The sequence below is a fragment of the Labrys okinawensis genome (assembly GCF_002982075.1).
In the GTDB taxonomy this organism is placed as follows: Bacteria; Pseudomonadota; Alphaproteobacteria; order Rhizobiales; family Labraceae; genus Labrys; species Labrys okinawensis_A.
On the sequence record NZ_PUEJ01000005.1, the window covers coordinates 224,965 to 282,635 of the forward strand.

At 63.8% G+C, this 57,671-nt stretch carries 46 protein-coding genes and 1 tRNA gene (2 of these 47 only partly in view); 27 read left to right on the forward strand and 20 right to left on the reverse strand.

Annotated elements, in window-relative coordinates; all coding sequences use genetic code 11:
• The 5 genes from hlyD to C5L14_RS14790 form a co-directional block, all read left to right on the forward strand.
• Positions 1–819 carry the 3' portion of a secretion protein HlyD gene (gene hlyD / locus C5L14_RS14770; protein WP_105862820.1) on the forward strand. 207 nt of this gene lie to the left of the window's left edge, so 819 of the gene's 1,026 nt are visible here — the last part of the coding sequence; the start codon falls outside the window, past its left edge; the stop codon is at positions 817–819.
• 12 nt (positions 820–831) lie between these two features.
• Positions 832–2,559: an ATP-binding cassette domain-containing protein gene (locus C5L14_RS14775; RefSeq protein WP_105862821.1), complete on the forward strand. Its 1,728-nt coding sequence runs from the start codon at positions 832–834 to the stop codon at positions 2,557–2,559.
• The gene (locus C5L14_RS14780; protein WP_105862822.1) at positions 2,556–3,734 is read left to right on the forward strand and encodes an ABC transporter permease; all 1,179 of its coding nucleotides are present in this window, start codon (positions 2,556–2,558) and stop codon (positions 3,732–3,734) included. The genes C5L14_RS14775 and C5L14_RS14780 overlap by 4 nt, the downstream gene beginning before the upstream one ends.
• A 1-nt stretch (position 3,735) precedes the next feature.
• Positions 3,736–4,848 (forward strand): ABC transporter permease, encoded by a 1,113-nt coding sequence (locus C5L14_RS14785; protein ID WP_105862823.1) that lies wholly within the window; start codon positions 3,736–3,738, stop codon positions 4,846–4,848.
• Between the two features lie 68 nt (positions 4,849–4,916).
• The gene (locus C5L14_RS14790; protein ID WP_105862824.1) at positions 4,917–6,098 is read left to right on the forward strand and encodes a mandelate racemase/muconate lactonizing enzyme family protein; all 1,182 of its coding nucleotides are present in this window, start codon (positions 4,917–4,919) and stop codon (positions 6,096–6,098) included.
• 179 nt (positions 6,099–6,277) lie between these two features.
• Here the strand turns inward: C5L14_RS14790 and parE are convergent, their stop codons facing one another.
• Positions 6,278–8,377, reverse strand: coding sequence for a DNA topoisomerase IV subunit B (gene parE, locus C5L14_RS14795; RefSeq protein ID WP_105862825.1), 2,100 nt, complete (start codon positions 8,375–8,377; stop codon positions 6,278–6,280).
• A 228-nt stretch (positions 8,378–8,605) separates the two neighbouring features.
• On the opposite strand from parE, the gene C5L14_RS14800 reads away from it, so the two are divergent.
• The 4 genes from C5L14_RS14800 (at position 8,606) to C5L14_RS14815 (ending at position 11,542) form a co-directional block, all read left to right on the forward strand.
• Positions 8,606–9,508: a cell envelope integrity EipB family protein gene (locus tag C5L14_RS14800; protein ID WP_181161183.1), complete on the forward strand. Its 903-nt coding sequence runs from the start codon at positions 8,606–8,608 to the stop codon at positions 9,506–9,508.
• Positions 9,509–9,626: 118 nt separating this feature from the next.
• The gene (locus tag C5L14_RS14805; RefSeq protein ID WP_105862827.1) at positions 9,627–10,439 is read left to right on the forward strand and encodes a phosphatase PAP2 family protein; all 813 of its coding nucleotides are present in this window, start codon (positions 9,627–9,629) and stop codon (positions 10,437–10,439) included.
• A gap of 13 nt (positions 10,440–10,452) precedes the next feature.
• Positions 10,453–11,202 carry a glycosyltransferase family 2 protein gene (locus C5L14_RS14810; protein WP_105862828.1) on the forward strand — a complete coding sequence of 250 codons (750 nt, stop codon included), beginning with the start codon at positions 10,453–10,455 and terminating at the stop codon, positions 11,200–11,202.
• Entirely contained in the window at positions 11,192–11,542 is a 351-nt protein-coding gene (locus C5L14_RS14815) for a lipid-A-disaccharide synthase N-terminal domain-containing protein (protein ID WP_105863221.1), read from the forward strand. The genes C5L14_RS14810 and C5L14_RS14815 overlap by 11 nt, the downstream gene beginning before the upstream one ends.
• 168 nt (positions 11,543–11,710) lie before the next feature.
• Here C5L14_RS14815 and metC read toward each other — a convergent pair whose 3' ends face one another.
• The gene (gene metC / locus C5L14_RS14820; RefSeq protein WP_105862829.1) at positions 11,711–12,901 is read right to left on the reverse strand and encodes a cystathionine beta-lyase; all 1,191 of its coding nucleotides are present in this window, start codon (positions 12,899–12,901) and stop codon (positions 11,711–11,713) included.
• 728 nt (positions 12,902–13,629) lie between these two features.
• Here metC and C5L14_RS14830 point away from each other — a divergent pair.
• The 7 genes from C5L14_RS14830 to pip all read left to right on the forward strand — a co-directional run bounded on the left by C5L14_RS14830 (position 13,630) and on the right by pip (position 21,425).
• Positions 13,630–14,643 (forward strand): amino acid ABC transporter substrate-binding protein, encoded by a 1,014-nt coding sequence (locus C5L14_RS14830; RefSeq protein ID WP_105862831.1) that lies wholly within the window; start codon positions 13,630–13,632, stop codon positions 14,641–14,643.
• A gap of 116 nt (positions 14,644–14,759) precedes the next feature.
• Positions 14,760–15,773 (forward strand): amino acid ABC transporter substrate-binding protein, encoded by a 1,014-nt coding sequence (locus C5L14_RS14835; protein WP_105862832.1) that lies wholly within the window; start codon positions 14,760–14,762, stop codon positions 15,771–15,773.
• 109 nt (positions 15,774–15,882) lie between these two features.
• Positions 15,883–16,896 (forward strand): amino acid ABC transporter substrate-binding protein, encoded by a 1,014-nt coding sequence (locus C5L14_RS14840; protein ID WP_105862833.1) that lies wholly within the window; start codon positions 15,883–15,885, stop codon positions 16,894–16,896.
• 224 nt (positions 16,897–17,120) lie between these two features.
• The gene (locus tag C5L14_RS14845; protein ID WP_105862834.1) at positions 17,121–18,311 is read left to right on the forward strand and encodes an amino acid ABC transporter permease; all 1,191 of its coding nucleotides are present in this window, start codon (positions 17,121–17,123) and stop codon (positions 18,309–18,311) included.
• 4 nt (positions 18,312–18,315) lie between these two features.
• Positions 18,316–19,473, forward strand: coding sequence for an amino acid ABC transporter permease (locus C5L14_RS14850; protein WP_105862835.1), 1,158 nt, complete (start codon positions 18,316–18,318; stop codon positions 19,471–19,473).
• Positions 19,474–19,481: 8 nt separating this feature from the next.
• Positions 19,482–20,252: an amino acid ABC transporter ATP-binding protein gene (locus C5L14_RS14855; protein ID WP_105862836.1), complete on the forward strand. Its 771-nt coding sequence runs from the start codon at positions 19,482–19,484 to the stop codon at positions 20,250–20,252.
• Between the two features lie 171 nt (positions 20,253–20,423).
• Positions 20,424–21,425: a prolyl aminopeptidase gene (gene pip, locus C5L14_RS14860; protein WP_105862837.1), complete on the forward strand. Its 1,002-nt coding sequence runs from the start codon at positions 20,424–20,426 to the stop codon at positions 21,423–21,425.
• Between the two features lie 13 nt (positions 21,426–21,438).
• Here the strand turns inward: pip and galE are convergent, their stop codons facing one another.
• Positions 21,439–22,416, reverse strand: coding sequence for a UDP-glucose 4-epimerase GalE (gene galE / locus C5L14_RS14865; RefSeq protein ID WP_105862838.1), 978 nt, complete (start codon positions 22,414–22,416; stop codon positions 21,439–21,441).
• Positions 22,417–22,652: 236 nt separating this feature from the next.
• Here galE and C5L14_RS14870 point away from each other — a divergent pair, with 236 nt between their 5' ends.
• Both C5L14_RS14870 and C5L14_RS14875 read left to right on the forward strand, forming a co-directional pair.
• A complete protein-coding gene (locus tag C5L14_RS14870) occupies positions 22,653–23,933 on the forward strand; it encodes a DUF3422 domain-containing protein (protein ID WP_181161184.1) in 1,281 nt (426 codons plus the stop codon).
• Between the two features lie 712 nt (positions 23,934–24,645).
• Positions 24,646–24,894 (forward strand): hypothetical protein, encoded by a 249-nt coding sequence (locus C5L14_RS14875; protein WP_105862840.1) that lies wholly within the window; start codon positions 24,646–24,648, stop codon positions 24,892–24,894.
• Positions 24,895–25,312: 418 nt separating this feature from the next.
• Here C5L14_RS14875 and C5L14_RS14880 read toward each other — a convergent pair whose 3' ends face one another.
• A complete protein-coding gene (locus C5L14_RS14880) occupies positions 25,313–26,317 on the reverse strand; it encodes a cupin-like domain-containing protein (RefSeq protein ID WP_105862841.1) in 1,005 nt (334 codons plus the stop codon).
• Positions 26,318–26,958: 641 nt separating this feature from the next.
• Positions 26,959–27,034: transfer RNA gene (locus tag C5L14_RS14885), tRNA-Lys, on the reverse strand.
• A gap of 178 nt (positions 27,035–27,212) precedes the next feature.
• On the opposite strand from C5L14_RS14885, the gene C5L14_RS14890 reads away from it, so the two are divergent.
• Positions 27,213–29,528, forward strand: coding sequence for a xanthine dehydrogenase family protein molybdopterin-binding subunit (locus tag C5L14_RS14890; protein ID WP_105862842.1), 2,316 nt, complete (start codon positions 27,213–27,215; stop codon positions 29,526–29,528).
• Positions 29,529–29,660: 132 nt separating this feature from the next.
• Here the strand turns inward: C5L14_RS14890 and C5L14_RS14895 are convergent, their stop codons facing one another.
• Entirely contained in the window at positions 29,661–30,089 is a 429-nt protein-coding gene (locus C5L14_RS14895; RefSeq protein ID WP_105862843.1) for a VOC family protein, read from the reverse strand.
• A gap of 68 nt (positions 30,090–30,157) precedes the next feature.
• Positions 30,158–30,970 carry a helix-turn-helix domain-containing protein gene (locus C5L14_RS14900; RefSeq protein WP_245443394.1) on the reverse strand — a complete coding sequence of 271 codons (813 nt, stop codon included), beginning with the start codon at positions 30,968–30,970 and terminating at the stop codon, positions 30,158–30,160.
• 223 nt (positions 30,971–31,193) lie between these two features.
• Between C5L14_RS14900 and C5L14_RS14905 the strand changes: the two genes are divergently transcribed.
• Positions 31,194–31,805, forward strand: a complete 612-nt coding sequence (locus C5L14_RS14905; protein ID WP_105862844.1) for a helix-turn-helix domain-containing protein — start codon at positions 31,194–31,196, stop codon at positions 31,803–31,805.
• On the opposite strand, the gene C5L14_RS14910 is transcribed toward C5L14_RS14905, so the two are convergent.
• From C5L14_RS14910 to C5L14_RS14925, 4 genes are all read right to left on the reverse strand, one after another.
• Complete coding sequence (locus tag C5L14_RS14910) at positions 31,795–32,901, reverse strand: S-adenosylmethionine:tRNA ribosyltransferase-isomerase (protein WP_105862845.1); 1,107 nt, start codon at positions 32,899–32,901, stop codon at positions 31,795–31,797. The two genes, C5L14_RS14905 and C5L14_RS14910, sit on opposite strands and share 11 nt — an antisense overlap.
• On the reverse strand, positions 32,898–33,617 hold the full coding sequence (locus C5L14_RS14915) for an SDR family NAD(P)-dependent oxidoreductase (RefSeq protein ID WP_105862846.1): 720 nt from the start codon (positions 33,615–33,617) through the stop codon (positions 32,898–32,900). Before C5L14_RS14915 ends, C5L14_RS14910 begins: the two co-directional genes overlap by 4 nt.
• Before the next feature lie 158 nt (positions 33,618–33,775).
• On the reverse strand, positions 33,776–34,858 hold the full coding sequence (dinB, locus tag C5L14_RS14920) for a DNA polymerase IV (RefSeq protein WP_105862847.1): 1,083 nt from the start codon (positions 34,856–34,858) through the stop codon (positions 33,776–33,778).
• A gap of 209 nt (positions 34,859–35,067) precedes the next feature.
• Positions 35,068–35,664, reverse strand: a complete 597-nt coding sequence (locus C5L14_RS14925; RefSeq protein WP_105862848.1) for a TetR/AcrR family transcriptional regulator — start codon at positions 35,662–35,664, stop codon at positions 35,068–35,070.
• Positions 35,665–35,853: 189 nt separating this feature from the next.
• On the opposite strand from C5L14_RS14925, the gene C5L14_RS14930 reads away from it, so the two are divergent.
• Entirely contained in the window at positions 35,854–37,386 is a 1,533-nt protein-coding gene (locus C5L14_RS14930) for an FAD-dependent monooxygenase (RefSeq protein ID WP_105862849.1), read from the forward strand.
• Between the two features lie 32 nt (positions 37,387–37,418).
• Here C5L14_RS14930 and C5L14_RS14935 read toward each other — a convergent pair whose 3' ends face one another.
• A complete protein-coding gene (locus tag C5L14_RS14935; RefSeq protein ID WP_245443395.1) occupies positions 37,419–38,828 on the reverse strand; it encodes a helix-turn-helix domain-containing protein in 1,410 nt (469 codons plus the stop codon).
• Positions 38,829–39,000: 172 nt separating this feature from the next.
• Here C5L14_RS14935 and C5L14_RS14940 point away from each other — a divergent pair, with 172 nt between their 5' ends.
• Both C5L14_RS14940 and aceA read left to right on the forward strand, forming a co-directional pair.
• Entirely contained in the window at positions 39,001–39,234 is a 234-nt protein-coding gene (locus C5L14_RS14940; RefSeq protein WP_105862850.1) for a hypothetical protein, read from the forward strand.
• A 151-nt stretch (positions 39,235–39,385) separates the two neighbouring features.
• Positions 39,386–40,684 (forward strand): isocitrate lyase, encoded by a 1,299-nt coding sequence (gene aceA / locus C5L14_RS14945; RefSeq protein ID WP_105862851.1) that lies wholly within the window; start codon positions 39,386–39,388, stop codon positions 40,682–40,684.
• A 343-nt stretch (positions 40,685–41,027) separates the two neighbouring features.
• On the opposite strand, the gene C5L14_RS14950 is transcribed toward aceA, so the two are convergent.
• Together C5L14_RS14950 and C5L14_RS14955 are read right to left on the reverse strand one after the other, a co-directional pair.
• Entirely contained in the window at positions 41,028–42,401 is a 1,374-nt protein-coding gene (locus C5L14_RS14950) for a sigma-54-dependent transcriptional regulator (protein WP_105862852.1), read from the reverse strand.
• Positions 42,402–42,480: 79 nt separating this feature from the next.
• Positions 42,481–44,313, reverse strand: coding sequence for a sensor histidine kinase (locus C5L14_RS14955; protein WP_105862853.1), 1,833 nt, complete (start codon positions 44,311–44,313; stop codon positions 42,481–42,483).
• A gap of 244 nt (positions 44,314–44,557) precedes the next feature.
• Between C5L14_RS14955 and C5L14_RS14960 the strand changes: the two genes are divergently transcribed.
• Complete coding sequence (locus C5L14_RS14960; RefSeq protein ID WP_181161185.1) at positions 44,558–45,880, forward strand: dicarboxylate/amino acid:cation symporter; 1,323 nt, start codon at positions 44,558–44,560, stop codon at positions 45,878–45,880.
• 96 nt (positions 45,881–45,976) lie between these two features.
• Here C5L14_RS14960 and C5L14_RS14965 read toward each other — a convergent pair whose 3' ends face one another.
• Positions 45,977–46,852, reverse strand: a complete 876-nt coding sequence (locus C5L14_RS14965) for a hypothetical protein (protein ID WP_146126917.1) — start codon at positions 46,850–46,852, stop codon at positions 45,977–45,979.
• A gap of 630 nt (positions 46,853–47,482) precedes the next feature.
• Here C5L14_RS14965 and C5L14_RS14970 point away from each other — a divergent pair.
• A complete protein-coding gene (locus C5L14_RS14970; RefSeq protein ID WP_245443396.1) occupies positions 47,483–48,763 on the forward strand; it encodes an OmpP1/FadL family transporter in 1,281 nt (426 codons plus the stop codon).
• Positions 48,764–48,915: 152 nt separating this feature from the next.
• On the opposite strand, the gene C5L14_RS14975 is transcribed toward C5L14_RS14970, so the two are convergent.
• On the reverse strand, positions 48,916–49,764 hold the full coding sequence (locus C5L14_RS14975) for a fumarylacetoacetate hydrolase family protein (protein ID WP_105862856.1): 849 nt from the start codon (positions 49,762–49,764) through the stop codon (positions 48,916–48,918).
• Between the two features lie 316 nt (positions 49,765–50,080).
• Positions 50,081–50,506 carry a DUF2852 domain-containing protein gene (locus tag C5L14_RS14980; protein WP_105862857.1) on the reverse strand — a complete coding sequence of 142 codons (426 nt, stop codon included), beginning with the start codon at positions 50,504–50,506 and terminating at the stop codon, positions 50,081–50,083.
• 315 nt (positions 50,507–50,821) lie between these two features.
• Here C5L14_RS14980 and C5L14_RS14985 point away from each other — a divergent pair, with 315 nt between their 5' ends.
• On the forward strand, positions 50,822–51,637 hold the full coding sequence (locus C5L14_RS14985; RefSeq protein WP_105862858.1) for a UDP-2,3-diacylglucosamine diphosphatase: 816 nt from the start codon (positions 50,822–50,824) through the stop codon (positions 51,635–51,637).
• 9 nt (positions 51,638–51,646) lie between these two features.
• Positions 51,647–52,735: a glycosyltransferase family 4 protein gene (locus tag C5L14_RS14990; protein WP_105862859.1), complete on the forward strand. Its 1,089-nt coding sequence runs from the start codon at positions 51,647–51,649 to the stop codon at positions 52,733–52,735.
• Positions 52,736–52,832: 97 nt separating this feature from the next.
• On the opposite strand, the gene C5L14_RS14995 is transcribed toward C5L14_RS14990, so the two are convergent.
• The 3 genes from C5L14_RS14995 to C5L14_RS15005 form a co-directional block, all read right to left on the reverse strand.
• Complete coding sequence (locus C5L14_RS14995) at positions 52,833–53,624, reverse strand: hypothetical protein (RefSeq protein WP_146126918.1); 792 nt, start codon at positions 53,622–53,624, stop codon at positions 52,833–52,835.
• Positions 53,625–53,679: 55 nt separating this feature from the next.
• Entirely contained in the window at positions 53,680–54,321 is a 642-nt protein-coding gene (locus tag C5L14_RS15000) for a LysE family translocator (RefSeq protein WP_105862861.1), read from the reverse strand.
• A gap of 189 nt (positions 54,322–54,510) precedes the next feature.
• Positions 54,511–57,671, reverse strand: partial view of a hypothetical protein gene (locus tag C5L14_RS15005; protein WP_105862862.1) — the end only. 3,697 nt of this gene lie beyond the right edge of the window; the window shows 3,161 of its 6,858 coding nt (coding positions 3,698–6,858); its start codon lies off the right edge, out of view — the gene reads right to left on this strand; its stop codon occupies positions 54,511–54,513.

The following is a 57,671-nucleotide window of genomic DNA, read 5'->3' on the forward strand; positions in this document are numbered from 1 at the left end:
AGCGTCAAGACCGGCGATACGCTCGCCCGGCTGGACAGCCGGCCCTATCAGGACCTCGTCGAGGTGGCGCAGGCGCAGGCGGCCAGCCAGCGCGCGACGCTCGCCAAGCTGGAAGCCGGGCCCCGCGCCGCCGAAATCGCGCAGGCCAGGGCTGTGCTGGCCGAACGCCAGGCCGATCTCATCAATGCCGAACAGAGCTATACCCGTTCCTTCCAGCTGCGGCCGAGCGGCACCGTCTCCCAGGGCGGGCTCGACCAGGCGGTCGCCGCTCGCGACGCGGCACGGGCCCGGGTGAACGCGGCCAGGGAAGCACTGACCCTGCTGGAGCAGGGTACGCGCTCGGAGGATATCGCTGCGGCCAAGGCCAGTCTGGAGGCAGCCGAAGCCAACCTCGCTTCGGCCCGGACAACCGTCGCGGACACCATCCTGGTCGCTCCCGCCGATGGCGTCATTCTCTCGCGCGTTCGCGAGAGGGGAGCGATCCTGGCTCCCAACGACATCGCCTTCGTGCTGTCGCTCACCAGGCCTGTCTGGATCCGTGCCTTCATCGCCGAAACGGACCTCGGCCGCGTGCATACCGGCACGGCGGTGGAGGTGCGTTCGGATACCGATCCGGCCAAGCGTTACAAGGGGCGCGTCGGCTTCATCTCGCCGGTCGCCGAATTCACGCCGAAGACGGTGGAGACGCCGGAACTGCGCACCGACCTGGTCTATCGGCTTCGCATTGTGGTCGACGAGCCCGACAGCGCACTCCTGCAGGGCATGCCGGTGACGGTACGCCTGTCCGATGTGCCAGCGGCGAATGGCGGCAAGCTCTGAAAGGCACCGATCATGACCGATGCGGTCGTCCAGATCAGCAGTGTCAGCAAACGCTTCGGCGAGGCCATCCAGGCTCTCGACGGCATCGAGGCCTCGATCCGGCCGGGCGAGATCACCGGGCTGGTCGGCCCTGACGGTGCCGGCAAGACCACGCTTATCCGCCTGATGACGGGCCTGATGCTGCCCGATGAAGGCAGCCTGACGGTGCTCGGCTTCGACACCGCCCGCGACGCGGCCTCGATCCAGACGGCGATCGGCTACATGCCGCAGCGTTTCGGCCTCTACGAGGATCTGTCGGTGCAGGAAAACCTCGATCTTTATGCCGATCTGCGCGGGCTGCCCAAGGCTGAGCGCGCCGCCATCTTCGACGAACTCCTCACCTTCACCGATCTGGCCGCCTTCACCACCCGGCTGGCGGGACGGCTGTCCGGCGGCATGAAGCAGAAGCTTGGCCTGGCCTGCGCACTCCTGAAAAAGCCGCGCCTGCTGCTGCTCGACGAACCGGGCGTCGGCGTCGATCCGATCTCGCGGCGCGATCTGTGGAAGATGGTGGAGGACCTGACCCATGAGGGCATCGGCGTGGTCTGGTCCACCGCCTATCTCGACGAGGCCCAGGCCTGCGACCGCGTATTGTTGCTGAACCGGGGCAAGCTGCTGTTTGCCGGCAAGCCCTCCGAACTCACCGGCAAGGTCGATGGACGGGTGTTCCGTCTCGGCGACATCGAGGGACGACGCCGGCCGGCCCTGGCCCGCGCGCTCGCCGTGCCGGGGATCGTCGATGGCGTCATTCAGGGCCAGGCCATCCGGCTGGTGACGGGGGATAAAATTGGCTTGGCCGAGGAGGCCGCGCGAGCCGCGGGGGCGCGCGCCAAGCCCCAACCGATCCAGCCGCGTTTCGAGGACGCCTTCGTCGATCTGCTCGGCGGTGGCCCTGGCGGCCGCTCGCTTCTGGCCGAAGCGACACGGGCGCTGCCCGTCGAGGAGGGGCGGCCGGTGATCGAGGCGCGGGGGCTGACCAAGCATTTCGGCGACTTCGCCGCAGCGCAGGATATTTCCTTCGAGATCCCGCGCGGGCAGATCTTCGGGCTCTTGGGGCCGAACGGCGCCGGCAAGTCCACCACCTTCAAGATGCTGTGCGGCTTGCTCAAGCCCACCGGCGGCGAGGGCCGGGTTGCCGGCTTCGACCTCCGGCGCGACTCGGCCGAGGCCCGCAACCGGCTGGGCTACATGGCCCAGAAATTTTCGCTCTATGGCGATCTCAGCGTGGCGCAGAACCTTGCCTTCTTTGCCGGCGTTTACGGCCTGACCGGTGCGCGCAAGCGTGAGCGCATCGATCTGATGACCGAGATCTTCGATTTCGGTCCGCGAAGGACCATGTCCGCCAAGGACCTGCCGCTCGGCCTCAAGCAGCGCCTGGCGCTTGCCTGCGCCGTCATGCATGAACCCGAAGCGCTGTTCCTCGACGAGCCGACCTCGGGAGTCGATCCGATCACGCGGCGCGAATTCTGGACCCATATCAACGCGCTGGTCGAGAAGGGCGTGACCGTGCTGGTCACCACCCATTTCATGGACGAGGCCGAATATTGCGACCGCATCTCACTGATCTATCGCGGACGCGCCATCGCGCTCGGCTCGCCTGACGAGCTCAAGGCGCGGGTGGCCGATGCCGCCCATCCCGATCCGACCATGGAGGATGCCTTTATCGCACTGGTGCAGGGTTCGGAGGCCAAGGCGGCATGAGCGAGCACGAAGCGATATCCTCCGTCGCCGGGGAAACCGCGTCCGTGGGGGCGAACCGTTCCGCTCGACTGCGGCGCTTTTCAGCCCTGGTCCGCAAGGAAAGCTATCAGATCGTCCGAGATCCCAGCTCCATCCTGATCGCTTTCGTGCTGCCGCTGATCCTGCTTTTCATCTTCGGCTATGGCGTCTCGCTCGACGCCAGCCGCACCCGGGTGGGACTGGTGGTCGAGGACCCGTCGCCGCTGACCCGCGACATCGCCGCGAGCTTCCAGGCCTCGGGCTATTTCGAAGTCGAGCAGGGGCATGACCGGCGCGAATTCGAGGAGGCGCTGATCCTCGGCCGGATCAAGGGCATCGTCGTCATTCCCGCGACCTTCGCCGCCGATTTCGCCTCCGCCGCCGGGCCGGCGATCCAGGTCCTCGTCGATGGTTCGGACCCGAACAATGCGAATTTCGTGCAGAACTACGCCCGCGGCGTCGTCGCCAGCTGGGCGGCGATCCGGGGCGGCGAGCGCGGCCTCGGCCAGCCGGCGATCGAGGTGGAGCAACGCTTCTGGTTCAACCCGGAGCTGACCAGCCGCAACTTCCTGGTTCCCGGCTCCATCGCCATCGTCATGGCGCTGATCGGCACGCTGCTGACCTCGCTGGTGGTGGCCCGCGAATGGGAACGCGGCACCATGGAGGCGATGATGGCGACGCCCGTCGGCGCCGCCGAATTGCTGGCCGGCAAGCTCATACCCTATTTCCTGCTCGGCCTGGCATCGATGACCCTGTGCGTGCTGGTGGCGGTGCTCCTGTTCGGCGTACCGTTTCGGGGCTCGCTGCTGGCGCTCTACGCCTTGTCGGCGAGCTTCCTGATTCCGGCGCTGGGGCAGGGGCTCCTGATCTCGGCCGCCACCAAGAACCAGTTCCTGGCCTCGCAGCTCGCCTTGATCTCGGCCTTCCTGCCCGCCTTCCTGCTCTCCGGCTTCCTGTTCGAGATCAATTCGATGCCTGAGGTGATCCAGTGGCTCACCCTGATCCTGCCCGTGCGCTACCTGATCCCGAGCCTGCAATCGGTGTTCCTGGCCGGCGACATCTGGCTGATGTTCCTCCAGGCCATCGCCGTGATGCTGTTCATCGGCTTCATCTTCTTCCTGGCTGCGGCCCGAAGCACCCGCAAGAGGATCGGCTGAGATGGGACTGACGCGCCTCAGGGCCCTGATCATCAAGGAGTTGCTGGGCATCTTGCGAGATCCCAAGAGCCGCATCATCCTGGTGGTGCCGCCCATCCTCCAGCTCCTGGTATTTTCCTTCGCCGCCACGCTGGAGGTGAAGAATGTCGATATTCTCGTGCTCAACCGCGACAACGGCGCCTGGAGCCAGGAGCTGATCCGGCGCGTCGAGGGTTCGCCCACCTTTCATTCCGTTCGGCGCACCCAGGACCCGGCGGAGCTGCGCGCCGCCATCGACAGGCAGGAGGTCATCGCCGCCATCGAGATCGGCCCCGCCTTCTCGCGCGATATCGAGGGGCGCCGGCCTACCGATCTCGGACTCGTGCTCGATGGCCGCAAGTCCAATGCCTCGCAGATCGTGGCGGGTTATCTCAACCAGATCGCCGCGGGCTTGGCCGCCGATACCGCCCTCGGCAAGGCGGCAGGCGGGAGGGCCATCGACGTGGTCGCGCGCAACTGGTTCAATTCGAACCTGATCTTCCAATGGTTCATGGTACCCAATCTGGTGGCCGCCATCGCCCTCTTGATCGGGCTGATCGTCACGGCCCTGTCCATCGCGCGCGAGCGGGAGCTCGGCACCTTCGATCAGCTCATGGTCTCGCCCTTGCGCACGCATGAAATCCTGCTGGGCAAGCTGCTGCCGCCCATGCTGATCGGCAGCTTTCATCTCACCGTCTATATCGTGGCTGCCGTCCTGATCTTCGGGGTGCCGCTGCGGGGCTCGCTGCTGCTGCTCTATGGCAGTGCGGTCTTCTATCTCTTGGCCGTCGCGGGTATCGGCCTGTTCATTTCGGCCCTGTCGACCACCCAGCAGCAGGCCATTCTCGGGGCCTTCCTTTTCCTGGTGCCGGCCATGCTGCTGTCCGGCTTCGCCACGCCGATCGAGAATATGCCGGCCTGGCTGCAGCCTGTCACGGTCATCAATCCGCTGCGCTATTTCCTGGTGATCGTGAAGGGCGTGTTCCTGCGCGACCTGCCTTTCGACGCGGTGCTTGCCAATACCTGGCCGATGGCCGTGATCGCGGCCGGTTCGCTGGGCTTCGCCAGCTGGCTGTTCCGCCGCCGATTGGAGTAAGCGGCCTTGCCAATCATGCCCATCCGAGCCACAGCTTCTTTCCCGCCACCGCCAGGATCCCCCGTCCCATGAAGATCACCACCATCCGCGCCACGCCGATCAACCTGCCGATCGAGGCGCCTTACTGGTGGTCCTTCGGCTGGCTGCCGGGATCCTCGCGTTGCGTGGTCGAGGTGGAGACGGACGAGGGCGTCACCGGGCTCGGCGAGGCGGCGTCCTGGCACGCCTGCGCCATCATCGAGCGAATGGCACCCCTCCTGATCGGGCGCGATGCCCACGATATCGCCGGTGCCGAACTCGTCTGCCTGCCGAGCTGGCGCGGCGTGACCTCCAATGTCGACTTCGCCGCTATCCGGGCCTTCGCCGCCATCGAGACGGCGTTGTGGGACATCAAGGGCAAGGCGACGGGGCGCCCGCTCTACGACCTGCTCGGAGGCGCCGTGCGCAAGAAGATCGCCTTCGCCGATTATTTCGGCTTCCGCCAGGCCAGGAACGGCAAGGGCGGGGAGCTCACGCCCGAGGCGGTGGCGGAATACTGCGTTGGCCTGAAGGAGCGGTTCGGCACCACCATCTTCGAGGGCAAGCTCTGCACCCGCGATCCCGAGCCGAGCATCGAGGCGCTCCGGTTGATGCGCCGGCAGCTCGGGCCGGATGCGATCATCCGCATCGATTCCAACATGGCCTATTCGATCACGGAGGCCAAGCGCATCGCCAGCCGTATCGAGGAGCTCGACATCCGCAACTGGGAAGAGCCCTGCGCCACCTTCGAGGAGATGGCGGCGCTGCGCCGGCACACTGCCATTCCGTTTTCCGGACACAATGTCGATATCCGGAAGGCGGTGGCGCTCGGCGTGCCCGATGCCATCGTCACCGACGTCAACGTGCATGGCGGCATCGGCCGCACGGTGCGTTTCATCGGCGCCTGCGAGGCGATGGGCATCGATTTCTGGTGCTACAGCGCCAATACCGGCATCGGCAGCGCGGTCTATCTGCATCTGAGCGCCGCCTTCTCGCATCTGCGCGAGCCCAGCCAGTCGCTCTTCCGCATGCAGCCTTACGACGTGGTGGAGGAAGGCGTCTTCGCGCCGATCGACAATCTCGTCGCCGTACCCGACGGGCCCGGCCTCGGGGTTACCCTGTCCAAGGACAAGCTCGCCTTTTGCCACAGGCTGTTCCTGGAGGAAGGACCCTATACTCAGCATCACGACCCGGAAGAGCCGGGTCGCTACAAGCGCCTGCCGCTGCGCTGAGGGCGCGCCCAGGAGGTCCTCGGTGATTTCGAGAACCGAGCCTCGATGTGACGAATGCCTGGATGCGAGGACGTCTCGTCCGCTCTTGGAAACGCTCTATGTGCAAAAAGAAGCGGACGAGAGCGCTGCGTATCCAAGCGGGTCCGGGAACCCGCCCGCCAAGATGCGGCTTGTCGGTCTCAGATATCCACCAGTTCGCCGGCGAAGGCTGCCTGTTCCTGGATGAAGGCGAAGCGGGCTTCGGGCTTGTTGCCCATCAGCCGTTCCACCGAACTCGAGGTTTCCGCGCGCTCCTCGTCCACCACAACCACCTTCAGAAGCGTGCGCTTCTTGGGATCCATGGTGGTTTCCTTCAACTGTGCCGGCATCATCTCGCCCAAGCCCTTGAAGCGACCGATCTCGATCTTCTGGTTGGGCTTGAAGGCCGATTTCACCAGCTCGTCCTTGTGGGCATCGTCGCGCGCATAGAGCGACTTGGTGCCCTGGGTCAGACGGTAGAGCGGGGGGGCGGCAAGATAAAGATGGCCCCGCTCGATCAAGCGCGGCATCTGGCGCCAGAAGAAGGTGATCAGCAGCGAGGCGATATGGGCGCCGTCGACGTCGGCGTCCGTCATGATGATGATCTTCTCGTAGCGCAGATCGTCGTCGCGGTAATGCGAACCCATGCCGCAGCCGAGTGCCTGTCCCAGATCCTGCAATTGCTGGTTCTGGGCAAGCTTGTCCTTGCCGGCATTGGCGACGTTGAGGATCTTGCCGCGCAAGGGCAGCACCGCCTGGTTGGCACGATCGCGGGCCTGCTTGGCGGAACCGCCGGCGGAATCGCCCTCGACAATAAACAATTCAGAGCCTTGCGCGGCATTGTTCGAGCAATCCGCGAGCTTGCCGGGCAGGCGCAACTTGCGCGTGGCCGTCTTGCGGGCGACGTCCTTCTCGGCCCGGCGGCGCAGGCGTTCCTCGGCTCTTTCGACCACGAAGTCGAGCAGCTTTGCCGCCTGGGACGGCATGGAGGCCAGCCAATGATCGAAGGCATCCTTCAGGGCCTGCTCGACGATGCGGCTGGCTTCCGTGGTCACCAGCTTGGCCTTGGTCTGGGACGAGAATTCCGGCTCGCGGATGAACACCGACAGCATGGCGGCCGTGCAGGCCATCACGTCTTCGGTGGTAAGCTGGTTGGCGCGCTTGTTGCCGATGCGCTCGGCATGATCCTTCAGGCCGCGCAGCAGGGCGATGCGCAGGCCCGCCTCATGGGTGCCGCCTTCGCGGGTCGGCACGGTGTTGCAATAAGAGGAGACATAGCCTTCATCCTCGGCAAACCAGCCGATGGCCCACTCCACCGAGCCATGTCCCTCCGGCTTGGGCACGCGTCCCGAGAACATCTGCTCGGTGACGAGTTCCAGGCCCTCGCTGGCCGAGCGCAGATAATCTTCCAGGCCACGCGGAAACTTGAAGCTCTCCTCCGCCGGCACGTCGCTGTGGCCGGCCAGCAGTTCCGGCGCACATTTCCAGCGGATTTCGACGCCGCGGAAGAGATAGGCCTTCGAACGCGCCATCTTGAACAGGCGCTTGGGATCGAAGGCGATGCCGTGCTTGAAGATCTCGATGTCGGGCTTGAACCGCACCTTGGTGCCACGGCGGTTGGGGGCGGCACCGATGTGCTCTACGGGACCGAGCGGCACGCCGCGCGCAAAACGCTGGCGGTGAAGTTCGCGCCCGCGCGCCACTTCCACCTCCATAAGCTCAGACAGCGCGGTCACCGCGGTGACGCCGATGCCGTGGAGACCGCCGGAGGTCTGGTAGGCGTCGGAGTTGAACTTGCCGCCCGAATGGGGCCTGGTCATCACGACCTGCAGGGTCGATTCGCCGGGAAACTGCGGATGGGGCTCGACCGGAATACCGCGCCCATTGTCGGTGATCGAGACGAAGCCATCGGCCGTCAGTTCCACATCGATGAAGGTGGCATGGCCGGCCACCGCCTCGTCCATCGAATTGTCGATCACTTCGGCGAAGAGATGGTGCAGGCCGTCGCCTTCCGGTCCGGTCGAACCGATATACATGCCGGGGCGCATGCGAATGGCTTCGATGCCCTCGAGCACGCGGATGGAGGAGGCGCCATAGCCGTCCTCGCCGCCTTTCGCCGCAGCGGGTTTGGAGGGAAGGCCTGCCTTCAAGGCAGCCGCAATCGACTGGGTCGAGGGTCGCTTCGCATTGTCGGCCTTATTGGTGCTCGTCTTGGAGAGGGCGGGCTTGTCGCTCCCGAACAGATCGGAGGTATCACTCATGCAGTCGGTATCTCGCACAATGCGTCGCGCTGGCGCGATTCGCAGTTTGGCTCATTATGGCATGTTCGTATCGCAGCCGCGAACGGATCGTAAACGGTGTTGTTGATGAATGTGGAACGGCACGGTTCGAGGGCCTAATTCCGTCATGATTGACAGGCTCTTTGAGCATTGTGGCACTCGGGCAGGCCACTTATGCTAGTGCCGATTTTTGAAACGGAAATTTGCTTCATGCGGATGACACTTCCGGTCCATCCAAAGGCCGCGCTTCTTACGGCCGCGCTCTTCGTGGCGATGCCGGGAACGGCTTTGGCTCAGGACGCCGTTGCGCCCCAGAAGGCGGCGGCGACGGCTGCGATCCCCGCGGCGGCGCCCGTCCCCTTCGTGGCGCATCGGGCCGTCTACGACCTCGCGCTCGACCGCCGCAAGGACCAGTCCAGCGTCGACAGCATGCGCGGGCGCATCGTTTATGATTTCTCCGGCAATGCCTGCAGCGGCTATGCCCTCAATTTCAGGCAGGTCACCGAAATCGGCTTGAGCGGCGGCGGCGTCAACACTTCGGATCTGCGCTCCACGACGTTCGAGGACGACAAGGGGCGCAATTTCCGTTTCAATTCGCAGAATTTCACCAATCAGAAGCTGGACGGCGCCGTCGATGGCCAGGCCAGCCGGGCCGAGAGCGGGGTGGTCGGCGTCGCGCTGAAAAAGCCCAAATCCACCAAATTCGATCTCTCGGAGCGGGTTCTCTTCCCGACCGGTCAGATGAAGGCGATCGTCATGGCAGCCCGGGCCGGTGAGCGCGTGTTCGAGAGCCAGGTCTATGACGGATCGGATGGCGGCCAGAAGATCTACAACACCTTGGCGGTGATCGGCGCCAAGATCGGTCCCGACAAGCCGCGCGACGGCGTCGAGGCCAAGGCCAAGCAGCTCGATGGCGTCGATCGCTGGCCGGTGACGATCTCCTATTTTGACCCGACCAAGAAGGCTGTCGGCGAGGAGACCCCTGTCTATACCATGTCCTTCGAACTCTATGCCGATGGCATTTCGGGCAACCTGACTCTGGATTATGGCGATTTCCGCTTGAAGGGGACGATGGTCTCGCTCGATTTCCTGCCGCAGACGGAATGCAAGTGAGCAGGCGATTTCGGTGTGCCGGTCTTCAGATCGGCATGGCGCGCGCTGGCAATGCCGTTTTTGCTCCATCGCCCGGCGGAGCCAGGAAGAACGGCCCATTCGCCGGGGGCGCCACCCCATGAGAAATGCCATTCGTCAATGGTCGCATACGCAGAGTTGGCGCGCGCTCGGCCAGCGGCTGCGGGCACCGGCACGCCTGCCGGCGCGGCCGCTGTTCGGACGGGTGGCCACCCCGGCCGCCGTCGCTTTCGGTGGCATGCTGGTCATCGCCCTGATGGCGCTCGCCGATCCGGCTTCCCTGCACATCCTGCCCGAATGGCCGCATGTCGTGGTGCGGCTGGCGCGTATCGTCACTTATCTCGGCGATTCGGGCCTTTATCTCGTTCCGCTCGGCGTGGCGCTCGTCCTGCTGGCGGTGGTCGACCTTGAGTTGCCGCCGCGGCTCGATGCCGCCCTGCGCCAGTTCTGGCTGCAGCTTGCCTTCGCCTTTGTCGCCATCGCGGGAACGGGGCTGGCCGTGAATGTCATCAAGCGTGCCATCGGCCGGGTCCGTCCGCTGCATATCGAGGCGGGCGCGAGCTGGAGTTTCGAGCCCTTTTCCTGGCGCGCCGCCAATGCGAGTTTCCCTTCCGGCCATGCCACTACGGCCTGGACCGTGATTGCGGTGGTCATCCTGCTCTGCGGCCCGCGCTGGCGCCCCTGGCTGTTCGCGCTTGGCGGGCTGGTCTGTCTGAGCCGCGTGATCCTCGGGGCCCATTATCCCGCCGATGTGGTGGCTGGCGCCCTGTTCGGCTGGTTCGCCACCTTCTGGTTCGCCGACTTTCTGGGGCGCCGCGGTCTTGTTTTCCGGCAAAACCACGACGGTGCTCTTGCGTTGCGGGGGCAAGACGCGGCAAAGACGCTGATCGAGGCGTGGCGAGCGCGCCGCTGAGGTTCGACTCTTCATGTCATCACAAGACAATGCGCCTGAGATCAGCGTCATCGTTCCGGTCCGCAACGAGGCCGGCAATGTCGAGCCGCTGATCCGGGAGATCGCGGCGGCCCTGGCTGGACGCAGTTTCGAGATCGTCTATGTCGACGATGGCTCCAGCGATGCGACACCGGCCGAACTCGTTCGGCTGAAGGGCGAACTGCCCTTCCTGCGCAGCCTGCGCCATGATCAGTCCTGCGGCCAGTCCTGCGCGGTACGCACGGGCATTCGTCATGCTCGGGGCCGGCTGATGGTTACCATCGACGGCGACGGCCAGAACAACCCGGCCTATATTCCCGCTCTGGTCGATGCCCTGATTGCCGGCGGTGCCAAGACAGGCATGATCGCGGGGCAGCGGCTCGGCCGCAAGGATACAGGCTTCAAGCGCTGGCAGTCGCGCACCGCCAACAAGGTACGGGCCTATGTCCTCAAGGACGGCACGCGCGACACCGGCTGCGGCCTCAAGGCTATCCGCCGCGAGGTCTATCTGGCCCTGCCTTATTTCGATGCGCTGCACCGCTTCATGCCGGCCCTGGTCAAGCGCGAGGGCTTCGAGGTCGGCCATGTCGACGTGGTCGACCGACCGCGGCTGACCGGCGTGTCCAATTACGGTTTCTTCGACAGGCTGTGGGTCGGCATTCTCGATCTCGTCGGCGTGTGGTGGCTGATCCGGCGGCGCAGGCGCGTGCCGGTGGTCAGCGGAGGAGGGCAGGATGCTGATTGAGTTGTCGAACGCCCTCGGCGGCTATCTTCACAATGTCTTCTACACCAATTTCGACTTCTGGCTGATCCTCGGCCTGTTCGCCCAGGCCCTGTTCACCGCCCGCTTCGTGATCCAGTGGTGGGTGAGCGAGCGGGCCGGCAAGAGCGTCATTCCCTTCAGCTTCTGGATCCTGTCGATCGGTGGCGGCGGCCTGCTGTTCCTCTATGCCCTGGTGCGAGCCGACCTGGTCTACATCATCGGCCAGGGCTCTGGGCTGGCGATCTACATCCGTAACGTCTCGCTGGTATTGAAGGAAAAGCGCGAGGCGAAGGACGCCGCGCAGGGGCAGGGAACGACGTAGGAAAGGGGCATCGCTTCGACCGTTGCTTGGTGGCTGACAGCTTTGCGGTCCAAGACGCAATCGGAGTGTCGATCTTCGGATCGACATCTTCCTTAATACAAGTACGCCGTTTCCAAGAGTGTCGATCTGAAGATCGACACTCCGAATACCCTCCGTCCGCAGCGAAAGTCACCCCCTTGCCGCCCTGAAGCGGGCCAGGCCCGCGTCGAGATCGCCGATCAGGTCGGCGACGTCCTCCAGGCCGATATGCAGGCGCACGCAGGGGCCGCCGGGATCCCAGCTCGTTGCCGAGCGGTAGCTCGAACAGTCGAAGGGGAGGGCGAGGCTTTCATAGCCGCCCCAGGAATAGCCGAGCCCGAAGAATTTCAGATCATCCAGGAAGGCGCCGATCGCCTCCATCGGCGCCGGCTGCAGCACGATGGAGAACAGGCCGGACGAGCCCTTGAAATCGCGCTTCCAGATGGTATGGCCCGGATCACCCTCCAGCGCGGGATGCAGCACGCGCTGCACCTCGGGGCGCTTGGACAGCCATTTCGCCACCCTTAGCGCGCTTTCCTGATGCTGGCGCAGGCGCACGCCCATGGTGCGCAGCCCGCGCATCGCCAGATAGATGTCGTCGGGCGCCACGCATTGGCCCGCATCCCCATGGAAGCTCTTCAGGGCCGGCCAGGCCTTGCGCGAGGCCGAGACCACGCCGAACATCGCATCGGAATGGCCGACGATATATTTGGTACCGGCCTGGATCGACAGGTCGACACCATGCACGAAGGCGTCGAAGAACAAGGGGGTGGCCCAGGTGTTGTCGAGCAGGACGGCCGCGCCGTGCCGGTGCGCGACCTCGGCGATCGCGGGCACGTCCTGCATCTCGAAGCTCTGCGAACCCGGGGCTTCCAGATAGACCGCCTTCGTATTCGGGCGTATCAGCGTTTCGATGCCGGCACCGATCAGCGGATCGTAATAGGTCGTATCGATGCCGAAGCGGCTGAGGACCCTGTCACAGAACTGACGGGTGGGCTGATAGGTGGAATCGACCATCAGCAAATGGTCGCCGGCGGAAAGGCAGGAGAGCAGGGCGGTCGACACGGCTGATAACCCCGAGGGACAGAGCACCACGCCGGCGCTGCCGTCGAGCGTCTTCAGCGCCTCTTCCAGAGCATCGCTCGTCGGATTGCCACGGCGGCCATAGCTGTAGCGCGGCGTATGGTTGATGAGGTCCTTGGTGGTCGGAGCCAGAACGGTGGAGCCGTGATAGACAGGCGGGTTGACGAAGCCGTGATAGTCCGATGGCTCGCGCCCGCCGATGACCAGACGCGTATTCTCGCCGAACGTCGCGATCTCGTCCTTGCTGATCTTCTTCATGATAGATTCGACTGAGTCCTGAAACGGTTACATTCGGCCGCGGCCGCCCCTGCGTCAATCTCGAAGGCCAGGGCGTCTTCCACAGACCAGTTTTGTGAATATTCCACTCCACTTCACGAATTCCGCTTGACGTGAGCGGCCAAAGCGCTTGCAATCGGCAATAAGGCACGGGTCGCAACTGGCGAGAACAAGCTGGGCGCTTTTGCCGCGGGACAGATCGATACGGGGGACCTTGCAATGACCGCTTCAGCACGCTCGGCCGGCAGGTCGCTCCTCAGCTCCGGCGAGGCATGTCCGGACCGTTGAGCTCGTCAATCTACTTCCTCGACGGAACAGCCCGTTCCTCCCGGCCCTTGAGCCGGGGACGCTCGAAACATCCATTCGCGAACGCAGGAAGAGGTGACGGCAGTCCATAAAAATGACGACGTTCAGCAGTCTGGCGATGGTTTCGGACCTCGCCCTGCCGTCGATAACAAGGATAAGGTTCAAAATGCGTTCCGTCCAAACGCGTTTTGTCCTAAAGCGTTGAGGGATTTGGCGGATAGGCCGAAGATCGCCAAGGCGCGTCGAAACAAAGAACCAGAGCCGGAGCGCAGTCCCGAGTGAACGCACTTTAGCTTTGAGGACGTCAAACATGCCCGGCGGGGCGGCCCGGTTCTCACTCCGCGGCCAGCCACTGAAGGGCATTCTTATTACACTGACAACGAAGTAAACAGGGGCCTCCATCCATGAGAAAGACACTCCTTACCGCGGTAGCTGGTGCGGCGCTGGCGTTGAGTGGGCTCGGCGCACATGCCGATACGCTCGACACCATCAAGCAGCGCGGCCAGGTGATCTGCGGCGTCAATACCGGCCTTCCCGGCTTCGCCGCCCCCAATGAGAAGGGCGAATGGGCCGGTCTCGACGTCGACTATTGCCGGGCGATCGCGGCGGCGGTGCTGGGCGATGCCACCAAGGCCAAATTCGTGCCGGTTTCCACCAAGGACCGCTTCACGGCCCTGCAGTCCGGTGAAATCGACGTGCTCAACCGCAATTCCACCTGGACCCTTGGCCGCGACACCGCCGGCATGCTGTTCGCCGGCGTCAATTTTTACGACGGGCAGGGCTTTCTGGTGAAGAAGTCGCTCGGCGTGAAATCGGCGACGGAGCTTTCGGGAGCCTCGATCTGCGCCCAGCAGGGGTCGACCGGCCAGCTCACCATCTCGGATTTCATGCGCTCCCACAACCTGCCGTACAACATCGTCAGCTTCGACACACCGGAGGAAGCCGCGAGGGCCTATGAAGGCGGGCGCTGCGACGTCAATACGGATGATGCCTCGGGTCTGTACGCGGTGCGTGTCAAGATGGCCAATCCGGACGAGCATGTCGTGCTGCCCGAGATCATCTCGAAAGAGCCGCTCGCTGCGGCCGTGCGCCAGGGCGACGACAAATGGTTCAACGTGGTGAAATGGGTGCATTACGCCATGCTCTCGGCCGAAGAGGCCGGCGTGACGCAGGCCAATGTCGAGGAAATGGTCAAGTCCGACAAGCCGGACATCAAGCGCCTGCTCGGCACCGAGGGTGACTTCGGCAAGCAGCTCGGCCTCGACAATCAGTGGGCCTATCGGATCGTCAAGCAGGTCGGCAATTACGGCGAGAGCTTCGACCGCAATCTCGGTCCCAAGACCGTGCTCAAGATCGATCGCGGCCTCAATAATCTGTGGACCAAGGGCGGCCTGCAATACGCCCCGCCGATCCGCTGACGATCGCAGGACCTGTCCTGGAAGGACTGTTCGGGGGCGGGACCCGATAGAGCCTGTGCCTGTCGCGGCTTTGGTGGTTCCGCCTCAAACCGGTCACTTATGAAGAGGTTTCATTCATGAAAAAGCAACTTTCCATGGCGATGGCCGGGGCTTTTGTTGCCCTGGGTGTTTCGGTTGCGAGTGCTGGAACACTCGATACCGTCAAGCAGCGCGGCCAGTTGATCTGCGGCTCGAATGCCGGCCTTGCCGGTTTCGGCATCCCGAACGAGCAGGGCAAGTGGGCGGGTTTCGACGTCGACTATTGCCGGGCCCTCGCAGCGGCGGTGCTGGGCGATGCCGAGAAAACCAAATATGTGCCGTTGTCGGCCAAGGATCGCTTCACCGCGCTGCAATCGTCCGAAATCGATGTGCTGCCGCGCAACACCACCTGGACCCTGACGCGCGAGACCGGCGGCTTCCTGTTTGCTGCCACGAATTACTATGACGGCCAGGCCTTCATGGTGAAGAAGTCGCTGGGCGTGAATTCCGCCAAGGATCTGGACGGCGCCACCATCTGCGTCCAGCAAGGCACGACGCAGGAACTCAATCTCTCCGACTATTTCCGCACTCTCGGAAAGAAGTACCAGATCCTGACGGTTGCAACCATCGGCGAGGCCCAAAACGCCTATGAAGGCGGCCGTTGCGATGCCTTCACCTCGGACGCCTCGCAGCTCTACGGCGTCCGTCTCGCGCTCAAGGCGCCGGAGGAGCATGTCGTCCTGCCCGAGATCATCTCCAAGGAGCCACTGGCGATTGCCGTCCGCCAGGGCGACGACCAATGGTTCAATATCGCCAAATGGGTCTATTACGCCCTGGTCCAGGCCGAGGAATCCGGGGTCACCCAGGCCAATGTCGACGAGATGCTGAAGTCGGACAAGCCGGACATCAAGCGCCTGCTCGGCACCGAGGGTGATTTCGGCAAGCAACTCGGCCTCGACAATCAGTGGGCCTATCGCGCCATCAAGCAGGTCGGCAATTACGGCGAGATCTTCGACCGCAATCTCGGCTCCCAGTCGAAGCTGAAGATCGAGCGCGGCCTCAACGCCCTGTGGACCAACAAGGGCCTGCAATACGCGCCGCCGATCCGTTGAGATCGATGAAAACCTGCCTCGGAAGGAAGCTTCCGGGGCAGGGACGCAGAGAGGCAAAGGCACCTCGACGAGGCGCCGACCAGCCGGGTGGATCAAAGGGGGACATTGAATGAGGCGACAACTCTGCGCGGCGACCGTTGGCGTCTTCGCCGCTTTGAGTGTTTCCCTGGCAAATGCGGCAACGCTCGACACGGTCAAGCAGCGCGGCCAGTTGATCTGCGGGGCTCATCAGGGCCTGGCCGGTTTCAGCATCCCGAACGAGCAGGGCAAATGGGCGGGCTTCGACGTCGACTATTGCCGGGCCCTCGCGGCGGCCGTGCTGGGCGACGCCGACAAGACCAAATTCGTGCCCCTGTCCGCCAAGGATCGCTTCACCGCGCTGCAATCGTCCGAAATCGATGTGCTGCCGCGCAACACCACCTGGACCCTGACCCGCGAGACCGGCGGGTTTCTGTTTGCCGCCACCAACTACTATGACGGCCAGGGCTTCATGGTGAAGAAGTCGCTAGGCGTGAAATCGACCAAAGAACTCGATGGCGCGACTGTCTGCGTTCAGCAGGGCACCTCGCATGAACTCAATCTGTCCGACTATTTTCGCAGCATCGGCAAGCCCTACCAGATCCTGACGGTTGCGACCATCGGCGAGGCGCAGAATGCCTATGAGTCTGGCCGTTGCGATACCTTCACCACCGATGCCTCCGGGCTCTACGGCGTGCGTTTGGCCCTCAAAAACCCTGACGAACATGTTGTGCTGCCCGAGATCATCTCCAAGGAGCCGCTGGGCATCGCCGTGCGCCAGGGCGACGATCAGTGGTTCAACGTGGTCAAATGGGTCTATTATGCGCTGGTCCAGGCCGAGGAATCCGGCGTGACCCAGGCCAATGTCGACGAGATGCTGAAGTCCGACAAGCCGGACATCAAGCGCCTGCTCGGCACCGAAGGCGATTTCGGCAAGCAACTCGGCCTCGACAATCAGTGGGCCTATCGCGTCATCAAGCAGGTCGGCAATTATGGCGAGGTGTTCGACCGCAATCTCGGATCGAAGTCGCCGCTCAAGATCGAGCGCGGGCTCAATGCCCTATGGACGAACAAGGGCCTGCAATATTCGCCGCCCATCCGTTGAGGATGAACGCCCCCGGCAATCGCATGCGATATTTGCCGGGCGACTTTTCCAAAGCGTCCCGCGATTGGGTGGAGGCAGCCAAATTCGCAAAGACGCTCCAATCCGCTGGATTGGCTTGAAAATGAGGAGTGGGAGCAAAGGGCGCTCGACCGTGAACGCAATTGCTCCAGAGGAATCCATAGAAAAAGGGTGAGGACTATCCGCGTGTTGGGGAGAATGAGACAATGACGTTGGCAGTCGACCGGGGAGACGGCGGCGGGCGTACCTACTGGTTCAACAATCCGAAGTTGCGGGCTGTTGTCTTCCAGGTCGTGCTGCTGGCAATCGTCTTGCTCATCATCTTGACGGGCGCTTGGAACGCCGTCGAAAACCTGGCCAGGCAGGGCCGTTCGCTTGGCTTTGACTTCCTGGGGCGTACGGCGAGCTTCGATATCGGCCAGACGCCGATCGAATATACGTCGCTGTCCACCAATGGCCGCGCCTTGCTGGTCGGCATCACCAACACCCTGATCGTGGCCGCCCTCGGCATCGTACTGGCGACGATCCTGGGCTTCATCATCGGCGTGGCCCGGCTTTCCAACAACTGGATCGTCGCCAAGATCGCTACGGTCTATATCGAAGTCGTCCGCAACATCCCGCTGCTGCTGCAACTGCTGTTCTGGTACGGCGCCGTGCTCAAGCCCCTGCCGGGCGTGCGGCAGTCGATCACCTTTGGCGAAAGCATCTTTCTCAACAATCGCGGCATCTTCTTTCCGGCCGCTCAACCTCAGGCGGGCGCGGGCCTGGTCGGCGGCGCTTTGCTGGTCGGCATTCTCGGCGCCATCGGCTTCGCCATCTGGGGCAAGCGCCGTCAGATGGAAACAGGCAAGCGGCCGCCGGTGCTGCTGGTCAATCTGGCACTGATCATCGGCCTGCCGCTGCTGGCCTTCTTCGGCACGGGCATGCCTTTCACCATCGACTACCCCAAGGTGGGGGGCTTCAACGTCACCGGCGGCTTCCGCCTGCAGCCGGAATTCGTCGCTTTGCTGCTGGGCCTGACCATCTATACCGCGGCCTTCATCGCGGAGACCGTGCGCTCGGGTATCCGCGGCGTGCCGCATGGCCAGACGGAGGCCTCCGGGGCGCTCGGCCTGCGGTCGGGGCAGAATCTGCGCCTGGTGGTGATTCCGCAGGCGATGCGCATCATCGTGCCGCCGCTCGCCAGCCAGTACCTCAATCTCACCAAGAACTCGTCGCTGGCGGTGGCCATCGGCTATCCCGACCTGGTGCAGGTCTTTTCAGGCACGGTGCTCAACAACACCAACCAGGCGATCGAATGCATCGGCATCACCATGGCCGTCTATCTGATCATCAGCCTGTCGATTGCCGGCTTCATGAATTGGTTCAACAAGCGCGTTGCGCTGGTGGAGAGATAGGGCCATGAGCGACGCAACTTCCGCCGCCGGCAGCCCGGCCTTCGTCTCGACCACGACCTTCGAGCCGCAACCGCCGCCGGCTGCGACCACCGGCGTGCTCGGCTGGCTGAAAAAGAACCTGTTCTCGTCCGTCACCAATTCCATCCTCACCGTCCTGGCGGTGCTGCTGGTGCTGTGGGTGCTGCCGGGCGTTCTGCGCTTCATGATCTTCGATGCCGTCTGGACGGGCACCGACCGCAATGCCTGCCTGGAGGCCAATGTCGGACGGCATGTCGGCGCCTGCTGGCCGTTCGTCGAGACGCGCCTGCAATATTTCATCTATGGCCAATATCCGGTCGATGAGCGCTGGCGCGTCAATCTCACCGGCCTGCTTGCCGCCATCGGCATCGTCTGGCTGCTATGGCCGAAGATCGGGGCCAAGGGCTGGGGCATCCTGTATTTCTTCGTGGCTTTCCCGCTGCTGGCCTTCTGGCTGCTGGTGGGCGGCTTCTTTGGGCTGGTGCATGTCCCCACCAATCTGTGGGGCGGCATTCTCGTAACGCTGGTGATCGCCGTGGTCGGCATCGTGGCGTCCCTGCCGCTCGGCGTGCTGCTGGCACTCGGGCGGCGCTCACGCATGCCGATCGCCCGCACCATCTCGGTGATGTACATCGAGTTCTGGCGCGGCGTGCCGCTGATCACCGTGCTGTTCATGGCCAACGTCATGCTGCCGCTGTTCCTGCCCGAAGGCTGGCGCCCGGATTCGTTGCTGCGCGTGCTCGTCGGCGTGGCGCTGTTCTGGTCTGCCTATATGGCGGAAGTGGTGCGTGGCGGCCTGCAGGCCATCCCCAAGGGCCAATATGAAGGGGCCCAGGCTCTGGGCCTGAACTATTCCTACATGCTGATCTTCATCATCCTGCCGCAGGCGCTTCGCCTGGTGATCCCCAGCATCGTCAACACCTTCATCGCCCTGTTCAAGGACACCACCCTGGTGGCCATCGTGGGCATCTTCGACTTCCTGAAGACGATCGAGGCGTCCATTCCCGATCCGAACTGGGCGACACCCGTGACGTACTATACGGGCTATGCATTCGCCGCTATCTTCTTCTGGATCTGCTGTTTCTCGATGTCGCGCTACTCGCAGAGCTTGGAGCGTCGTCTCGATACCGGTTACAAACGTTGAGGGAAACAATGGCGAACGCCGCAAACAATACCAACGAGAAGCTGAACCCGATCGCCGTGCAGATCACGGACATGAACAAGTGGTATGGGGAGTTCAACGTTCTCAAGAACATCAACCTCACCGTGAAGCGGGGCGAGCGCATCGTGATCTGCGGGCCGTCGGGCTCGGGCAAATCGACCATGATCCGTTGCATCAACCGGCTGGAGGAGCATCAGAAGGGCTCGATCGTCGTCGACGGCATCGAGCTCACCAACGACCTCAAGCGCATTGACGAGGTGCGGCGCGAGGTCGGCATGGTGTTCCAGCACTTCAACCTGTTCCCGCATCTGACCGTGCTGGAGAACTGCACGCTCGCCCCGATCTGGGTGCGCAAGATGTCGAAGGCCGATGCCACCGAAAAGGCGATGCACTTCCTCAAGCGTGTCAAGATTCCGGAGCAGGCCAACAAATATCCGGGCCAGCTCTCGGGAGGGCAGCAGCAGCGCGTGGCGATCGCCCGGGCCCTGTGCATGAATCCGAAGATCATGCTGTTCGACGAACCGACCTCAGCCCTCGATCCGGAAATGGTGAAGGAGGTGCTCGACACCATGGTGGGCCTTGCCAATGACGGCATGACCATGCTGTGCGTCACCCATGAAATGGGCTTTGCCCGCCAGGTCGCAGACCGGGTGATCTTCATGGATGCCGGTCAGATCGTGGAGATGAACGAGCCCAACACCTTCTTCTCCAATCCCCAGCACGAGCGCACCAAGCTCTTCCTCAGCCAGATTTTGCACTGAGGAGCACATGCGGCCGGCCCTGCCGTCGGCCGCGGCGACTTTCGCTGGCTGGCTTCCGCTGGGGGCCAGCCATTTGCATTGTCGGAGCTTCCTTCGAAACATGGGCAAGGCAGGTCTTCGATCCCAGCCTTGCTCCCTTGGCAACACAGTTCAGCACGCAGGAATTTCATCATGGCGTTTGATCGCTCGAGCGAGCCCGACGGCACGCCGAGGCGCGGGCTTTATCCCGAAATCGAGGCTTATCGCTCAGGCACGCTCGAGGTCGGCGATGGTCATTCCATCTATTGGGAACTGGCGGGCAATCCCGAGGGTCTGCCGGTAGCCTTCCTGCATGGCGGTCCGGGGGCTGGCTGTTCGGCCAAGCATCGGCGCCTGTTCGATCCGCGCCATTGGAACGTCCTGCTGTTCGATCAGCGCGGATGCGGCCGTTCCCGTCCGCACGCCAATCTCGACGCCAATACCACCTGGCATCTCGTGGCGGACATGGAGCGCCTGCGCAAGGAGGTGCTGAAGGTCGAGCGCTGGAGCCTGTTCGGTGGCTCCTGGGGGTCGACCCTGGCGCTCGCTTATGCCCAGACCCATCCCGAGACGGTGCAGGCGCTCATGCTGCGCGGCATTTTCACCCTGCGCCGCATGGAACTCGACTGGTATTATCGGGAAGGGGCCTCCTATTTCTTCCCGGACAAATGGGAAGCCTTCCGCAAGGATTTGCCGCAGGATGCCTGGGCCGACCCGATCCTGACCTATCACCGGCGCCTGACGGGAGACGATGCGGCCGTTCGCCTGGCGGCGGCCCGAGCCTGGAGCGTGTGGGAGGGCGAAACGTCGACCCTGATGCCGGAGGGACCCGCGACCGGACATGCCCAGGAACAGTTCGCCCTGGCCTTCGCCCGCATCGAGAACCACTATTTCGTGCATGGCGGCTGGATGGAGGAAGGGCAGTTACTGCGCGACGCCGGCAAGCTCGCCGATATTCCCGGCACCATCGTGCAGGGGCGCTATGACGTGGTCTGCCCGCCGGTCACGGCATGGGAACTGGCCAAGCGCTGGCCCAAGGCGGAACTGCAGATCGTGGAGGATTCCGGCCATTCCTTCTCCGAGCCGGGCACGCTGCATCGCCTGATCGAGGCCACCGACAAATATGCCCGCCTGCTGGGAGCGGCCGCGGCCTGAAGTTCCTCTCTTCTCAGCCTGGCGACTTCTCGATCCAGGCTGCAGCGCTGGCAACGATGCTGCGGAGGTCGCTTTTGCCTGGGGTCCAGCCCAGCACATCGGCTGCCCTGTCGATATTGGCGTAGAGGGCGGCCGCATCGCCGCTGCGGCGGGGATGAGGCTCGACCGGCACAGGCCGCCCGGTAACGGCCTCGACCACCTCGAGCAGTTCCAGCACGGTGGTGCTGCGACCGCTGCCGAGGTTGAGCGTGAGGCTGCCGCGCCCAGCCAGCAAGTGGCCGAGAGCGCGCAGATGGGCATCGGCGATGTCGGCGACATGGACATAGTCGCGCATGGCGGTGCCGTCGGCGGTGGCATAGTCGGTGCCGAACAGCTTGAAGACCGGGCCGAGGCCGAGGGCTGCTCGGATCGCCTTGGGTATGGCGAGGCTCGTCGTCGCGTGGCGCTCGCCGATCTCGCCATCGGGGTCGGCGCCGGCCGCATTGAAATAGCGCAGCACCACGCTCGGCAGGCCATAGGCCGTGTCGTAGTGCCGGAGCACCTGCTCGCCGATGAGCTTGGTGGTGCCATAGGGGCTGACGGGCGCCGTCGGGGACGCTTCGGTAACCGGAAGGGCCGGGGCGTCGCCATAGACGGCGCAGGTCGAGGAGAAGACGATCGGGCAATTGCCGTTATGCCGCGCCGCCTCGATTACGGCGAGTGTGCCGGAGACATTGGCAGCATAGCAAGGCGAGGGATCGGTGACCGATGAACCCACCTCGGCGTAGGCAGCCAGATGCATGATCGCGTCGGGGCGGTGGCGGGCGAAGACGCTGGCAAGCCAGTCGGCATCGGCAATGTCGCCCTGTTCGAAAGGCCCCCAGCGGACGTGGTCTTCTCTGCCGCGGGAGAGATCGTCGCACGCCACGGGCCTGTGTCCGGATGAGGCCAGGGCCTTGCAGACATGGCTGCCGATATAACCGGCTCCTCCGGTCACCAAGACGATACTCATGAAGGCTCTCATCCTCCCGACGGGTGGTTGCGACAGGCCGGTGTTAAGGATCCTCGCGCCCAAAGAGAAGCAAAGAATAGGCGTGCCGCGTCAAATGGAGGCGGGCGCCGGCGGCTGTTCTGCCTTTCGTCCTGCAACGTTGACGTGTATTTCCTGCACTGTGGGCGGGTTATCCGGCAGGTCCTGGCCTGGAAATTGCTTTGAAAATTCGTCGCAATGGAATGGGGGAAATCACGATGACGGCGACCGGCGCCTCGGAGGCGAGCGAATCCCTGTTTGCCGATCATCCGAAGCGAGCGGCCATTTATGCCGAATTGCATGCCAGGCCGACCGAGCCGATCACGACCTCGGCCCGTATCCGCCGGGTCGCCTTCATGCCGGCAGACGAGGGGCCTTCACTGGAGGAGGTGGCGCGGCGCTTCGCTCTTTTCGCCGGCCAGTCCGCTTTGCCCTTCGATGACGCACGAACGCGCCAAATCACGGTGGAAAGGAGTGGTCGCAAGGCCACTTTCGAGCTCCACAATGAATTTGCCACGCTGACCTGGCAGTCCGTCCTCACCGATCGCGAGATCTGGCCAGACGATATCGGCCTGGAATGCTTCGCCGGGCTGCAGCGCGTCAGCGCCACGCGTATCGACCTGACCGAGACCTCCACCATCATGGAAGCGGCGCTGGTCGGCTTCAGCCCGATCAGCCTGTGCTATTCCGAGCTCTATGACGGCATGGCTCAGGTCGCCACCGATTTCAATCGTGATCTGGACGGTTTCACCCGCTACGAACTTGCAGCCGGACGATGCAATGGCGTACGCCGCGGCGTGCTGGTGCGCAGGCTCCTGGAGATCGAGACCTACAGTAATTTCGTCCTGCTCGGCTTGCCGGTAGCCCGGGCCCTCGGCTCGACGATCCGTCAGTTCGAGGGAGCGGTGAGCCAGGTGATGGGCCGCGTCGGCCATGCCCATTCCACCGGGGAGAACCGGGAGGCGCTGGAGAGCATCCATGCGCTGTCCGCCGAAGTCGGCCGCAGCATCGAGGAAACCAGCTTTCGCTTCGCGGCGAGCCAAGCCTATGCGGCGGTGCTCGGCACGCGCCTGCGGCAGCTTGCCGAGCGGCCGATCGGCGAGTTCACCACCATCGAACGCTACCTGACCAATCGGACCGGCCCGGCGGTGGCCACCTGCCTGGCGACGGAGAAACGCCTGCAGGCAGTGGCGATGAAGCTGGAGCGTTCGGCTGAACTGTTGAACGCCCATATCAGCCTCAGCCTGGAAATGCAGAACCAGACCATTCTCGACACCATCTCGCGCACGTCGGAAAGCCAGTATCGCCTGCAGGAGACGGTGGAGGGGCTCTCCATCATCGCAATCTCCTATTATACCCTCGCCATTCTCGGCTACATGATCGAGGGCTTCAGCCATATCTGGCATGTCGACAAGGCCATCGCCATGCTGTGTGCGGCGCCGGTGGTGCTGTTCCTGGTCTGGCGCGGCATCAAGAGCCTGCGCAAGCGAGCTGCCTGACGCGAGGGGATGCATAGGTCACCGAAAGGCGCCTCGCAGAATGCTGCGTCGGCCGGCCGATAATCGGGGATCGCCGGGCGTTTTCTAGGCGGGATGTCGACCGCCCCTCAACTCTTGGGGACGCATTGGCCGGCGTGATTGGGACGCTGCGAGGGCGGGCATACGTCGATGTTTCTGCGATGGTCCGAAGATTGGCCGATAGACGCGCTCGATGCCATGCGCCGCGGATCGAACGCATCACGGGTGGCGTCGTTGATGGTACGGTTGGGCACGCATCTGCGCCATTGATTGAAGTGGAAACCTGGGGAGCAGGCCGAGGCCGTTGCTGCGGGAGCATCTGCCATGGCGGCCTCCTGTGCGACAAGCCGGGCAGGCGTGAGGGTTACCAGGCACAGCAATGCGGCTGGCAACAGGATAGTGGCTCTTGCGATCATGAAATGGGCTCGGACGGAAGGACATGTGTCGAGATGCACTGCGTGGACCGTCGAAATGATCCATGCGCGGCTTAGCCCTTGCGGCGGCCCATGGTTGTGCTTTTTCGCACAGGACGGGCAATGCCTGCCTGGCTTGTCCGGAGCCGATGAGGGCTGATTGGGCTCGGGAGAAGATCGAATGCAGGCCGCGTGAGCGGCGGGTGAATGCCGGACCTGCGCGGCCGACATAGCTGCGTCGTCGACATCGGGCTATGTTACCTAAGGGCATAGGAGATCCGATGTTCAAGCTGTTTTACGACATGTCGATGCTTGCTTTTGAATCGCAGCAAGCCATCTGGCTACGTACGCTTCGGCTGGCACAGGGCGGAAGCCGTGCCGAGCACGAGGCCAAGCTGATGATCAGCGAGAAAGTTGCTGCGGCGCAGAACGCCGCCGGCAAGCTGATGATGGGCACGACGCCCGGTGCGGTCGTTCGAGACTATCGGCGCAAGGTTCGTTCCAATGTGAAGCGTCTGTCCAAGCCGTGACAGCCGACGGCAGGAGCGATGCGGGCGAGCCTTATCACGCTCCCGTCACACCATTTGGTCTAATCATCGCATGTTGTCGGCCGTTCCCAATACCGGCCCGATACGTCGCATCCGATCTTGGCCCGGCACGTAGCGTATCGCCGGGCTTTTTCTTTGGCAGCGATGCCGGAGATCGCGATGACAACGCCTCACCATTGCCGCGTCACGTATGTATCACGTGATATGAAATTTATCACCTTCGTTCCGCGATTCAGCGGGACAGCAACCTCCTTGACCCGGCGTTCCGACAGCGCCGGGTTTTTCTTTTTTAGCGCCTCATCGGTCGTTCGAGCGGCGCCCAACTGTGCAGGCAGCAGCGGCACGAGATAGCCATCTGCGCTCGTGCCACAGGCAGGCTTGGCCGAAGCACGGCGACTTTTCAGGTGGCGACTCGGCGGCCGGAAACCTTCTTCAGGAATTGCATCGGAGATTTCAGACGGTTCATCGGGGAATAGACGATATCCTGGAAGGTCTTGGGATCGGCCATTTCAAGAGCGGAAACCAATCTGGCCTTGAGTGCGTCGCGTCCCGGCGAAAGGCCGGGCGGTCTCGGTTTCAGCCGGAGTTGGCGCAGCATGAAGTTGGCTTGATAGATCCTGGCCCGCCGTTCCAACGGGCGCATGCAGAAGGAAATGCTCAGGCTGACGGAGATGTTGTCGCCGTTTTTGACCCAGTGGGGCGCTACAGGCGGATGATGGACGGCCTCGCCGGGCGTCAGTCTGTAGATCTGGCCGTGGCCCTGCAATTCGGGCTTGTAGCGGGGGGTGTTGTAGCTGCTGGCATAGAAGCGTTCGAGCTCGATTTCCGGCAGAACTTCACGATCCCCGGGGTCGAACAGGCAGACTTCCTTCTCGCCCTTGATCTGGAACAGGAAGTTGGATTCGTGATCGATATGGAAGGGCGTGGAAATCCCCGGCGAGGTCAGAATCACGGTCAGGGTTGCCCAGGTCACTTCCTGGCGGAACGGCCGATCGGCGTGGGTCCCGATTTCGTCAATGAGCATGGCGAGAACCCGGGCGTAATCGCGATTGTAATCCTGCGTCCGCGAAAGCCTGATCCAGGAGCCGCTCTCGCCGAGCCGATCGATCACCTCCGTCAGTCGGTCATGCTGCGCGGCCTCGGTGAATTTGCTGCTGATCGATTCCCTTCTCAAATCGAGAGCGAGAAAGTCGGCAGCATTGCCGCTTCCGATGATGCTGCGAGCAGTTTTGACGATCTCCGGGATCTCGAATAAGCCGCTCCGGCAAAGTGTATGATGAAGCTTGAAAGGTCGCACATTGTAATTTTCTTTGAATATTCGCTGATCTGTTTCAAGTATGTGTTCGATTTTATCGAAATTTGAATACGAACCTCTCTCTATTTCGTTTTCGAAGGCGATGTTCATGATCAGTAACTCGCTCTCTTTCTGGAATGCCCCCAGTCCAGTGTCACTGAGGATATCACTAGAGAGGATTTTTATAAGGAGTAGAGGAGTTGTAAATATTAACTCTTTAGGAGAGGGATCGTCACTGCTGTTTCATTTTCTGAGAAAATTTTCTTCGGAGACTGAATCGTCGAGACCGAAATTTCTCTAGAATAAAGAGTATTCGACAGTTGAAATTTGCCGGGAGGCGGTATGTGGTTGTTCCCGGTCGGCCCAATATTCATCATGCATTGACCAGCTGGAGCCCAGGATTGCCCCAGAGCAAAGCACGTCAAATGTGAGCGCCCGCTCTCTCCAGCTCTTTGGTTCGACGCGTCTTTGCGATTCGTGGTGATTGCGTCAAATCGCTGAACGCTGCGGGCCTCGGCCACAGCGACCCTGGACGACCTTGGCTCAATGCCGTCATCGTCGGCCGGCATGCTCTTCTACCTTCCGCGGCTTGTCGAACTTCTCGCCGGAGGAAGGGGCAGCGAGCGAATCTCTGCTCGTCCCGCATGGCGGTGAGGGGAGTCGCATGCTCGGGCGAGGGCACTTCCACTCCAAACGAAAGAAGGCGCCTCGAAGGGCGCCTTGCTTTTCGTCAGCGATATCAGAAGTTTCGATGGTGGGCGCACTAGGGCTCGAACCTAGGACCCGCTGATTAAGAGTCAGCTGCTCTACCAACTGAGCTATGCGCCCATCGAAACCACCGAAGCGCGACGCGGTGCCGCGTTCGATGGCGGCGATGTAGCAAAGCTCTTTGTGTGTGTCCAGCGTGTGACGGAAAAATTCTTCGGCTTTTTTGAAATTGCGCGCCGGCGTGCTATTCGAAGGCTCTATTCAAAAGCACCATTCATTAAATCGCCGGAGGTTCCTCATGCCGCCCACCAAATTTGGCGTTGGCCAAGCTGTGCGTCGCAAGGAGGACCAGTCCTTCATCACCGGTACGGGCCGTTATGTCGATGACGAGCAGCGTTCCGGCGCGCTGAGGGCTTATGTTCTGCGCTCTCCCTATGCCCATGCCCGTTTCAGCATCGGCGATCTTTCCGACGCCGCGGCGATGCCGGGCGTAAGGCTGATTCTGACGGCGGCCGATCTCGACGGGCTCGGCGATCTGCCCTGCCTGGCCTTGATGAAGAATGCCGACGGCTCGCCGCAGCGTCCGCAGCCCTATCCGCTGCTGGCGCGAAACGTGGTACGTCATGTCGGCGATGCGGTGGCGTTCGTGGTCGCCGATTCGCTCACCGAGGCCCGCGATGCCGCCGAGGCGATTCCGGTCGATTACGAATCGCTGGACGCCATCGTCGGCTCGGTTGCTGCCCTCGAGCCCGACGCGCCGCTGGTCTGGCCGGAGCATGGTTCGAACCTCGCCTTCGACGCTCAGATCGGCAACGCCAAGAAAGTGGCCAAGGCCTTCGACAAGGCAGCCCGCGTGGTATCCCTGGACGTCGTCAACAATCGTCTCGTCGCCAACTACATGGAAACCCGCGGTTGCCTCGCCGAATGGGACGGTACGCGCTTCACCCTCACGGTGGGCAGCCAGGGTGTGCATTCCATCCGCGATACGCTCGCCAACCATGTCTTCAAGGTGAAGCCCGACAGGGTGCATGTTAAGACCGGCGATGTCGGCGGCGGTTTCGGCACAAAGGCCTTCATGTATCGCGAATATCCGCTCTCGCTGGAGGCGGCGCGCCGCCTCGGCAAGCCGGTGAAGTGGTTTGCCGACCGCGCGGAGCATTTCCTCGCCGACACCCAGGGCCGCGACAATATCAGCCGTATCGAGGCGGCGCTGGACCGGCGGTCGCGCATCCTGGCGGTCAAGATCGATATCATCGGCGATCTCGGCGCCTATCTTTCGCAGTTCGGACCTTTCATTCCCTGGCTCGGCGCCCTGATGGCGACCGGTGCCTATGCGATCGACGCCATGGACGTCAGGGTGCGCGGCGTCTTCACCAACACGCTGCCCGTCGATGCCTATCGCGGCGCTGGCCGGCCGGAGGCCGCCTATCTCATCGAGCGGCTGATGGACGCCATTGCCTTCGAGACCGGGCTTTCCGTCGACGAGGTGCGCGCGCGCAACTTCGTCAAGCCGGAACAGATGCCGTTCAAGGCGCCGACCGGCCGCACCTATGATTCGGGCGAGTTCGAGGGCCATATGCGCAAGGCCATGGAGGTCGCCGGCTGGGGCGATTTCAAGGGCCGCTGGCAGGCCTCGAAGAAGGCGGGCAAGTTCCGCGGCATCGGCATGTCCACCTATATCGAGGCCTGTGCCGACGGGCCCAAGGAAGCCGCCAGCGTCACGCTCGAAAGGGACGGTACCGCCACCGTGCTGATCGGAACGCAGACCAACGGGCAGGGGCACCTGACGGCCTACGCCCAGTTCGTTTCGCAATATCTCGATCTGCCGCTGGAACGCATCAACGTGATCCAGGGTGATTCCGACCGGATCAAAACCGGCGGCGGCACCGGCGGCTCGCGCTCGATCCCGGTGGGCGGCGCGTCCGTGGCCCGGGCCAGCCAGACCCTGGCGGAGAAACTGAAGACGCTCGCCTCCGACGAACTCGAGGCCGGCATCGCCGATCTCGAAATCGTCGACGGCCGCGTGCGGGTGGTCGGCACCGACAAGGCCATCGAGTTCGCCGCGCTCGCCCGTCTGCCCAAGGCTACGCCCGATCTGCTCAGCGCCGAGACCGACTATCAGCCCGGCGAGGCGACCTATCCGAACGGCACGCATATCTGCGAGGTGGAGATCGATCCGCAGACCGGTGTCACCGATATTCTCGGCTACACCATCGTCGACGATTTCGGCATGGTGGTGAACCCGCTGCTGCTGGAAGGCCAGGTGCATGGCGGCGTGGTGCAGGGCATCGGCCAGGCCTTGCTGGAGCGCACGGTCTATTCGGAAGACGGCCAGTTGCTCACGGCATCGCTCACCGACTATGCCCTGCCGCGAGCCGACGATCTGCCCTTCATCCATTTCGAGACGCGCAACATTCCCTGCAAGAACAACCCGCTCGGCATCAAGGGAGCCGGTGAGGCCGGCACCATCGGCGCCGCGCCGGCGGTGATGAATGCGGTGATCGATGCCCTCAGGCGCGGCGTCGGGGTCACCAAGCTCGACATGCCGGCGACCCCTGAAGTGGTGTGGCGCACGATCCAGGAGGCACAGAACCGCAAGCTGGCGGCCGAATAGGCCGTGCGCGGCTGCAGTGTCGGACCCGACTTCAACAGGGGAGCCGACGCTGCAAGCCACGATTGTCGCAGCGTTTTGCTGAAAACCCCTATCTGTTCTTCGGCGCCCTTCGTGACTGCCATCCCCTGCTTTTCAGGGGGAGGCTGGCTCGGACGCCTTGGGCCAATAGGTGCCGAAAGCCCAGATATTGCCTTCCGGATCGCGGCAGATGAATTCCCGGCTGCCATAGTGGCGGTCGACAGGTTCTTCCTCGATCTTTGCCCCGGCGGCCTTGGCGCGCTCATAGGCGGTGTCGGCATCGTCGACGGCGACATAGATCGACTTGCCGCCACCCGATCCCGGCGAACCGACGATCTTGCAGAAATTATCGTCGCGTGCCGTGCCGAGCATGATCATCGAGGAGCCGAGGGCAAGCTGGGCGTGATCGACGACATCGCCAGTGCCGTAGCAGGCGTGCAAGGTGAAGCCGAAGGCTTCCTGCAGCCAGTCGATCATGGCCCGCGCGTCGGCATAGCGCAGGGCGGGGTAGAGGCGGGGAGCTTCGGTCGTCGATAGCGGCATGGGGCATGTCTCCGTTGTGAACCGGAGCGGACTGTGGCCGCATGGCGACGGGCCGTCTTGAAGAAATGTTACGCATCCATGCGCCAGGCCGTCGGCGGACAGCCCGCCAGCAAGGAGAACTCGCGGGTGAGGTGGGCCTGATCGGCATAGCCGCAGGCAGCCGCGATATCGGCCCATCCGGCCGCCGTGCCCCTGGCGGCAAGGGCCTGCGCGGCATTGAAGCGGATGATGCGGGAGACGGATTTTGGAGCCAGCCCGATCTCCTCACGGAAGCTTGCGACCAGGCGCCGACGGCTCCAGTCGAGCTTTTCCGCCAGGGTGCCGATACGGACGTCTCCGCCCTTGCGCATGAGCTGGCAGAACGCCCAGTGGATGGCGGGATTGGCTGGCGAGGCGCGGCCGAGGCGCATCCCGACGAAATGCTCGGCGAGATCGAGGCGCGCTTCCCAGGAATTGAGGTCGGCAAGCCGCCGGGCGAACTGGCTGATGCCGCGGTCGGCGAGGTCATCCACCGTGACCATGCGGTCGGCCAACTCGCTCATCGGCAGCCCGAAGAACAGACGGCCGCCCAGCGGGGTGAAGTTGATCTGGATACATGCGGCCGCACCATCCGAATCCATGATGATGGGGCCTGCGAACAGGCCGGCGGCAAAGCTGCCATAGCTGTCCGCGAGAGTTGGGGCTTTGCCGAGACCGATGCGGAACGGGCTGCCGAAATTGACGATCAGCGGCACGGCCAGCGAAGCAGCCTCGGTGAGCCCCCGCATGGCAGCGCCGTTCTCCCGATAGCCGTAGATCCCGCTGACCAGCGTGGTCAGGTGCGGGGTCGGAGGTCGGTGCCAAAAGGCAGGTTCGCCCCGGCTGTCATGTCCATGCCCCATCGCGAATCCCAGTCAGGTCCCATATCTTTGTCGTGATCCCGGCAGGCTAGGACCTCAAACATAAGCCAGTCGGGCCTGCAGCGGGAGTCTCCATACCCCTATGACAGGATGGACATGGGCTGATCCTGCCTCTGCTTCATCAAAGAGCTTTTCTCCCAAGCGGCTTGGCCCTATTGTCCGCCAGAACAAACAATCGTTCGTCATAACAAACGAAAGGCTGGCAATGAGTGGGTCGGACAAGCGGGGTGAACTCGATGCGGGCGCCGTTGCGCTATCGGGGCAGCTCGGCAAGACGGTCCAGCGTCTGCGCAAGGCCTATAATCTCTCGCTGTCGGAGCTGGCCGAGCAGTCGGGCGTGGCCAAGTCGATCATCAGCCAGATCGAGCGCAACGAAACCAACCCCACTCTGGCGACGATCTGGCGCCTGTCTCAGGCCCTCGACGTTTCGATCGAGCGAGTGCTGGGTTCGAGCGAGGACGAGCCCTTCATCGAAAAGACCACGCGGGTCGATACGCCCGTGATCATTTCCGACGACGGCAAGTGCCGCCTGGCGGTGGTCGGCTGGCTGAAGACGGTGGAATGGCTGCAATGGTATGATTTTCGAGCCGAGCCAGGCGGGGTGCTTGAAAGCGATGCCCATCAGCGCGGCTCTGTCGAATGCCTGTCGATCCTCGCCGGCGTGGTCGAAGTCGACGTGGCCGGCGTGCGCGAACGGGCAGAGCCCGGCGAGACGCTGCGCTATCGCTGCGACCGGCAGCATGCCATCCGCGTGGTCGGCGACGAGCCCGTCCACGCCACCATGGTCTGCTTCATGAAAGCGGCTCTCATGGAGTAGGGGCCGCGCCCGCCCACAGAGAGCTTGGCGTGATACGGGCTTGCCGATCGGTGCCCTGTTCTTTCGGCTTGGCCGTCCGGCGCTCGATCAGCACGGAATCGCCGAATTCGTGGGCGCGATAGTTCCAGGCTTCCAGCATCAGGCAGACGCGGTCGAGCGTTAGGTCGTCAGCAAAGGCGCGCAGCAGTTCGAAATGGCTTTCGCCCGGCTGATGGACGCCGCTGAGAATGGCATCGACAAGACAAAGCCTCGTTGCCGGGCCGATCCTACCCTGCGCCACGCCGTCGCCGGCCCGGAGGCCACCGGCTGCCGAGGCGGCATGTTCGAGGGCTCGCACGACGCTGGTCCCGATGGCGATCACCCGTCCACCGGCCGCCTTCGTGCGGGCGATCGCGGCTGCCGTCGCTGCCGGGATGCGATAGGGCTCGTCGAAGGGGAGGCTCAGATCCATCATCGCATCGCCCGTCGAGGAAATGCCGGCGGCGTGCGTCAGGCTGGCAAACCCAACGCCGCGCCGTCGCCAGGCGGCGATCATGCGCCAATCGAGCGCGAAACCGGCCGAAGGCGCCTCGAAGGCCAATGGCTCGGCCGCAATCACCGTCCACATGTCCCAAAGCGCCAGGGGGGCTGGTACATGGGCATATTGGATGGGTCGCCCGTGGCGTGCCAGGCCGGCGAGGATTTGATCCGTCGGACCGGAAAAGCGCAGCGAGACCAGGCGTGGATAGCCGTGCAGGCGCTCGATCTCGGCTGTCAGCGGGCCAAGCTCGAGCTTGTCGCCGGCGAGGAGTTGCGGTGGCGCAGGACGATCTTCCGTGCGCAGGCGGTGGTCGCCCGCCCCGAAGACGACCGCCACGAAACGGCTGGGATCGCCGGCAGAGACCCAGGCGGCAAGCCGAACCTCGATCGGCCTGTCGCTGCCGGCATGGAGGCCGGCAAGGCTGGCGGGCAGGGTGGCCGCATCGTTAGCGACGAGGAGGTCGCCGGGGCTGAACAGCAGGGACAGGGCACTGCGCGGCAAATGGCGGATCTTGCCGGTGCTGGAGACGGCGAGCAGCCGCGCGGCACCCGGCTCGGGATTGTCGGCGGCAATCATGGCCGAATCCCTGCGGTCAGGGCGAGGCGCGGTTGATCAAGGCCCAGGCTGCGGAGGATGTCGGCTGCCGCTTCCTCCGGGCGCTTGAGCGCGGATCGGTCGGCCTCCGGCACGGCTTGAGCGTGCAGGGGGGTGTCCATGTCGCCGGGATCGATGGCAAGGAAGCGCACGCCTTCTTCGCGTGCTTCCTCGGCCCAGATGGCGGTGAGATGCTGAAGCGCGGCCTTGCTGGCGCCATAGGCGCCCCAGCCTGCATAGGCGTTGACGGCCGCGTCGCTGGTGATGTTGACCACGGCCGCGTCACGCCCCTGCCGCGCCGAGGCCGCGAGGGCGCCGAACAAGGCCTTGGTCAGGCGGAAAGGACCGACCAGATTGGTGGCGAGAGCTTCTTCCAGCTCTTCGCATTGCGTATCGGCCAGCAAGGCGAGGGGAACCGAGCCGAGGCTGGAGGCATTGTTGACGAGGAGGTCGAGGCCGCCGAGATTGCCGGTGACCTGCAGGGCGATGGCATGGATATCGGTCTTGCATCCGACATTCCCGACGATGCCGAGCGCACCGGTTTCCACGCCCACGCGCTCGACGGCTTCCCTGGTGCGAGCAACGAAGGCGACCTGTGCCCCTCGCTCTGTCAGCGCCCGCACGAGGGCTAGCCCAAGCCCGGAGGTGCCGCCGGTAACGGCTGCCCGCAAGCCCTTGAGATCGCTATGAACGCTCATTGATCAACACTCCCTGAATCACTCAGGGAGTGTTGATAGAAGTTCAAGTGAACTTTAAGTCAAGCGGTAAATCGAGATAGGGGTTAGATCGGTCCCAGGACGTCACGACCTCGGGAGAATGGTAATGGCGGTTCGATCCGGCAAATTTCTCGGGGAAATCAATTTTCCAGGCCGAGTTCGAGCTGTTCGCCGTCAGACGGTTCCTCCGAAGCGAAACCCGATAGGGTGACGCCGAGCAGGCGTATGCCCTTCGCCGGCGGGAACACGCTGCGGATGAGGTCCAGGCTGACGGATCGCAGGTTTTCCTGGGTGTGCACCGGTGCGGTCAGGGTACGGCTGCGGGTGGCCTGCTGGAAATCGGCATATTTGATCTTCACCGTCACGGTCCGGCCGAAGGCCTGGGTCTTCTCGCACCAGGCCCAGACCTCGTCGGCCATGGCGAGGACGCCGGCTTCGATATCCTCGGGCGTCGTCAGATCCTCGGAGAACGTCGTCTCCGAGCCGGAGGATTTGCGCGGGCGGTCCGGCTCCACCGGCCGGTCGTCCTCGCCCCGTGCGATCGCATGATACCAGGCCCCGGCCTTGCCGAAATGGCGGACGAGATCCTCCAGGGGCTGTGCCTTGAGGTCGGCGCCGGTGACGATGCCGAGCCGGTTCATCTTCTCAGCGGTGACCGGGCCGACACCGTGGAACTTGGCCACCGGCAATGTCTCCACGAAAGCCGGTCCCATGGCGGGGGTGATGACGAACTGCCCGTTGGGCTTGCGGTGATCGGAGGCGAGCTTGGCCAGGAACTTGTTGTAGGAAATGCCGGCCGAGGCGGTGAGGCCGGTTTCCTCGAGAATGCGGGTGCGGATGGCCTGTGCCGTCGCCGCCGCGCTGGGCAGGCCCTGCAAATTCGCGGTGACGTCGAGATAGGCCTCGTCCAGCGAAAGAGGCTCGATCAGCGGCGTGAACTCGGCGAAAACGGCGTGAATCTGGCGCGAGACGGCGCGATAGACCTCGAAGCGCGGCCTGACGAAGATGAGATCGGGGCAGTTGCGCAGCGCGGTCGAGGAAGGCATGGCGGAGCGCACGCCGAAGGCTCGCGCCTCATAGCTCGCCGCCGCGACCACGCCGCGCCGTTCCGAATAGCCCACGGCCAGCGGCCGTCCGCGCAACGAGGGATCGTCGCGCTGCTCGACGGAGGCGTAGAAGGCATCCATGTCGATATGGATGATCTTGCGGGTGGAGGCGGACATGGCGACAGTCTATACCAATGGTCGCGATGTTTGACTCGCGCGTCATTGCGAGCGCAGTGAGGCAATCCAATCTCCAAAGCGCGCCGCGCGTGCCTGTGGATTGCTCCGCTGCGCCCGCAATGACGGTGCAGGCGGCAATAGCGATGATGGGGAGTGTGGTTGAGGTCCAGCCTGCGTTCTTATGTCTGATTTCAAGAATGGTGGCTGGCTCAAAACTCTTTCGCCAGCAGGGCGAAACTCTCTTTGACATAATGGGCGAGAGGACGGGCCGCCTCGCTCTGCTTCCATTTCTCCAGGGCCAGGCGCAGGGTACCCATGGCTACCATCGCCACCAGCCGAAGCCCGTCCCGCCGTTCGGGGGAGGGCCAGAGCTCGCACATCGCTTCCAGTAGGATGCGCTCGGTCTCGACGAAACCAGCTTTTTTGCGCGCGCGCAGGGCTTCGGTCGATTGCATCAGGCGATCGAAAACGATGGACTCCTTGGTCTCGCGCCGAGATGCAAGTTTGACGAGGCAGTTCTGCACGGCGACCAGAGGGCGCTCCTCGGCGGATTCTTCGAGCATGGCCGGCCCGAGCGCCTCGCGGAAGCCGCCGTCATGCGCGGCCAGCAGCACATCCTCCTTCGATTTGAAATAGTAGAAGAAGGTTCGGCGCGAGATACCCGCCGCCTGGGCAATCGCCTCGAGCGTCGTGCCTTCATAGCCGTGCTTCACGAACAGTTTCAGGCCTTCTTCGACGATGCGCTCGGACGTCTCGCGCCGCTTGCGCTCCCGCAGGCCCCGCGGCTTTGGTGAGACGTCTTCCATACGAACCGGCTCCATCGCCACCTCTTGCAAAATTACACTGAGTGCAATAAAAAATCGCACTCAGTGTAATTTTTATAGCGATATTGATGACATGCCTCAAGCAATGACTGGGGTCCGCTACGGCGTCTTTCGCCAAGGCGGTGCTGGCGTGCAGACCGGCCTTCACCAGCGCGATGGAGGATTTATCCCTTGCTGCATGATGTCGTGATTGCCGGCGCGGGGCCGGTCGGCCTGTTCCTGGCCTGTGAACTGCGCCTTGCGGATCTGTCCGTGCTGGTGCTGGAGCAGAACGAAGATTCGCAGTCCCCCCTGAGGCGGCTTCCCTTCGGCTTGAGGGGCCTGTCGGTGCCAACAGCCGAAGCTTTCTACCGTCGCGGCTTGCTGGACGAGATCGCGTCTTCGCAGCCCGCCAAAGAGGGTCCAGGCCGCGGCGCCCAGGCCGCCGCCCATTGGATGCAGCAACCTCGCCGTCCCGGCGGACATTTTGCCGGCATCCAGTTCTTTCATGACAATATCGATGCTTCGAAGTGGCCCTACCGCCTGCCGAATCCGGCTGGGTCCGGCCTTGCGGTCACGATGGAGCATCTCGAAGCCGTCCTGGCCGCGCACGCCCATGCCATGGGCGTGGAGATCAGGCGGGGCCTCGGTGTCGAGGGCTTCGATCAGTCGGGGGAAGACGTGAGCATTCGTGCCGGCGCCTCGACGTTTCGCGGGCGCTGGCTGGTCGGTTGCGACGGGGGCCGCAGCATTGTGCGCAAGGCCGGCGGCTTTGAGTTCGCCGGTACCGATCCCGAATTCACCGGCTATTCCGTCGACGTCGAAATGGCCGATCCGGACAGGCTCAACCCGGGCCGCCACTACACACCGGCGGGCATGTACACCTATTCACCGCCCGGGACGATCGCGATGGTCGATTTCGACGGCGGTGCTTTCCATCGGACCCAGTCGGTCACGCTCGACCATGTCCAGACGGTGCTTCGCCGCGTCACCGGCATCGATGTCGCTCTGACGGCTCTCAAGCTCGCCGCGACGTGGACGGATCGCGCCTATCAGGCGACGGCCTATCGAAAGGGGCGCGTGCTGCTTGCCGGCGATGCCGCACATATTCATTCCCCGCTGGGCGGCCAGGGGCTCAATCTCGGGCTTGGCGATGCGATGAATCTCGGCTGGAAGCTGGCCGCCACGATCCGAGGCAGCGCCCCGGACGGCCTGCTCGACAGCTATTTCGAGGAGCGGCATCCGGTGGGCGCGCGGATCCTCGACTGGTCCCGCGCCCAGGTTGCCATCATGCGGCCGACCGCCAGTACGCGCGCGCTCGAAGCCATCATTCGAGACCTCATGGAGACGCGGGACGGCGCGACCTATTTTGCCGAGCGGGTGTGGGGTGTGTCTCTGCGCTACGATCTCGGCGACAGCCATCCACTGGCGGGCCGCAGCGCGCCCGACTTCGAGTTGGGCGGCGGCACGAGGCTTGCCCAGCTCCTCAGGACGGGCAAAGGCATCTTCCTCGATTTCGACGCCCGGCCGCACTGGCGGGCCCTTCTGTCACGCTGGAGCGACCGCATCAGCTATGTCGGCGGTGACGCCGACGACCGGCTCGGCCTGAGTGCCTTGCTGGTACGCCCGGATGGCGTCGTCGCCTGGGCCAGCGAAACCGGCCAGGACCCAGAGGAAGCCTCCACGGCCCTGGGGCGGTGGTTCGGCAGGCCCAGCGAGGCATGACGTTTCTTCACGGCGCTATGTGTCGAACGGCCTCAGATCCGCGAATAGAGGCTCTCGGCGTGCTCATGCTCGTTCAGCACCAGCTTGTGCTCGGCCGGGGGATGGGCACGCTGTCCGCAGTCGAGACGCGGGCAGATGCGGCAGCCCACGCCGATGGGCACGGCCTGGCCGGCATTGGAAACATCCATGCCGTCGGAATAGACCATCTCGGCCGCATGCGAGATGTGGCAGCCAAGGCCGATCGAAAGATGGCGCCTGGGCGCGTTGTGGCGATGGCCCCCTTTCGTCAACGACTTTGCAATGCAGAAATAGCGCGTGCCTTCCGGCATCTGGCTGATCTGGATGTTGATCTGCCCCGGCAGCAGGAAGGCGGCATAGACGTTCCAGCGCGGGCAGGCGCCGGAATGGCGGGGGATGTGGATGCCCGAAAGCGAGAAGCGCTTGGAGATGTTACCGGCGATATCGGTGCGGATCAGGTGTAGCGGGATGCCGCTGGCCCCGGGGCGCTGCAGCGTGGTCATGCGGTGGCAGACCTGCTCGAAGCTGGTCTTGAAGCGCCGGGCGATCCTGTCGATGTCGTAGCGCGTCTCCCGGCAGGCGGTGAGGAAGGGCTGATAGGGCATGATCACCGCGCCGGCGAAATAGGCGGCGAGGGCGTGGCGAGCCAGGGCCGGGGCATCGGCGGGCAAGGCGCTTTCGGTGATGAGATGCTCGATCTCGCGCGAGGCGGCGAGCAGGCCGAGGCGGTGGGCGGCCGTGAAGGTGGCGCTCTCGGGCGAGAGCACGTCGGCGGTCTCGAAGGTCTCCTCGTCGCGGTCGAGGCGCCCGGCAAGGCCCTGGGGCAGGGGAGCGAGCCGCCACTGCACGCCGAACACGTTGGAGAGGTAGAGCTTGAGGCCGTGCTCGAAGGAATCGGACAGATTGTCGATCTCGCCGCGAATGCGCTCGGCTTGCGCTTCCAGGGCCGGGAAGTAGTTGGCATTGGCCTGCAGGAAGTCCGAAACCGCATCGGTGGCGACGTGGTAGCCCGCCTCCTGGGCCGAGGTGGCGCTTTGATTGGCGTTGCGCAGCGAACGGAAGCGGTCGAACAGATGCACGATGGCCCGGCCGATCTGCGGGTTGGAGCTGGCGAGATCGCGCACGTCCTGATTGGTGACGTCGCTGTCAGCGAAGAGATCGTCGCCGAACAGCTCCATGAGGTCTCCGGCCAGCCGCGAATCGTCGTTCTCGGCGAGCTCGGTGGCATCGACACCGAAATAGCTTGCCGTCTTCAACAGCAGCGGCACCGTCATGCGCCGGCGGTTGTGCTCGATCAGGTTGAGATAGCTCGCGGAAATGCCGAGCGAGCTGGCAAGTTGGGCCTGCGAAATCCGGCTCTGCCGGCGCAACCTCTGAATCTTGCCGCCGATGCGCGGATCGGCCTCTTGCATGGCACCTGTCATGGTTCGTTCCCGGTCTTGTTACCTTGTAAATTTTTACAAGATTTACAACATTACAAAATTTTCTTTACAGCGATTTTCCGGTTGACGCCCCGGAAATGCGATACGTCTTGCTTTATTGCGCCGCGGTGTCAATCATTGACTTAACACGAAATGCGGTACGGAGGAACGTGTTATGGACCAGATGCGCCAGAGCAACGATCACGACGAATTCATCACCATCATCGGCGCCAGCATGGCCGAGATCAACGCCGAGTACCACGCCCAGGGTCTGGCGGATCGGGACTTCTCGATCGTGCACAAGATCGGCCGGCATCGCTTCACCCGCGTGGGCGGCGGCGCTTCCGAACACATGTTCGACGGCCAGTCGATGATCGCCGCCACCTTCACCCGGACGCGCCGCAACTGATGCCGGCCCGAACCGCGGCCCTCCTTTTGGAGGCATCTGGAGTGTCGATCTTCGATCGACACTTTCGGAAACGCGGCAGGAAATTGTCGATCTGAAGATCGGCACTCAATCAGTCAATCTCTTTACACGTCGACACGTTAGGAAGTTTGTGATGCTCGATACCCAGAAGAACCGCCCCGCCGAGACCTTCCCCGCCCCGGAATGGGCGCCGGATCGCTGGCGCAACGTCCGCCGCAACTACACGCCGCGCGACGTGGAGCGGCTCGCCGGGTCGCTGCCGATCCGCCATACGCTGGCTGAGAATGGCGCCAGGCGCCTGTGGGAACTCCTGCACAAGCGCGACTATGTGCCGACGCTCGGCACCTTCACCGGCAATCAGGCGGTGCAGCAGGTCAAGGCCGGGCTCGAGGCGATCTATCTGTCCGGCTGGCAGGTGGCGGCGGATGCCAATAGCTCGGGCAACATGTATCCCGACCAGAGCCTCTATCCCGTCGACAGCGTGCCCTCCGTCGTGCGCCGCATCAACAAGGCCCTGCAGCGCGCAGACCAGATCCAGACCATGGAGCGCGTCGACGGCAAGGGCGGTGAGCAGCTCGATTATTTCGTGCCTGTGATCGCCGATGCCGAAGCCGGCTTTGGCGGCCAGCTCAACGCCTATGAACTGATGAAGGCGATGATCGAGGCGGGCGCCGCCGCGGTGCATTTCGAGGACCAGCTGGCTTCGGAAAAGAAGTGCGGCCATCTCGGCGGCAAGGTGCTGGTGCCGACGCGCACCTTCATCAAGACGCTGAACGCGGCACGCCTCGCGGCCGACGTGATGGGCGTGCCGACCTTGATCATGGCCCGTACCGATGCCGAGGCAGCGCGCCTGATCACCTCCGATGTCGATGAGGCCGACCGGCCCTTCATCACCGGGGAGCGTACGCCGGAAGGCTTCTATGTGCTCAAGGGCGGCTTCGAGGCGGCGATCGCCCGCGGCATTGCCTATGCGCCCTATGCCGATCTGATCTGGTGCGAGACCTCGACGCCGAGCCTGGCCGACGCCAAGCGCTTCGCCGAAGCCGTGCGCAAGGTCCATCCGGACCAGATGCTGGCCTATAACTGCTCGCCCTCGTTCAACTGGGCCAAGCATATGGATCCGGCGGCAATGAAGGCGTTCCAGCGCGAGCTGGGTGCGATGGGCTACAAGTACCAGTTCATCACGCTGGCTGGCTTCCACAACACCAGCTACACCACCTTCGACCTCGCCCGCCGCTACAGGCAGGATGGCATGGCCGCCTATTCGCAGCTCCAGCAGGCCGAGTTCGCCGCCGAGGCCGACGGCTTCACTGCGACGCGCCACCAGCGCGAGGTCGGCACCTCCTATTTCGACGCCATCGCCACCATCCTTGGCGAGGGCCAGAGCTCGACCACGGCGATGGAACATTCGACCGAGACGGCGCAGTTCTGAGGCGATACTCACTTCCCGATATCGTGATGGCCCTTCCCGCGACAGCGGGGAGGGTCGTTTCTTTTCGGGTGCGCGGGCATCCTGCCCGCTTCTGGAAACGCGGCGCACCTTGGAAGGAAAGAACGGGTAAGAAACCTATGGGCGTTACCTTTGCGAGCGGGAGGCGCACGAAAAGCGGCGCGCCCATCTCCTCGGCTCCATCAAGTGATGGAGGGGGATCGGCATCTTCTTGCGGGCAAGTCTGGCGTTTCCAAGATGGTCGATCTGGAGATCGACCCACCGGACGCTCGCCTTTCGCCCGCAAAGCAAGCGCGTATGGGCAAGATGCCTTTGCGCCCGGAGATTACGGTTCTTCCGCCTCGAAACTCGCGCGGTTGATGCCGTATTTCGTCAACTTGTCGTAGAAGGTCTTACGCGGGATGCCGAGGGTTTCGAGGCTGGCCCGTACATCGCCCTTGTGCCGGGTCAGCGCCTCGCGGATGAGGTCGGCCTCGTAGCGCTCCAGCCGCTCGGGCAGCGAGGCGCCTTCACCCAAGCCCGAGGCCGGGGCATTTGTTCCGGCCGCGGCGAGGTCGACCTCGGCCAGCCCCAGCGCCATGCGCTCGGCGAAATGCACGATCTCGCGCACATTGCCCGGCCAATCATGGGTGGCGAGGTGGTGGCGCACGGCCGGCGTCAGCATCGGTACTTCGCGCTGGAAGCGCCGGCAGGCCCGGTCGAGATAGACGGCAAACAGCAGGGGCACGTCTTCCCGCCGTTCGCGCACGGGTGGAATGCGCAGCGTCACCACATTGAGGCGGTGGAACAGGTCTTCGCGGAAGCTGGCCCTGTGCGCCGGAGAGCCGAGATCGCTCTTGGCGGCGGCGACTACGCGCAGATCCACCTGCCGAGCCGTGTTGGAGCCGAGCGGCGTGATCTCGCGCTGCTCGAGCACGCGCAGCAGGCGGGCCTGGGCGCTGAGCGGCATGCTCTCGATCTCGTCCAGGAACAGCGTGCCGCCGCTGGAATGCTCGATCAGCCCGACCCTTTTCTTCAGCGCGCCGGTAAAGGCGCCGCTCTCATGTCCGAACAGTTCGCTTTCCAGCACCGTTTCGGGCAGGGCGCCGCAATTGAGCGCGACAAAACGCCCGCTGCGCCGCCGGCCGAGATGATGGAGCTGGTCGGCCACCAATTCCTTGCCGGTGCCGGTTTCGCCCACGATCATCACGTCGACATCGGCATCGGCCACCGCCTTCAGCGTTTCGCGCAGACGCTCCATCGCGGGAGCGTCGCCGAGCAAAGGCGAGGGGGCGCTGGCCTCTGCCGCCGCCTGGCGCAGGCGCCGGTTCTCCATCACCAGAGCCCGCTTTTCGGTGGCGCGTTTCACGCTCTGGATCAGCCTGTCGGAGGCGAAGGGCTTGGGCAGGAAATCATAGGCCCCTTCGCGCATCGCTTCGACGGCGGTGGCAATGTCACCATGCCCGGTGATCATGATCACCGGCAGGTCGGGATCGCGGGCGCGCAAGGTGCGGAACAATTCCATGCCGTCGAGGCGCGGCATGCGCAGATCGGTGATCACCACGCCCGGAAAGCGTTCGTCGATGGCCTTGAGGGCTTCGACGGCGGATTCGAACAGGAACGGCTCGAAGCCGGCAAGCCGCAGTGTCTGCGCATTGGCGTCGCGCAGGACGGCATCGTCGTCGACGAAGGCCACGGGCAAGGGGGAGCCGGCAGTCATGGCGTGCGCATCTCCGGCAGAAGGCTGACGGGAGACGGCGGCCGAACGAGGTGGAATATCGAAGTGTTGCTCATGCCGTTCATCCCTCTTTCTCCGCCCGCTTTAGGGTGATCAGGAAGCGGCAGCCTTGGCCCGGCTGGCTTTCCACCTCCAGGCGGCCGCCGAATTCCTCGACGATGTCCTTTGAAATCACCAGCCCGAGACCGAGCCCGCCGGGCTTGGTGGTGGTGAAGGGCGTGAAGAGATGGGCCGTCACCTCGGGCGCAAGGCCGGGGCCATTGTCGGATACGGTGAGACGGACCAGGTCGCCTTCGCCAGCAATGCCGATATGGATGGCCTGGACGGCTCGTCCTTCCAGGGCTTCGAGGGCGTTCTGCAGGAGATTGACCAGCACCTGCTCGAGCCGCACGCGATTGGCCGCCACCCTCAGATCGTCCGCAACAGGATCGACGTCGATCTCCGCCCCCTGGCGCCGGGCCCGGATACCGACCAGCAGCAGCGCACCGTCGAGCACGTCTCGCAGGGGGACCGGCCCGACATCGCCGGTGGCCTTGCGGGCGAAGCTTCGCAGTTGCGCGATGATGTCGGCGATCTTTTCGGTCAGCCCGGCAATGGTCGCCAGGTTCTGGCGGGCTGGCACCGGCTCGCTGCGGTCGAGAAAGATCGCGGCATTGTCGGCGAAACTGCGGATGGCGGCGACCGGCTGGTTCACCTCATGGGCGAGGCCTGCCGTGATCTGGCCGAGGATCGCGAGGCGATTGGCCTGGGTGAGTTCGTCTCGCGCGGTCTGCAGCTTGGCCTCGACCTTGCGGCGCTCGTCGATCTCGGCGGAGAGGAGAGCATTGCTCTGGCTGAGGTCGAGCGTGCGAGCCTCGACGCGATGCTCGAGTTCGATCTGGGCTTCGGTGAGTTCGGCCGTGCGCGCGATCGCCCGCTGGCGCCGGTGCAGGAGTATGCCGAGCAGGACCAGCGTGGCGCCGACCACCGCGAAGGTGATGGAGCGCAAGGTCGCGGCGCCGGCGGCAAGCGCGCGCGCGGCCGGCTCCAGCAGATGCAGCTGCCAACTGGTCGTAGGCACCTTGCTCGCGCTGGCGAGGTGCAGCCCGCTGCCGCGCAGGGAGACGAAGTCTGCGCCCGGCGTCGATGCCTGGCTGCGCCGGATCGGCAAGACCGTCAGCGGCGAATCGCCGAACTGCAGAGAGGAGCGGATCCTTGCTGCTTCCTCGGCGGCGATCGGGGCCTGCGCCATGAAGCGCCATTCCGGCTGGCTGGTCAGCAGCACGATGCCGCGGGGGTCGGTGACATAGACGATGGCGCCCGAGCGATGCCAATCCTCCTCGACAGAGAAGAACTCCACCTTGACCACGATGACGCCCTGCATGCCGCCTGGGCCGTCGATGCGACGGGCAATGTAGAGGCCCGGCCGCTGGCTGACGGTACCAAGGGCGAAATGCTCGGTGTCTCCCTTGGCCACCGCTTCGGTGAAATAGGGGCGAAAGGCATAATTGGTGCCGACGAAGCTGATGTCCTCCTTCCAGTTGGAAGAGGCGATCGCCAGGCCCGTGCGGTCGATCAGGTAGATCACGGCCGAGCGCGCGCCGGCATTCAGGCTTTCGAGCTTGGCATTCATGGCTCCGATACGAGCCGCATCCGGCGAGCTCAGGGTGGCGAGCACATCGGGATCGCGTGACAGCACCAGCGAGAGCGTGCGCTGCTTTTCCAGCTCGCTGCGCAGTACGGCGATATCCAGCGTGGCACTGCCGGCAGCCTGAGCACGGAGGGCCTCGGCGGCCTGGCGTGTGCCGTAATTGCCGGCAAGCCAGACGGCGAGCGCCAGGCTCGCCAGGCTGAGCGCGGCAAAAACCAGCCATTCGATCCGCCGCTTTCGCCGTCTTTGCGCAGCCCCGCTCATCGATTTTTATCGCCATCCTTCGCGGCCAAGCATGTGCGGAAATCCGCACAGGAGCAAGGCCGATGTGCGGGACTTCGCTCAAAAGGCTTGGCGCCGCCAATGGGCACGAGCCACGAAATCGAGCAATATCAATAGCTTGATTGTTGGCACGGGATTTGCTGATCATAAGGCAGCCGCTGGCAGAAAGCGGCGTCGAGGAAACCCTTTGGGCCAGGCCGCTTGCCGGGGCCCCATGGAGGAACAGATGATCTCCCTCAGCGAGATGCCCAAGGCGGAGGCTCCGCGCAAGCGCCCCTTCTATGCAAACCTCTACTTCCAGGTCCTTGTCGCGATCGCGCTGGGGATTTTGCTCGGTCATTTCTATCCCGATCTCGGCAAGTCCCTGAAGCCGCTGGGCGACGCCTTCATCAAGCTGGTGAAGATGGTGATCACCCCGGTGATCGCGCTGACCGTGATCACGGGCATTGCCGGCATGAGCGATCTCAAGAAGCTCGGCCGCGTCGTCGGCAAGGCCTTCATCTACTTCCTGACTTTCTCCACCCTGGCTTTGATCATCGGGCTTCTGGTCGGGAATATCGTGCAGCCGGGCGCCGGCTTGAACGTCAATCCGGCTACACTGGATCCCAAGGCGGTGGCCGATTATGCCGCCAAGGCGCATGACCAGACCATCACCGGCTTCCTGATGAACATCATCCCCAGCAATCCGATCAGCGCGCTGGCGGGCGGAGACGTGCTGCAGGTGCTGTTCTTCTCGGTGGTGTTCGGTATCGCGCTGGCCCAGATCGGCAGTGCAGCCGAACCGCTGCTGATCGTGCTGAACTCGATCTCGCGCGGCATGTTCCGGCTGGTCGCCATCCTGATGAAGGCCGCGCCCATCGGCGCCTTCGGGGCCATGGCCTTCACCATCGGTGCCTATGGCATTGGTTCGATCGCCAATCTCCTGATGCTGATCGGCACCTTCTACCTGACCTCTCTGCTTTTCGTGCTGGTCGTGCTCGGGGCAGTCGCCTGGTACAATGGCTTCTCGATCCTTGCTCTGATCCGCTACATCAAGGAAGAGCTCCTGCTGGTCCTCGGTACCTCCTCCTCCGAGGCCGCGCTGCCCAGCCTGATGGACAAGATGGAGCGGGCCGGCTGCCGCAAATCGGTGGTGGGTATCGTCATCCCCACCGGCTATTCCTTCAACCTCGACGGTACCAATATCTACATGACTCTGGCCGCTTTGTTCATCGCGCAGGCCACCGGCATTCAGCTTGGCTGGGGCGAGCAGATCCTGCTGCTCCTGGTTGCCATGCTGAGCTCGAAGGGCGCGGCCGGCATCACGGGCGCCGGATTCATCACCCTGGCGGCGACGCTGGCCGTGGTGCCCTCCGTTCCGGTTGCCGGCATGGCCCTCATCCTCGGCATCGACCGCTTCATGTCCGAATGCCGGGCCCTCACCAATCTGGTCGGCAATGCTGTCGCCACCATCGTGGTAGCCCGGTGGGAGGGCGAACTCGACAAGGCCCAGCTCGCGGCCGCACTGAGCGGTGACGACGCGCCGCAAACGGTAGCCGCGGCAGCCTGAGGCCCATCGACTGGCGAGACGAGAGAGGGGCGGACCGCCGGTCCGCCCCTTCTTTTATCATGATGCCGCTGCGCGCGTTTCCCGCACGCGCCGTCGTCAGACCTGCAATTCCAGATCGGCGGTGACGGGCACGGCGTCACTGCGGTCGGGACCTGCTTCATACCCGCGAACACGCAGGCTGCCCTGGCGGGCATTGGCTTCGACGGCAAGCCGGGTGATGGCATTGCGCAAGGGCGGTTCCACCCAGGCAAAGGGTGCCATCGCCCGGCCGGCATGAGAGGCGATGGCCAGGCGGCGGCTGGGACTGTCACTTTCGGAGGCCATGCCGTTGTTCCAGCCAGGCGCATTGGCCCAATCGTTGGCGGCGGCCACCGGGCCGGTTTGCGTAACGAAGGCTTCCGGCCGGCGCTCGATCACGCAGGTCTCGGCCGGCGAAAGACCCGTCAGCGTGAAGATCGTTTCGGCTGCGAGCGGTATGCGTTCCATGAGATCCCGCGCTGTAGCGAAATCGGGAGCCTCCTCGAAGATGCGGCGGAGCAGATGCATGGGAGGCATCAGCCCACGCCGCAAGCCGGACAGATCCGGCACGATCGCGCCGCTGGCGCTCGCCGTGCCGGCCGACGCCGGGCCCTTATTGATGGAGGCCGCAAAGCGGCCGGGCGCCAAGGCCGTCAGCACGCCCACGGCCCCCGGCCAGGTCACGTTGAGGAATTCCCCGGCGGGGCCGCGTTGCCGGACGATTTCGACGAAACGGCCAAGGCCGTCGAAATCCCAATCGAGCGTCCGCAGCAGGCGGGCACCGCGTCCGTCCGGCGCCGCCGCCGCCAGCGTGGTGCAGCCCCATTCATAGGCGGCGTTGATCAGGAAGGCGCCCGGCATCGGCAGGAGCGCTGCGATCGCTTCGATCTCGCCGACATAGGGGGAGGGACTGGCAAGCAGCCAGGCATGAGCGGCGGCGTCGAGTGCGGTCACCCTGCCATACGCTTCTGCCGGCATTGAAATCAAACAAGACCGCAGCAGCGCCCGCACCGTATCTCTGCGAGCCTGGGCGTGTGCGACCGGGCCGCTGTCGCGCGCATCGAAGATGGGAATGGGCGGCAACAGGGCTGCAGGGCCTTTCTGCAAGCCGGCGCGAGGAAAGGGGATGATGCTCATTGCCGAGCTCCCGCCTGAAGAAGTTCCGCGAAATTATCGAAGCTTTGCGATGTATTGTCACCCGCCAAGATGATGGCCGTGGCTTTACGTAGCGCTCATCCCTCACCGGGCCCTGTGCCTTCTCCGATCGACATGTTCTCGTTCCGAAGAGCTTCCGGATGGTTTTTCACTTGGTAAAGCGTGTTTGCCACCGGAGGTTGACGTAAAAACCGAGTGTTACAGGAACGCAACAACCTTGCTGAATTGAGACACGGATGTGACGCAAACACGATGAAACGGCGGCGCTGCCCGTTACGGAGCATTGAATATTCTGGTACGAAGAATCATGAGTTCGAATGAGCCATCCACAAGAAGCACTTACTTGCTTGTGGTCTGACAAAAGCAATAGACAGCTGAGGTTACTCAGCCGGACCTGCCGTAGCGGCGGGTGATGATATGGGGGAACGAATGCCAAGAAAGACCCAACTCGCATTCCTGCTCATGGCCGGCGTTTCGCTGACGGCGAGCCAGGCCTATGCCGGCTCCTTCGCATTGCGCGAGCAGAGCACGATTGGCCTCGGCCAGGGTTTTGCCGGCGTGGCGGCCGGCTCGGGCGGTCTCAGCTCCATGTATTGGAACCCGGCGACGATGACCGCCATTCCCGGCTGGCAGTCGCAGTGGTCGGTGAGCGGCATCTTCCCTCAGGCTGAAATCACGCCGACTTTCGTCGGTTTGCCGGCTCCTTTGTGGCGGGGTACCAGCACGGGCGACATCGCTCAGGACGGCATCCTGGCGGCGGGCTATACCTCCTACCAGGTCAATGACCGGCTCTGGATCGGCCTTGCCACCAACACGCCCTTCGGCCTGGTCACCAAGAACCCCTTCAATTCGCCGGGACAGGTCTACGCCCGTACCTCAAAGGTGATTTCCTTCGACGTCAATCCGACCATCGCCTACAAGGTGACGGATTGGCTGTCGGTCGGTCTCGGCTTTCAGGCCATGTATTTCAAGACGCGTCTGACGCAAGCCGTAGGCGTCCTGCCCAATGCTCGGACGGCGACCCTCGAGGGCGATAGCTGGGGCTATGGTTTCACGGCCGGTGTGACGATTACGCCGATCGAAGGAACCGAGATCGGCATCGGCTATCGTTCTGCCGTCAAGCAGGACCTCGATGGTACCCTCCGGACGCCCCTTGCGCGCTTAGGCGTGAAGGCCGACCTGACTTTGCCGGATATGCTGACCGTCGGCATACGGCAGACAGTGACTCCCGACCTTACGCTTTCGGCCGGTTTCGAATGGACCAAATGGAGCGAATTTGGTGTAATTCCCGTCATCGCGAAGGCAACCGGGACTCAGGTGACGACATTGCCGTTCAAATATGATGACGGCTACTACGTCTCTGTGGGCGGCGAGTATGCCTGGAGTCCCGAACTGACCCTACGCGCTGGCCTCGGCTATGAATGGTCACCGATTTCCGACTTCAATCGAGATCTACGCTTGCCGGACAGCGACCGTATCCATGCCTCGATCGGCTTGGGTTACAAGGTCAACAACAAGCTTTCGGTGGATTTTGCTTATTCGCACCTGTTTGCTTTGAACGGCGACGTCAAGCTCAATGCCCGCAACCCCCACTATGTGGGACTGCCCTATTTCGGCAAAGTCGATGCTTCGGTCGATATTGTCTCGGCCAGCTTGACCTATCGCTGGGATGATCCGGGCGAACCCAACCAGCCGGGCATCTTCAAGTAAGGCGCCTTGCATTCAACAAAAAGCCTTCGCGCGGGTTTCGGCCGGCGCGAAGGCTTTTTCATGTTGTACATCCCCATCGTTCGGCATCTGGCGCCCTTCCTCCCGTCGAGCGGGGAAGGGCGCTGGTCATGCCGTCAGGTGGGGTGGAACGCTCAGGCGCTCCAGGCCACCGTGGTCTGGCGCTGGTCGCCGAGCTTTTCGATGCCGAGCGTCATCACATTGCCGGGCTTGAGATAGCGCGGCGGCTTCATGCCCATGCCGACGCCGGGAGGCGTGCCGGTGGTGATGACATCGCCGGGTTCCAGGATCAGGAACTGCGAGATGTAGTGCACGATGTGGGCGACACCGAAGATCATCGTCTTGGTCGAGCCGGTCTGCACGCGCTCGCCGTCCACATCGAGCCACATGGAAAGGTTCTGGACGTCGCCGACTTCGTCCGGCGTGACCAGCCAGGGGCCGAGCGGGCCGAAGGTCGGGCAGCCCTTGCCCTTCATCCACTGGCCGGAGCGCTCGATTTGGTAGGCGCGCTCTGAAACGTCGTTGCAGACGGCATAGCCGGCGACATAGGAAAGGGCATCCTTCTCCTCGACATAGGAGGCGCGGCTGCCGATGATGATGGCCAGCTCCACTTCCCAGTCCGTCTTTTCCGAACCGCGCGGAATGACGACGTCGTCATAGGGGCCGACCACGCAGGACGGCGCCTTGTTGAACAGCACCGGCTCCTTGGGCACCGGCAGATTGCTCTCAGCAGCGTGGTCGGCATAGTTCAGGCCCACCGCGATGAAATTGCCGGGCTGGGCGACGCAGGAGCCCAGGCGCGGATTGCCGGTTACTTCCGGCAGCGAGGCTGGCGCAAGGGCGGCGATCCGGGCCAAAGACTGCGGCGAGAGGGCATCGCCCTTCCAGTCGGCGACATGTGCCGACAAGTCCCTGATCTTGCCATCCGCATCGATCAGGCCGGGCTTTTCCGAGCCCGGCTTGCCATACCGTACCAGCTTCATATGTGGAGTCCTTTGGTCGAGAGCTGCGGCCCTTGAGGGCCGTCCTTGAAATCATCGATCATGAAGGCCGGTCTGCATCGGGCGAGCGCCCGCGACCGGCCGGGGCGGATCATGCCCGATGGAGGGGACCTATCGCAAGTATTGTCTGAGAAATGCGCGCGATTGTTTCCCGGGTGCGCGGACATCCCGCCCGCTCCCGGAGGGGCGACCTTTGAGGAGGAATGGCGGGCAGGATGCCCGCGCACCCGACAACAGAAAGCCCGCGCAGCTCGTGCTGCGCGGGCTCCATCAACGCTTCGGGAAGGATGTGCGGCTATCAGGCGGAGTGGCTGTCGCCGCCATTGCGAGCGGCGTTGCGCTCGGCCATGAAGCGGTCGAACTCTTCCTTGTCGCGCGCACGGCGCAGATTGGCGACGAATTCGGAGAAGGCGCGGCCTTCTTCCTCCAGGCGCCGGCGCTCCTCTTCCAGGCGGCGCAGCGTCTCGCGGCGATAGTCGTCGAAAGCGGCATTGCCGGTGGCCGACCAGCCATGGCCGGCATGGCTGTGCTGATCACGGGTGAAGCCGGCAAACTCCGCCTTGGCCCGCTCGAAGCCTTCACGCACCTTTTCCCTGGGGAAGCGATCGCCCCAGATGAAATAGGCCAGCGCCGCCAGGCCAAGCGGCCACCAGATCAGAAAGCCGGCGATCACCGCCACGACATGAAGCGGATGCCAACGGCCGCGCGTAGAACAAGAGGTCATTATCCTCTCCCATGTTACAACCCAGCCCTCGACCAATTGGGGGCGGCGACGGGCGGCTTCAAGGGTACAAGCCGAAGTTGTGTCCGATTTAATCTTCAAGGCTCGCCGGGGCTGTCTTGTGCGCCCCTGTCGCAGAGCTGTGGCTGCATTGTCATAAAACCATGAACTGAATCGTGTTTGTGACAACCATGACGGGTCGTCGATCCCGCCGATGCCTGGAGCAGGGCGTGCCAACGGCAGGCACCCGCCTTGATCCGGCATTCAGGCCCGAAGCTCGATCCGACGACAGGTCCGGGGCCGGTTGAGGATGGTGCCATGAACAGCGAAAGCGAAGGCACGCGCTATCGAGCGCTCTTTATCTCGGATGTGCATCTGGGGACGCGGGGGTGTCAGGCCGGCATGCTGCTGGACTTCCTGCGGGCCTATGACGCCGAGACGATCTACCTTGTCGGCGACATCGTCGATGCCTGGCAGTTGAAAAGCGGCTGGTACTGGCCGCAGGCCCACAATGACGTGGTGCAGAAGCTGCTGCGCAAGGCCCGCAAGGGCGCGCGCATGGTCTATATTCCCGGCAATCACGACGAGTTCCTGCGCGATTTCCCCGGGCATCATTTTGGTGGCATCGAAGTGATCGAGCAGACCGTGCATGTCGCCGCCGACGGCAAGCGTTATCTGGTGATGCATGGCGATGCCTTCGACGTGGTGGTGCGCCACGCCAAGTGGCTGGCCTTGCTCGGCGACTGGGCCTATGTCACGGCCCTGGGTGTCAATACTTGGCTGAACGCCATTCGCCGGCGCCTCGGCCTCAGCTATTGGTCGCTGTCCGCCTGGGCCAAGCTCAAGGTGAAGAACGCGGTCAGCTTCATCGGCCATTTCGAGGAGACACTGGCCAAGGAAGCCAAGCGGCTGAATTGCGACGGTGTGATCTGCGGCCACATCCATCACGCGACCCTGCGCGATCTCGACGGGGTCACCTATATCAATTCCGGCGACTGGGTCGAAAGCTGCACGGCGATCGTCGAACATTTCGATGGTCGTTTCGAGCTGGTACGCTGGAGTGAACTCGTCCGTCAGGCCAACAAGCCGCCGGCACTCCAGGGCGAGACGCTGATCCCTCAGCGTGCTGCCTGAGCCGGTCGCGTGAAAATCCTGATCGCCACCGATGCCTGGCGCCCGCAGGTGAACGGCGTCGTCCGGTCCCTGGAACAGACGGCGGCGGCTGCGTCGCGGCAGGGTGTCGAAATCGGGTTCCTGGCGCCGGATCGCTTCTGGTCGGTGCCGATGCCCTCTTATCCGGAAATCCGCCTCGCCATGCCGCCGCTCGGAGCGATTGAGCGTCATATCGAGGCCGAGAAGCCGGATTACGTCCATATCGCCACGGAAGGGCCGATCGGACTGCTCACCCGTCGGGCCTGCCTGAAGAAGGGACGACCTTTCACCACCAGCTATCACACCCGCTTTCCCGAATATCTCGCCGCGCGCGTCCCCGTGCCCCTCGACTGGAGCTATCGCTGGATCCGGCGTTTCCACAATGCCGGGGCGGGTACGATGGTCTCGACCCCGGCCCTCGAACGCGAATTGGCGGGACGGGGTTTCAAGCGGCTGATGCGCTGGTCTCGCGGGGTCGATGCCGAGTTGTACCAGCCAAGGCCGGTGCGCATCTTCGACCTGCCGGGACCGATCTTCCTCTATGTCGGCCGGGTTGCCGTCGAGAAGAACATCGAGGCTTTTCTCGATCTCGACCTGCCCGGCTCGAAAGTGGTGGTCGGCGGCGGGCCGGCCCTGGAGATGCTGCGCTCGCGCTATCCGGCCGTGCATTTTGCCGGCGTGCTGGAGGGAGAGAACCTGGCGAAGGCCTATGCCTCGGCGGATGTCTTCGTATTTCCGAGCCTGACCGATACGTTCGGCATCGTCCTGCTCGAAGCGATGGCCAGCGGCCTGCCGGTGGCAGCCTTTCCGGTGACAGGGCCGATCGACGTGATCAGCACCGGCAAGACCGGCATCCTCGACAATGACCTTGCCGTTGCGGCGCGGGCCTGTCTCGACCTCAAACCCGGGGACGCCCGGGCGGAAGCATTGAAATATTCCTGGGACGCCTGCGCCCGCCAATTCGTCGACAATGTAGTGGATGCCTGCAGTCGAGCCAAGGCGGGCATCTCCCAGCCGGAGCCGGCGCCCAGGCGCAACACGTCGTTTCCCTTCAGCTGGAGGAGAAAGGTCGACGCCTAGAACGACATGCGGTCATGGCGGATCGAGTATCGCTCACGGTTTCAAAACGCTATAGAGCCCGTCCGGAAATGCACCTTGGCCTGAAAACTGGCGCTACTCATGGCGTTGCCGTGCCTTTCCGCCCCACTGCGGCATCCCCCTCTACTACAGGATCGTTGAAGGTCCAGCGGGGGATCGTGCGCATGCGGTCGAGGTCGGCGAAGACGGCGGCGAGATCGCTATCCGGCGAAATCTCGCGAAGCACAGCATCGAAGGCTTGAGCGAATCCGTTGAAGCTTCCGGCTTCCAATTCACATAAATGAATCTGGTTCCAGTCGATCGCCAGCGCCGGGTCGCGGTAGAGCACAACGGCTGTCTCCATTGCCCTGAACGTCCCTATCCGGTTCGCCTGGACGAGCTGCGCGGCAGCCGGCCCGATATATTCCCGCATGACCTGCCGATATTTGCTCAGACAGAGGGATTCCACCTCGATGTATTCCAGCGATGCCTGCCATTCGGGCCGATTGGCTGAACCCTGCCAGTCGCTTGGCAGTACGAAGGCGGAGGGGGTGGTCAGAAGAATCTCCGCGCGCAGCACCTGGGTTTCCGGCGGTTGCGGTCTGGCCACGAGCTCGTGAATGACGTCGTCAGGAATGATATCTCGAAAATAACTCAGTTCGAGATGGCTCCATACGGCTGCCTTCGAGGCGTTTCGAAATGTGGAGCGATGTCGATAGAGCGCCTGGCCGAGGCAGGTTTTCCCAAAACGCGCCCAGTTCACGGCGCGGTCGATGAGTTCGGTTTCCGCATGGGGACCTCGAACTTGTATCGTTCGCGCTAGAACCACGAGGCGATCATCGGGCTCGATTCGGGCTAGATTTGATCTGAAAGATGGGACACTGTCGGTCATCGAGGCCCTTGATTTCAAATCTGTCCGAGGATCTGAGCGGCGGTTGGGCGGTCGATCACACCCGCGACAGCAGCAGACGGATCCCGGCCAGGCCGAAGAACAGCGCCAGAGTAACTTCGATCCAGCGCCGTGCCTTCTGATAAAGGCGGACCATGGGGTGGGCGGAAAAGACCAGGGCGTAACCGCCGAAGGTGACCAGCCCGATCACCGCGCAGCCGGCGATGATCGCCGCGGCTGTATATCCTGGGGCATCCGACTTCAGGCCGAGCGACATGATGGCGATCCAAGCCAAGATCGATTTTGGATTGGTCAGATGCAGCATCAGCCCGCGCCGGTAGAGCCGGCGATAGTCGATCGGACCTCGTTCTTGCCTGGTCTCGTCCTGACCGGCCTTGAAGGCGGAACGGGCCGATTTGACCGCCAGATAGAGGAGATAGAGCCCGCCGCCGATCTTGATGGCGGTGAGGGCATTGGCATAGGCGGCCAGGAGGGTGGATACGCCGGTTGCTGCCAGCACGGCCCAGATCATCGAGCCCGTCATGATGCCGGATGCCAGCACCAGCGCCGGCAGGCGCCCCCGGCCCATCGCCACGCCCATGATGGCCATGTTGCTCGGCCCCGGACTGGCGACAGCGATGGCATAGAGCGCGTAGACCGCGAGCAGGGCATGGAACTGGTGGAACAAGGCGTCACCCATCGCAAATGTCTCACTGTAGGCCGGGCGTCGGCGCATCGGCCGCAGACTGGCCGAGAATAGCGGCGTCCCGCTTCAGCGCAAGCATGGCTTCGGCAGGGCGGCCGTTGCCGTCACCACGAAAAAGGCCCCGAATTCGGGGCCTTTTCCATTCTCAACCAGGCGGTCGAGGGCAATCGTTTTCCGACCGGCTCAGGTGAGCTTGCCGGCGGCATGCGCCAGGATCGTATAGACCTTGCCGGAATCGGCGGTGAGGTAGGTCCTGGCCATGTTGCCGCTGCGATCCTCGCGGTCCACTTCGGCGATGAGCTGCTCGAACTCCTGGACATAACGGTCCACCGTCGCCTGGAAGTCCGCGTCGCGGCGATAGCGCCGGCGGATTTCCTCGAAGGCCTGCTGGCCTTGCAGCGTATAGAGCCGACGCGAGAAGGCGTTGCGTTCGCCGCGGCGATAGCGGTCCCAAACCTCGGCGACAGCGTCATGCTCGACCATCTTGGCGATGTCGACCGACAGCGTGTCGAGGGAGGAAGCCATCACGGCCGGCGTGTTGGCCTGGGGGGCCGGCTCGGGCTCCTCGCGAGAGGCGCGGGCCAGCACTTCCGAGAGCCAGCCGGTGCCGCGACGCTCGCCCCGCGCAGGGGGCGCGGCCACGGCGGTGCCGCGGGCCGGAGCGGTGGGCTTCAGCTCCGGCACCGGCGGAAGCGTACCGGCGCGCGGCATTTCCGGCCTGCGGGCGGGAGCCTCGGCCGTCGCTTCGCTGCGCTCGCGCAGCCGGAGCGGGGCGGGAATCGGCCGGTCTGTCGGCTCAGCGATATCGAGCGAGCGGCTGGAGCGGCTGACGATGTCGGCAAGGTCGTTGAGAGCCTGAATCTGCTCGGCCACAACCCGGCGCATCGTGGCAGTGGAGTCCGACGTTTCCTTCGGTATCTCCAGGAGGCCGCGCTTGAGTTCGGAGCGGGTGGCTTCCAGTTCCTGCTTCACGGTCTGGGTCATGCCGCGCATCTCCTGGGCCACTTCGGCGAAACGCTCGGTGGCGTCGCCGAACAGGCCGGAGATTTCCTGCACTGCCTGCTCATAGGTCGATTTGAGGGCTGTGGAGGTACGCTCGCGCTCCTTGCCGGTGGTGGCACGGATGAGCTCGAACTGGTCGGCAATCGCCTGCGCCGTGGTGTTGGCGTTGTCGGCGAGCAGGCCACTGGTCTGGCGCGCCTTGCTTTCGGCATTGGCGAGCTTTTCCTCGATCACTTCGGCGAAGGATTTCATCATCGCTTCCATCGCCTCGACCTTGCCGCCCACGGTGGAGACCAGGGCCTCCAGGGTGGCGCGGCGTTCGTCGAGGGCCTGATCGACACGGGTCTGGGTGTCGGTCAGGACCGCCGCGGCGCTGCTGAGGTGATTGCTCTGTTCCTCCAGGCGTTCAGCCATGGTGCCGACATCGCTGATCACATGCGCGGCGAGATCGCGCAGCGTCGTGACCTGATCACCGACGCGATCGGTCGCGCCGCTGGTCTGATCGGCAAGATTCAGCATGGTCGACTGGAAGTCACGCAGGCGGCCTGCCAAGCCGCTCTCGATAGCATCGAGAGCCTTGGTCGAGCTGTCGAGCGACTCCTGCAGGGCGGTGTTGGTGCCGGCGACCCGATCCAGCAACGCCGTGATTTCCTCGCGCAGGCGCGCCTGCAGCGAACCGAGATCGCCGATCGCCTGGCTGGCCTTGGTCTCGATGGACGAGGAGAGGGCCTGAGACGACGCTTCCAGCGCTTCGCTGAGCTCGAAGCGCTTGGTCGAGAGAGCCTCGACCAGATCGCCGCCCTTCTGGCCGATCAGTTCGGCAAGCTGGCCGGCGCGCTCGTCGAGTGCCTTGGCGACCGTCTCGGCGATGTCGCCGAGCTCGCTGGTCATGCTGGTGCTGCGCGTGGACAGCGTCTCGACCAGGAACTGGCCGCGCTCGTCGAGGATCCTGGCGATCTCGCCGGAGCGGGCGCCCAGCAGGCTGGCGAGCGCACTGGTCTTGTCGCGCAGCTGGGTGCTGACATCGCCCGAGATCTGGTTCAGCGTATCGATCAACTGCTGACCGCGTTCGCTGAGTAGGCCGGCCATCGCGTTGGCGCGGGTGTCGAGCAGGGCATTGATCTCTTCCGCACGCTCGCCGAGCTTGGCGCTGACATCGCCCGACAGACGGCTGAGCGTCGCATCGACCGAAGCCACGTTCTGCAGGAGGTCGACCGAGACGTTCTGCACCTTCTCGCTGAGCGTGTCGGCGATGTGCAGGCCGCGCGAGTCGAGAGCATCCGACAGGTCGGCGAGGCGGCCGAGGACATCCTGCTCGAAGCGGGTGATCCGCGAGTCGAGCGTATGCGCAATGTCGTCGGCACGCGTGCTGAGGGCGCGATCGATTTCGTCGACCTTGCTGGACAGCGCATCCGCGATCGCGGTGGTCTTGCTGTCGAACTGGGCTGCGATCTCCGCCGCCTTGACCGTCAGGTCGTTGCTCATCAGCGAGGAGCGGCTGTCGAGATGGGAGGTCAGGTCCTCGGCACGGGCGCTGAGCGTTTCGGTCAGGTCGGCGCCCTTATTGCCGAGCGCCACGACGATGTCGTCGGCACGGCGGGACAGGGTGTCGGTAAGCGCCGCGCTGCGGCCGTCGATGAGCGAGGTGATCTCGCGGGCCCGGCCGTCGAGCAGGGTGCCGATCGCCTGGGTCCGCTCATCGATGAGCGCACTGATCTGGGTGGCACGGCCACCCAGCAATTCGTCGATGGCGCTGCTGCGGCCATCCAGGAGTTCGCTGATCTGGGAGGCGCGGTTGTCGAGTACGCTGCCGATGGCGGCAGCGCGGCCATCGAGCAGGTCGCTGGCCTCGCGGGCCTTGGCTTCCAGCGTGGCACCGACTTCCTTGCCGCCTTCGCCGAGCAGTTTGGCGAGTTCGAGCGTGCGGGTCGCCAGCGTCTCGTTGAGCGAGCGGGCACGGCTGTCCAGACCCTGGTCGATCCGGGCGAGGCGCCCCTCGATGGTCTGCGCGACGTCGCTGGCCTTGATGGTCAGACGGTTGTCGAGATCCGACAACTGTGCGTCCAGTGCCGCCAGCTTTTCTTCCAGCGTACGTGCGACCGATGCCGTATGGGTGCCGAAACGGGCATCGAAAGCCTCGAGCTTGCCGCCCAGCAGTTCGGCTGCCTGGGCCGTGTGACCCTGGACCTGGTCTGTGAGACGGGTGCCGTGCAGGCGGATCGAGCTTTCGAAGCCGAGCAGCTTCTGGGCGAGGTCGTCGCTGAGGGCGCGGGAGTCGTCGCCGATACGGGTGGCGAGCGCCTGGCCGCGGTTGCTGACGATATCGTCGAGCTCGGAGATCT

Excerpts from the sequence above, each read along its gene's own strand:
- C5L14_RS14970 (WP_245443396.1), top strand. The coding sequence starts at position 47,483 with ATGCCAAGAAAGACCCAACTCGCATTCCTGCTCATGGCCGGCGTTTCG.
- C5L14_RS15000 (WP_105862861.1), bottom strand. The coding sequence starts at position 54,321 with ATGGGTGACGCCTTGTTCCACCAGTTCCATGCCCTGCTCGCGGTCTAC.
- C5L14_RS14855 (WP_105862836.1), top strand. The coding sequence starts at position 19,482 with ATGGCGAACGCCGCAAACAATACCAACGAGAAGCTGAACCCGATCGCC.
- C5L14_RS14840 (WP_105862833.1), top strand. The coding sequence starts at position 15,883 with ATGAGGCGACAACTCTGCGCGGCGACCGTTGGCGTCTTCGCCGCTTTG.
- C5L14_RS14915 (WP_105862846.1), bottom strand. The coding sequence starts at position 33,617 with ATGAGCGTTCATAGCGATCTCAAGGGCTTGCGGGCAGCCGTTACCGGC.
- C5L14_RS14835 (WP_105862832.1), top strand. The coding sequence starts at position 14,760 with ATGAAAAAGCAACTTTCCATGGCGATGGCCGGGGCTTTTGTTGCCCTG.
- C5L14_RS14905 (WP_105862844.1), top strand. The coding sequence starts at position 31,194 with ATGAGTGGGTCGGACAAGCGGGGTGAACTCGATGCGGGCGCCGTTGCG.
- C5L14_RS14875 (WP_105862840.1), top strand. The coding sequence starts at position 24,646 with ATGTTCAAGCTGTTTTACGACATGTCGATGCTTGCTTTTGAATCGCAG.
- dinB (WP_105862847.1), bottom strand. The coding sequence starts at position 34,858 with ATGTCCGCCTCCACCCGCAAGATCATCCATATCGACATGGATGCCTTC.
- pip (WP_105862837.1), top strand. The coding sequence starts at position 20,424 with ATGGCGTTTGATCGCTCGAGCGAGCCCGACGGCACGCCGAGGCGCGGG.
- C5L14_RS14890 (WP_105862842.1), top strand. The coding sequence starts at position 27,213 with ATGCCGCCCACCAAATTTGGCGTTGGCCAAGCTGTGCGTCGCAAGGAG.
- C5L14_RS14900 (WP_245443394.1), bottom strand. The coding sequence starts at position 30,970 with ATGGGGCATGGACATGACAGCCGGGGCGAACCTGCCTTTTGGCACCGA.
- C5L14_RS14815 (WP_105863221.1), top strand. The coding sequence starts at position 11,192 with ATGCTGATTGAGTTGTCGAACGCCCTCGGCGGCTATCTTCACAATGTC.
- C5L14_RS14880 (WP_105862841.1), bottom strand. The coding sequence starts at position 26,317 with ATGAACATCGCCTTCGAAAACGAAATAGAGAGAGGTTCGTATTCAAAT.
- C5L14_RS14925 (WP_105862848.1), bottom strand. The coding sequence starts at position 35,664 with ATGGAAGACGTCTCACCAAAGCCGCGGGGCCTGCGGGAGCGCAAGCGG.
- C5L14_RS14975 (WP_105862856.1), bottom strand. The coding sequence starts at position 49,764 with ATGAAGCTGGTACGGTATGGCAAGCCGGGCTCGGAAAAGCCCGGCCTG.
- C5L14_RS14950 (WP_105862852.1), bottom strand. The coding sequence starts at position 42,401 with ATGACTGCCGGCTCCCCCTTGCCCGTGGCCTTCGTCGACGACGATGCC.
- C5L14_RS14780 (WP_105862822.1), top strand. The coding sequence starts at position 2,556 with ATGAGCGAGCACGAAGCGATATCCTCCGTCGCCGGGGAAACCGCGTCC.
- metC (WP_105862829.1), bottom strand. The coding sequence starts at position 12,901 with ATGAAGAAGATCAGCAAGGACGAGATCGCGACGTTCGGCGAGAATACG.
- C5L14_RS14980 (WP_105862857.1), bottom strand. The coding sequence starts at position 50,506 with ATGACCTCTTGTTCTACGCGCGGCCGTTGGCATCCGCTTCATGTCGTG.
- C5L14_RS14845 (WP_105862834.1), top strand. The coding sequence starts at position 17,121 with ATGACGTTGGCAGTCGACCGGGGAGACGGCGGCGGGCGTACCTACTGG.
- C5L14_RS14995 (WP_146126918.1), bottom strand. The coding sequence starts at position 53,624 with ATGACCGACAGTGTCCCATCTTTCAGATCAAATCTAGCCCGAATCGAG.
- C5L14_RS14895 (WP_105862843.1), bottom strand. The coding sequence starts at position 30,089 with ATGCCGCTATCGACGACCGAAGCTCCCCGCCTCTACCCCGCCCTGCGC.
- C5L14_RS14830 (WP_105862831.1), top strand. The coding sequence starts at position 13,630 with ATGAGAAAGACACTCCTTACCGCGGTAGCTGGTGCGGCGCTGGCGTTG.
- C5L14_RS14935 (WP_245443395.1), bottom strand. The coding sequence starts at position 38,828 with ATGACAGGTGCCATGCAAGAGGCCGATCCGCGCATCGGCGGCAAGATT.
- C5L14_RS14960 (WP_181161185.1), top strand. The coding sequence starts at position 44,558 with ATGATCTCCCTCAGCGAGATGCCCAAGGCGGAGGCTCCGCGCAAGCGC.
- C5L14_RS14870 (WP_181161184.1), top strand. The coding sequence starts at position 22,653 with ATGACGGCGACCGGCGCCTCGGAGGCGAGCGAATCCCTGTTTGCCGAT.
- parE (WP_105862825.1), bottom strand. The coding sequence starts at position 8,377 with ATGAGTGATACCTCCGATCTGTTCGGGAGCGACAAGCCCGCCCTCTCC.
- C5L14_RS14800 (WP_181161183.1), top strand. The coding sequence starts at position 8,606 with ATGCGGATGACACTTCCGGTCCATCCAAAGGCCGCGCTTCTTACGGCC.
- C5L14_RS14985 (WP_105862858.1), top strand. The coding sequence starts at position 50,822 with ATGAACAGCGAAAGCGAAGGCACGCGCTATCGAGCGCTCTTTATCTCG.
- C5L14_RS14940 (WP_105862850.1), top strand. The coding sequence starts at position 39,001 with ATGGACCAGATGCGCCAGAGCAACGATCACGACGAATTCATCACCATC.
- C5L14_RS14790 (WP_105862824.1), top strand. The coding sequence starts at position 4,917 with ATGAAGATCACCACCATCCGCGCCACGCCGATCAACCTGCCGATCGAG.
- C5L14_RS14955 (WP_105862853.1), bottom strand. The coding sequence starts at position 44,313 with ATGAGCGGGGCTGCGCAAAGACGGCGAAAGCGGCGGATCGAATGGCTG.
- aceA (WP_105862851.1), top strand. The coding sequence starts at position 39,386 with ATGCTCGATACCCAGAAGAACCGCCCCGCCGAGACCTTCCCCGCCCCG.
- C5L14_RS14805 (WP_105862827.1), top strand. The coding sequence starts at position 9,627 with ATGAGAAATGCCATTCGTCAATGGTCGCATACGCAGAGTTGGCGCGCG.
- C5L14_RS14850 (WP_105862835.1), top strand. The coding sequence starts at position 18,316 with ATGAGCGACGCAACTTCCGCCGCCGGCAGCCCGGCCTTCGTCTCGACC.
- C5L14_RS14785 (WP_105862823.1), top strand. The coding sequence starts at position 3,736 with ATGGGACTGACGCGCCTCAGGGCCCTGATCATCAAGGAGTTGCTGGGC.
- C5L14_RS14910 (WP_105862845.1), bottom strand. The coding sequence starts at position 32,901 with ATGATTGCCGCCGACAATCCCGAGCCGGGTGCCGCGCGGCTGCTCGCC.
- C5L14_RS14810 (WP_105862828.1), top strand. The coding sequence starts at position 10,453 with ATGTCATCACAAGACAATGCGCCTGAGATCAGCGTCATCGTTCCGGTC.
- galE (WP_105862838.1), bottom strand. The coding sequence starts at position 22,416 with ATGAGTATCGTCTTGGTGACCGGAGGAGCCGGTTATATCGGCAGCCAT.
- C5L14_RS14775 (WP_105862821.1), top strand. The coding sequence starts at position 832 with ATGACCGATGCGGTCGTCCAGATCAGCAGTGTCAGCAAACGCTTCGGC.